This window comes from Vibrio hangzhouensis, from assembly GCF_900107935.1.
GTDB lineage: Bacteria > Pseudomonadota > Gammaproteobacteria > Enterobacterales > Vibrionaceae > Vibrio > Vibrio hangzhouensis.
On sequence record NZ_FNVG01000033.1, the window covers coordinates 1 to 42,950 of the forward strand.

At 45.2% G+C, this 42,950-nt stretch carries 34 protein-coding genes; 18 read left to right on the plus strand and 16 right to left on the minus strand.

Annotated elements, in window-relative coordinates; genetic code table 11:
• Nucleotides 1–430: 430 nt before the first annotated feature.
• Together serC and C4S60_RS21050 are read right to left on the minus strand one after the other, a co-directional pair.
• The gene (serC, locus tag C4S60_RS21045; RefSeq protein WP_167391010.1) at nucleotides 431–1,525 is read right to left on the minus strand and encodes a 3-phosphoserine/phosphohydroxythreonine transaminase; all 1,095 of its coding nucleotides are present in this window, start codon (nucleotides 1,523–1,525) and stop codon (nucleotides 431–433) included.
• Nucleotides 1,526–1,667: 142 nt separating this feature from the next.
• The gene (locus tag C4S60_RS21050; protein ID WP_103882268.1) at nucleotides 1,668–2,948 is read right to left on the minus strand and encodes a DUF945 family protein; all 1,281 of its coding nucleotides are present in this window, start codon (nucleotides 2,946–2,948) and stop codon (nucleotides 1,668–1,670) included.
• Nucleotides 2,949–3,094: 146 nt separating this feature from the next.
• On the opposite strand from C4S60_RS21050, the gene C4S60_RS21055 reads away from it, so the two are divergent.
• The 3 genes from C4S60_RS21055 to C4S60_RS21065 all read left to right on the plus strand — a co-directional run bounded on the left by C4S60_RS21055 (nucleotide 3,095) and on the right by C4S60_RS21065 (nucleotide 6,413).
• The gene (locus C4S60_RS21055) at nucleotides 3,095–5,047 is read left to right on the plus strand and encodes an ATP-binding protein (RefSeq protein WP_103882269.1); all 1,953 of its coding nucleotides are present in this window, start codon (nucleotides 3,095–3,097) and stop codon (nucleotides 5,045–5,047) included.
• An 11-nt stretch (nucleotides 5,048–5,058) separates the two neighbouring features.
• Nucleotides 5,059–5,556, plus strand: coding sequence for a response regulator (locus tag C4S60_RS21060; protein ID WP_103882270.1), 498 nt, complete (start codon nucleotides 5,059–5,061; stop codon nucleotides 5,554–5,556).
• A 311-nt stretch (nucleotides 5,557–5,867) separates the two neighbouring features.
• Nucleotides 5,868–6,413, plus strand: a complete 546-nt coding sequence (locus C4S60_RS21065; RefSeq protein WP_103882271.1) for a hypothetical protein — start codon at nucleotides 5,868–5,870, stop codon at nucleotides 6,411–6,413.
• A 50-nt stretch (nucleotides 6,414–6,463) separates the two neighbouring features.
• Here C4S60_RS21065 and C4S60_RS21070 read toward each other — a convergent pair whose 3' ends face one another.
• On the minus strand, nucleotides 6,464–7,054 hold the full coding sequence (locus tag C4S60_RS21070) for a TfoX/Sxy family DNA transformation protein (RefSeq protein ID WP_103882272.1): 591 nt from the start codon (nucleotides 7,052–7,054) through the stop codon (nucleotides 6,464–6,466).
• 371 nt (nucleotides 7,055–7,425) lie between these two features.
• Between C4S60_RS21070 and C4S60_RS21075 the strand changes: the two genes are divergently transcribed.
• The 5 genes from C4S60_RS21075 to C4S60_RS21095 all read left to right on the plus strand — a co-directional run bounded on the left by C4S60_RS21075 (nucleotide 7,426) and on the right by C4S60_RS21095 (nucleotide 13,093).
• Nucleotides 7,426–8,349: an HDOD domain-containing protein gene (locus C4S60_RS21075; RefSeq protein ID WP_103882273.1), complete on the plus strand. Its 924-nt coding sequence runs from the start codon at nucleotides 7,426–7,428 to the stop codon at nucleotides 8,347–8,349.
• 194 nt (nucleotides 8,350–8,543) lie between these two features.
• A complete protein-coding gene (locus tag C4S60_RS21080; protein ID WP_103882274.1) occupies nucleotides 8,544–9,449 on the plus strand; it encodes a LysO family transporter in 906 nt (301 codons plus the stop codon).
• Nucleotides 9,450–9,541: 92 nt separating this feature from the next.
• Nucleotides 9,542–10,054 carry a hypothetical protein gene (locus C4S60_RS21085; RefSeq protein WP_103882275.1) on the plus strand — a complete coding sequence of 171 codons (513 nt, stop codon included), beginning with the start codon at nucleotides 9,542–9,544 and terminating at the stop codon, nucleotides 10,052–10,054.
• A 186-nt stretch (nucleotides 10,055–10,240) separates the two neighbouring features.
• A complete protein-coding gene (gene panP, locus C4S60_RS21090) occupies nucleotides 10,241–11,887 on the plus strand; it encodes a pyridoxal-dependent aspartate 1-decarboxylase PanP (protein ID WP_103882276.1) in 1,647 nt (548 codons plus the stop codon).
• A gap of 351 nt (nucleotides 11,888–12,238) precedes the next feature.
• On the plus strand, nucleotides 12,239–13,093 hold the full coding sequence (locus tag C4S60_RS21095) for a MurR/RpiR family transcriptional regulator (protein WP_103882298.1): 855 nt from the start codon (nucleotides 12,239–12,241) through the stop codon (nucleotides 13,091–13,093).
• Between the two features lie 78 nt (nucleotides 13,094–13,171).
• On the opposite strand, the gene C4S60_RS21100 is transcribed toward C4S60_RS21095, so the two are convergent.
• A complete protein-coding gene (locus C4S60_RS21100) occupies nucleotides 13,172–14,398 on the minus strand; it encodes an iron-containing alcohol dehydrogenase (protein WP_103882277.1) in 1,227 nt (408 codons plus the stop codon).
• A gap of 406 nt (nucleotides 14,399–14,804) precedes the next feature.
• On the opposite strand from C4S60_RS21100, the gene C4S60_RS21105 reads away from it, so the two are divergent.
• Complete coding sequence (locus C4S60_RS21105) at nucleotides 14,805–15,071, plus strand: GrxA family glutaredoxin (RefSeq protein WP_103882278.1); 267 nt, start codon at nucleotides 14,805–14,807, stop codon at nucleotides 15,069–15,071.
• Between the two features lie 249 nt (nucleotides 15,072–15,320).
• Nucleotides 15,321–17,003 carry an aspartate:alanine antiporter gene (locus C4S60_RS21110; RefSeq protein WP_103882279.1) on the plus strand — a complete coding sequence of 561 codons (1,683 nt, stop codon included), beginning with the start codon at nucleotides 15,321–15,323 and terminating at the stop codon, nucleotides 17,001–17,003.
• 72 nt (nucleotides 17,004–17,075) lie between these two features.
• On the opposite strand, the gene fabV is transcribed toward C4S60_RS21110, so the two are convergent.
• From fabV to C4S60_RS21145, 7 genes are all read right to left on the minus strand, one after another.
• A complete protein-coding gene (fabV, locus tag C4S60_RS21115) occupies nucleotides 17,076–18,278 on the minus strand; it encodes an enoyl-ACP reductase FabV (protein ID WP_103882280.1) in 1,203 nt (400 codons plus the stop codon).
• A gap of 183 nt (nucleotides 18,279–18,461) precedes the next feature.
• The gene (locus tag C4S60_RS21120; RefSeq protein ID WP_103882281.1) at nucleotides 18,462–20,744 is read right to left on the minus strand and encodes an acyl-CoA dehydrogenase; all 2,283 of its coding nucleotides are present in this window, start codon (nucleotides 20,742–20,744) and stop codon (nucleotides 18,462–18,464) included.
• A gap of 76 nt (nucleotides 20,745–20,820) precedes the next feature.
• Nucleotides 20,821–21,447 carry a TetR family transcriptional repressor PsrA gene (gene psrA, locus C4S60_RS21125; protein WP_208623293.1) on the minus strand — a complete coding sequence of 209 codons (627 nt, stop codon included), beginning with the start codon at nucleotides 21,445–21,447 and terminating at the stop codon, nucleotides 20,821–20,823.
• 394 nt (nucleotides 21,448–21,841) lie between these two features.
• Nucleotides 21,842–23,011, minus strand: coding sequence for a Na+/H+ antiporter NhaA (gene nhaA, locus C4S60_RS21130; RefSeq protein ID WP_103882282.1), 1,170 nt, complete (start codon nucleotides 23,009–23,011; stop codon nucleotides 21,842–21,844).
• 308 nt (nucleotides 23,012–23,319) lie between these two features.
• Complete coding sequence (locus C4S60_RS21135; protein WP_103882283.1) at nucleotides 23,320–24,435, minus strand: lipocalin-like domain-containing protein; 1,116 nt, start codon at nucleotides 24,433–24,435, stop codon at nucleotides 23,320–23,322.
• A complete protein-coding gene (locus C4S60_RS21140) occupies nucleotides 24,436–26,889 on the minus strand; it encodes an ABC transporter permease (protein ID WP_103882284.1) in 2,454 nt (817 codons plus the stop codon).
• On the minus strand, nucleotides 26,870–27,541 hold the full coding sequence (locus C4S60_RS21145; protein ID WP_103882285.1) for an ABC transporter ATP-binding protein: 672 nt from the start codon (nucleotides 27,539–27,541) through the stop codon (nucleotides 26,870–26,872). The genes C4S60_RS21140 and C4S60_RS21145 overlap by 20 nt, the downstream gene beginning before the upstream one ends.
• Before the next feature lie 264 nt (nucleotides 27,542–27,805).
• On the opposite strand from C4S60_RS21145, the gene C4S60_RS21150 reads away from it, so the two are divergent.
• On the plus strand, nucleotides 27,806–29,227 hold the full coding sequence (locus C4S60_RS21150) for a DUF2867 domain-containing protein (RefSeq protein ID WP_103882286.1): 1,422 nt from the start codon (nucleotides 27,806–27,808) through the stop codon (nucleotides 29,225–29,227).
• Between the two features lie 8 nt (nucleotides 29,228–29,235).
• On the opposite strand, the gene C4S60_RS21155 is transcribed toward C4S60_RS21150, so the two are convergent.
• From C4S60_RS21155 to rsuA, 3 genes are all read right to left on the minus strand, one after another.
• Complete coding sequence (locus tag C4S60_RS21155) at nucleotides 29,236–29,889, minus strand: DUF2913 family protein (protein WP_103882287.1); 654 nt, start codon at nucleotides 29,887–29,889, stop codon at nucleotides 29,236–29,238.
• Nucleotides 29,889–31,094: a Bcr/CflA family multidrug efflux MFS transporter gene (locus C4S60_RS21160; protein WP_103882288.1), complete on the minus strand. Its 1,206-nt coding sequence runs from the start codon at nucleotides 31,092–31,094 to the stop codon at nucleotides 29,889–29,891. Before C4S60_RS21160 ends, C4S60_RS21155 begins: the two co-directional genes overlap by 1 nt.
• Before the next feature lie 207 nt (nucleotides 31,095–31,301).
• Complete coding sequence (gene rsuA, locus C4S60_RS21165) at nucleotides 31,302–32,000, minus strand: 16S rRNA pseudouridine(516) synthase RsuA (RefSeq protein WP_103882289.1); 699 nt, start codon at nucleotides 31,998–32,000, stop codon at nucleotides 31,302–31,304.
• A gap of 70 nt (nucleotides 32,001–32,070) precedes the next feature.
• Between rsuA and radD the strand changes: the two genes are divergently transcribed.
• From radD to C4S60_RS21200, 7 genes are all read left to right on the plus strand, one after another.
• Entirely contained in the window at nucleotides 32,071–33,807 is a 1,737-nt protein-coding gene (gene radD / locus C4S60_RS21170) for a DNA repair helicase RadD (protein ID WP_103882290.1), read from the plus strand.
• Nucleotides 33,808–33,877: 70 nt separating this feature from the next.
• Nucleotides 33,878–34,285 carry a PepSY domain-containing protein gene (locus C4S60_RS21175; RefSeq protein WP_103882291.1) on the plus strand — a complete coding sequence of 136 codons (408 nt, stop codon included), beginning with the start codon at nucleotides 33,878–33,880 and terminating at the stop codon, nucleotides 34,283–34,285.
• 9 nt (nucleotides 34,286–34,294) lie between these two features.
• On the plus strand, nucleotides 34,295–34,951 hold the full coding sequence (locus C4S60_RS21180) for a response regulator transcription factor (RefSeq protein ID WP_103882292.1): 657 nt from the start codon (nucleotides 34,295–34,297) through the stop codon (nucleotides 34,949–34,951).
• The gene (locus tag C4S60_RS21185; RefSeq protein ID WP_103882293.1) at nucleotides 34,944–36,314 is read left to right on the plus strand and encodes an ATP-binding protein; all 1,371 of its coding nucleotides are present in this window, start codon (nucleotides 34,944–34,946) and stop codon (nucleotides 36,312–36,314) included. Before C4S60_RS21180 ends, C4S60_RS21185 begins: the two co-directional genes overlap by 8 nt.
• A gap of 157 nt (nucleotides 36,315–36,471) precedes the next feature.
• Nucleotides 36,472–36,750, plus strand: coding sequence for a 50S ribosomal protein L25 (gene rplY / locus C4S60_RS21190; protein ID WP_103882294.1), 279 nt, complete (start codon nucleotides 36,472–36,474; stop codon nucleotides 36,748–36,750).
• Nucleotides 36,751–37,344: 594 nt separating this feature from the next.
• The gene (locus C4S60_RS23825) at nucleotides 37,345–39,279 is read left to right on the plus strand and encodes an acyltransferase family protein (protein ID WP_244183166.1); all 1,935 of its coding nucleotides are present in this window, start codon (nucleotides 37,345–37,347) and stop codon (nucleotides 39,277–39,279) included.
• Nucleotides 39,280–40,011: 732 nt separating this feature from the next.
• The gene (locus C4S60_RS21200) at nucleotides 40,012–40,782 is read left to right on the plus strand and encodes a hypothetical protein (protein ID WP_103882295.1); all 771 of its coding nucleotides are present in this window, start codon (nucleotides 40,012–40,014) and stop codon (nucleotides 40,780–40,782) included.
• Nucleotides 40,783–40,947: 165 nt separating this feature from the next.
• Here C4S60_RS21200 and C4S60_RS21205 read toward each other — a convergent pair whose 3' ends face one another.
• Nucleotides 40,948–41,517, minus strand: a complete 570-nt coding sequence (locus C4S60_RS21205; RefSeq protein ID WP_103882296.1) for an aldolase/citrate lyase/malate synthase family protein — start codon at nucleotides 41,515–41,517, stop codon at nucleotides 40,948–40,950.
• 293 nt (nucleotides 41,518–41,810) lie between these two features.
• Nucleotides 41,811–42,695, minus strand: coding sequence for a radical SAM protein (locus tag C4S60_RS21210; RefSeq protein ID WP_103882297.1), 885 nt, complete (start codon nucleotides 42,693–42,695; stop codon nucleotides 41,811–41,813).
• Nucleotides 42,696–42,950 lie beyond the last annotated feature (255 nt).

Genomic DNA, 42,950 nt, shown 5'->3' on the forward strand with positions numbered 1-42,950 from the left:
TATACTCAAGTGACCTCAAGATGCAGGACTCAGAGCTTCATCAAGGTGTTCAGTTCAAGGAAAATAGTTGAAGGAATGGCTATTCCCTTTCGAAGCTATTTGACGCAGAAATGGGCACCTTGATGAGCTCCCTAAGGGCGAGTTTACTTGGCTTATATGCTTTGTTAGCGATTTTCGATTTAGAGCCACTAGATCTTCAAATCACTGCCGCGCCTAAAAGCCAAGTAATTCTCGCTGAACAAGCATCTTGAGGTTACTTGAGTATAGAAAGCATAACCGAGAAAATGCGATGTAGAGTGTGACATTCAGCATGAATGAATAACTTTATGGGCTGCAAATTTTTATCACAACGACAATCCAGGCATATGATGTTTAGCGCCAAAGACAAAAAAAGCCGCACAAGGTGCGGCTTTTTAATAAGACATTGTACTTATGCGTACTGCTGCTCGAACTCTTTCATAAAGTCGACCAATGCCTGTACCCCTTCTTTGGGCATCGCATTGTAGATAGAAGCACGCATTCCACCGACTGCACGGTGTCCTTTCAGCGCACGCAAACCTCTTTCATCAGCGAGCTCCAGAAATTTACCGTCCAACTCAGGCTTGGCTAACTGGAACGGAACATTCATCAGAGAGCGGTTGTTCTCATGAACGTTATTACGATAAAAATCCGATGCATCAATGTAGTTGTATAGTATCGCCGCTTTTTCACGGTTAACTTTTTCTATTCCCTTAACTCCGCCCTGCTCTTTCAGCCATTTAAACACCAGACCCGACAGATACCAGGCAAATGTTGGGGGAGTGTTGTACATCGACTCTTTCTGTGCCAATACTTTATAGTTCAGAAAAGTGGGTAAAACGTCACTGGCAAAGTCCAGCAGATCATCACGAACGATGGCAATACAAATACCTGCCGGACCAATATTCTTTTGCGCACCAGCGTAAATCACACCATATTTTGAAACATCAATTTCACGTGACAGGATGGTCGACGACATATCGGCCACTATCGGAAGATCTGTCTGTGGTAATTCATTGATTTCAATACCATCAATGGTTTCATTGGGACAAAAATGAACATAGGCAGAATCCGCATCAATTCGCCACTCGGCCGCAGGCTGAACCGCTACCTTACCGTCTATTTCAGTTTTGGCGTTGTGAACAACCGGTTCGCAGTATTTCTTCGCTTCTGTGATGGCACTCTCGGCCCAATAACCCGCATCAATATACGTGGCTTTTGTTTTTGTTCCCAGGAGGTTCATTGGTACCGCAGCAAACTGAGCTCGAGCACCGCCCTGGCAGAACAGCACCTTATAATTTGACGGAATATTGAGTAGATCTCTTAAGTCTTGCTCAGCCTCTTCCGCTACCTTTATGAATGGCTTGCTTCGGTGACTGATTTCCATAACCGACGTGCCTAAGTCATTCCAGTCCAGCAACTCACTTTGTGCTTTTTGCAATACCGCTCTCGGCAACCCTGCCGGTCCTGCACTGAAATTGAATACGTTATGTGAAATCGGCTCCATGACCTCGATACTCCTGACTAAAACATAATGAGGGCATCAGTAATATCACGTTTTCAATAAGATAAAAAGAAAGAAAAAGGCGCAAGCTATTAGCCTTACGCCCTTTTTTATTTGACTATCGAGAATTTGCGCAATCTGTGGACTACTGCCCCATGGATTGTTGCATCAGAAGAGGCAACAACAGTGCAATAAGCGGGATTCTCTGACCATTTTCAAACACCAGTTGACCAGCCTCAATAGAGGCATCCAGCTCATAACCCTCACCCTTCTGCTTGATCATTTCCATGATTATTAGCTCATCAATACCCTCAGCAAGTACAGGGTAGGCATTAACCATACCTTCCGACATATAGGCGTTCATATTACCAGTCAGAGCTGGCATAACCACACTCGGATCGCGCGAGACATTGTTAGTGCCCTCCGGAACTTCCAACAACCATTTTGACTTAAACTCATCGTCCGCGATTTTGAACTGCATGCCATTCATGGACACCTGAAAACCGCGAGAAAACAACGTCTCAATTAGCGGCGCGAGAATGTTAATATCCGCTTGAGCCAGAGAGGGGTTCGACTGATAGATATCCACCAGACCTTCGAACGCACTACGGTCAAGAGAGGTCAAAGCAAAGTCAACATTCAGATCACGTACTCGCTCACCGTCTACATAGGTCATCTCCGCCATGTCAAAGACATGCTGAGTGTCTATTCGATCTGTCTCAGCATTAAAAGTAGACGTAAAGGTATATCCCGCTTTATCTATGTTGAACAGACTTGTATGCGCTGGATCCAGAATGGAGAAATTCTTAACTGATGTGCTCTGCTCGCCAAGCCAGAAGCCCTTCTCTTTCTTCCCGGTTCCAGAGGCATTTAAGTCGGTGACAATCAACTGTTCACCACTATCGAAATCCAACTGAATCGATGGAATATTGGCGCTAAAGGACAACTGCCCTAATACCGTGGCAGTCCCTGTCGCTACGGAAGGAGAAATCGACATACTGACCGTTTGCTCTGCATTGCCCTGATAGTTCCAGCTGTCCAGCGTTAACTCAAACTCGGTGTTGCCATTCAATTGCGTCACTGTTTTCAATTTAAGAGGAAATTCAGGGAAGTTTGCAATGTTCGAATCAGCTGTAAGACTCATCAGACCATGGTTAATGTGAGTCTTAACCAGCATCTCTGTCGGCAAGCCATCCACTTCGAGTTGTTCTTTTAAAATCGGATCCTGAACTTGGTAACGCGTTTCCACCGATGAAGACAAGTAGCTGCGGTTGTAAGAGATCACCTCAGCACTGACACCTTCATTGTTCAGCTGTTCCACCCCGTCTTCGACAATTTTTTGACCAATATGGCCAACAGCGAGAGGCCAACACAAAGCCAATGCGACCGCACCACCAATAGCACCGTATTTCTTTAACTGATTCATAGAATTTCTAAAACATTTTGTGAAGTGTATTTCATTCAGTCTAACTCAACTCACCGGGATCTCCAATCTCATACCTACTTCTCATAACCTCATGCTTTTTATTGATATATTGATTTCATGACAACACAGAGCGATAACTCAAATTCATGACTCAGCGAAACCAATACGCCGTATTATGCCTGGACAATGATCTGGTTGACCTGGATAAGCTCGACACAGAGCTGTCTCTGTATCAGTCACACTTTGACATTTATTTGGTGACCTCCATTCAGGAGGGACATGAGCTACTACAAGATATTGGTATGCAAGGCCAGCAACTGGCACTGGTTATTGCCAGACATAGCCGCCTGTTTGATGGCGGTGAGTTCTTGATTCAATTAGAGCAATCGCATCATGCCCAATCGGCACGAAAAGTACTGGTCAGTAAAACAGACGCTCATGATATTCAGGCGATTCTCAACGCGGTAAATGAAGGCCGTCTTGATCACTGTCTGACTCTACCCTTAGAGCAGGAAACCCTGCACAAAACAGTCGTCAAAGAACTTACGCAGTTTATTGTTGCTAACGAAAAAGACAACCTACTGCATTACGGTAAGGTTTTGGACCAGCAGAAAATTCTTCGGGCTCATATTGACCAAAAAATGCACTCTTACCGTGCTAGCTTTATTCATGATTTTCACGAGCTGTCCGATAAGGAATTGGCGGCTCAAGTTATTGAAGCTCTACTCAGTTTTTTTGCCGACAAAGACGAAACCCGTGCTGTAAGAGAGTATTCCCCAGAGCACATATTGACCGCTGAAGGTCAGCCAAATCAATTTTTATGGTTTATTGTTGAAGGCCAGGTAGCGCTGTACAAAAAAGATGACGTTGGCCAACAAAGAGAAGTGGTACGTCATAGCCGTGGCGGTATCGTTGGGGGTATGTCCTTTGTTACTGGTGAGTGTTCGTTCTCAACCGCAATGACCTTAACCAGAACTCAGGTTATCAAATTAGACAGAAGCCTATTTACACAAGTCATGCATACCAACACCGATTTGCTTCCGCTGTTCACTAACCTACTTCTTCGCCACTTCAACCGCCGATTACAACGCAGCATTAACACAAAATTAGAACTGCAAAAAACGTTAGAATCCCTAGAATCCGCGCACCAACAGCTGATTGAACAGGAAAAAATGGCTATGCTTGGACAATTAGTGGCCGGCGTAGCCCATGAGCTCAACAACCCCGTATCCGCTATCCTCAGAGGTGCAGAAACTGTCTCCGAGAAAATCGATACCATTCTTAATACTCGCTATGAGGGTTCCACCTTTGAGTTAGGACTAGAAGTTCTGGAGCAATCGAGGCGTGCTATGCCCTTATCTACTTCTGAGCTGCGAGCTAGGACGAAAGCACTACAATCCAAAATTGATGATCGAAGGCTGGCAAAACGGCTGGTACACCTCAACCTGGAACAACATGACCAACTGATAAACAAAGCCACAGCGGCTCCCGCGGAATTGGCACTTCAGCTCAGTCAGTTGGAAAAGTTTCAGGTAACCGGTACAACGCTGCGCTCGATTCAGGTATGCGCGCAACGTATCGCTGACATGGTTAAGAGCTTAAAGGGTTATGCGCGTCCCGATAATGAGTCTTACGAACGGGTGGATTTGCATGAAGGTATCGAAGATACTCTGGTCATCTTCGAAAACCGCCTTAAGCGGCACACCCTGATAAAAGAGTACGGAAATCTTCGCCCCGTACACTGCAAACCGATCGCACTTCAGCAAGTCTGGACCAACTTGATTTCTAATGCATTGGATGCACTACCAGAGCAAGGAACGCTCACTATTCGCACCCAATGTGTCAAACGTGACAATACGTTATACAACATGTATGAGTTTATTGATAACGGTTGTGGCATTCCCAAACAGCAACAGGCCTCGATTTTTGAGCTCAACTTTACCACTAAGAAAGAAGGTAATTTTGGCTTAGGAATTGGACTGTCGGTATGTCAACAAATCCTTGCTCAACACAACGGCTGGATCGAAGTAGATTCAGAGGTTGGCGCTTATACCAACATGTCGGTACTCATCCCTGTCGGTCAGGATGAAACAAACTAAGGAGCACAATTATGAATGAATACCTGATCTTATGTGTCGATGATGAAAGAGAAGTGCTAGACAGTGTGCTTCAGGATCTCGATGACTATGAAGAGCACTTTATACTGGAAGGGGCTGAGTCAGTAAACGAAGCTCGTGAGGTAATTCGTGAGCACGCCGCTAATGGTACTCAGTTAGCGCTTATTCTCTGTGACCATATCATGCCTGAACAAACCGGTGTCAGCTTCCTTATCGAACTCAGTGAAGATGAACAGTTTAAACACTGTCGTAAGGTTCTGTTGACCGGACAGGCTGGCCATGAGGATACCATCGAAGCGGTGAACCACGCCTGTCTGGACTTTTACATCAGCAAACCCTGGAAAGGTGATCATCTTCGTGAGGTTGTTAAACAACAACTCACGGACTTTGTTATTGAAAACGACAGCAATTTAGCCCCATGGGGGCGCATTTTGGATACTGAGCGCATTTTCAAAGCCCTCGCCGATAACCGCATGAGTTATGGGGAGTAGCCACTTAGATTGTCAGGTTTATATTTTTATCAATTTGGTGCATTTTGTGTCTTTAATTGAATAACTTGTTGACCTGACCCATCAAGTTTTCTGTTACCAACTTCTTACATTCTGTCGATGTTTTGCCAGAAAACTGTATAGCAATGTAAAAATTTGGGAAATTGCCCCCGTTAGAGACACTTTTTATTGGTGAACTCATAAGGATTTCGATTATGATAGCGGAAACATGATTGTCGCCATAAGCACAATGCGACGCGCACGACTCTTATGGGCAAGGAATTAAATTCAAAATAACAAGGTTTAGAGACACTATGCGCAAAACTCTTTTAGCGGCTCTGATGGTCATTACTTCGCAACAAGCATTCGCAAATCAAGAGCAACAACGAGCTACGATGAGTAACTTCAACTATGATTACGCAGAAGCTCGAATTGGTGCTAGCCCAATGACATTTGGTGCAGCCATCAGTAAATCTATTCACCCTAATGCTCACATCGTCGGTAGCATCGATTCTAAGTTCGAGGGTGACTACGACTTCTCTGGTGGTGTAGGTTTCCATGCACCGGTAAACAACTGGGCAGACTTCACTGGTGAAATGCTTGCTCACATCCACGACAGTGGCAATCACCACAAAACGGACACAGGCATGGAAGTTAACCTGGGTGTTCGTCAGTGGTTAGGTCCTCAACTTGAAATTGGCGGTAAAGCCGGTTATCTGAATGTTGGCGATAAAGATCGTTGGATGGGTTCTATTTACGGACGTTTCCACTCGACTGAACTTTTCTCTTTAGGTCTCGAAGGTCGCATCAACCATATGTATGGTGATCAATTGATGTTCACTGCTCGCTTTGCATTCTAAGCGCTAGTGAATCACGAAAAAGGTCGTGCTTTGCACGACCTTTTTTATTCCTACTCTATTTCGGAGCAATGCTCTAATAACTGCTGTTTTCTGGGGTCCTGTATCAGTTTCCAGTGAATTCCATCGACGGCTCCGGCAAACTTCCACAGTAATTTAACATCGACATCATTGCCGTAAGTTCTTTTGACACGATTAAAAACTCTTGGTGCGCCAAGCTCAAGAAAAGTCTTAACATCGTCGACCCCTGCCTTTTTAACCATGCGCTCTAGAGTAAGCTGCATATTGGGAAGATCCCTTAGTCTCTTATTTTCAAAAGCCTTTTTGCTACAGTGCTGATCAACAGAATTGGCGATTGAACGTTGTACCAACTGTTTCAATAAAGGAGAAGGCTCGAGAAAAAGATGTGTAACGTCATAGTAATTAACCGTAGCGGTTGATTGCTTTTTAACGTGTCTGAATTTCTCACATTTGAGTTCGTAGAGTTTCTCATCCAGGCCTTTGCCTCCACGGATGAATACTTTCTCGTTGCTGATCAACGCATACATGGCGCCATCTTTAAACAGGCCTGTACCACCAAACATAGAACGCTTTTGCGAATGGCCAAATTGAGTTGTGTAGTCGTAAAAAGATTGCTCTATCATTTCCTTTGATCCTTAATCTTTACCCCGATTAATTCGATCACCAGAAATAGCAGCAGTGTTTAAGCGAAAAAGAGTTTTTGGAGTCAGTAGTTATTGCTTTGAACTGCTCCATTTTTTTATATGGCTTTATAATAGTTCACATTGCAAATTAAGTCTGGCTCAACATCACAATTGTGCGAAACAGATCTAGAGCCTTTGCGAGTCACTTCACAACATTCGCAATACACAACAAGTTTCACATATACTTTTTAATTGAATGCTGTTTAAAACGTCAAACAATTGACTGAAGACTACATTTTGGCATTTAGGATATTGTCAATTACAAACCTTGAAAGGTAAACTGACCTTATCTGTCCCGCTGTCGAATACTTATGAACCACTTATCTTTTTATTGGCTGCCCGAAAACCAACAATTATTCATCCAAAGTCTGGAAACCGAATTTGCTGAGCTTGTAGAGCAATCTATTAACACCGGTAAAATTTCCTTACCTCCTATTTCTGAGGTCGTATTAAAAATACAGAAATTGTGTGCACTGGAATCGACTGGTATCGCAGATATCGCAGACTGTTTGCTCGAAGACCCTAGCCTGGCTGCTGTCGTACTTAAAGTCGCTAATTCCGTCATTTTCAACCGCCGCAATATTACCTGTAAAGACCTGAATACCGCTGTTTCTCGTTTAGGTATATTGCGAGTTCGAGATATCGTGACTGCCCAATCCATAGAACTACTCAAGCATTCTGTTAATCTTTCAGACGATTGCAAAAAAGTTCTGATTCAAAGTGCCACCATTTCAAGAGAACTGGCTGCCACTATGGTTCTCGTCACGCAGTCATTTCAAGACCATTCACCGACACAGTATCAACACCTTGAGCAGGAAAAAGCGCTTCTGGTTGGCTTCCTTGCCGATATTGGCCTGTTCTGTTTGGTCAATGAGTATCACATGTATCTGGAAAAAGGGAACTATCTTGATCCGAACATCGCGATGCAAATCTTCCGTTCGCGTTGTCCGATTACCAGTGAACAGGTTCTTAATACCTGGGGATTTGATAATGACTTTATTGAAGTGGCCTCGAATCAGCCAAAGAGTATTGAAAGGCCAGAAGTCTCTTATCTCGACATTGCTCGTATAGCCAATCATGTTTTGCTGTTCAGAAAGCAGGATCAGGATGCACTGGAAGAGCACGAAGTAGAAATCAACGTCGACGGCGCTGAAGTGCTCTACAAACTGACGACAATGAGCGAACAGGAATTCCGAAATAAGACGTCGGACATTATTCGCTCCGCTGGTATGTAGCTCATAAGCGTCGGTGTCCCTGCTTTTTGGGACTTCGATATCCGGACAAACGACAGTGCTCTTGTAAAGGTATTTGCCTAACTTGAGCACTGTGATAAATTCTCATTTTCATTTCTTAGGTTACCTCTTGTTTTTAAAGAGCAAACCTTTCACAATACTGCATACGCTAATAATAACGAAGGAACGTCGCGGCAATGTTTTCAGGGATGCTCTATATTTTTACGCCACTGGTTGTCGGTTATCTGTTCTCGATTTCCAATAAATCGCTACTCGAACAACTGAATAAAGCCACCTCGTGGTTAATCTATATCATCTTATTTCTGATGGGATTAAGCCTTGCTGCACTGGATAACTTTGGCACTAACCTAAAAACCATCGTTACAATGACTGCAACTTTTTTTGTCGCCATCGGCGGGTGTAACTTACTCTGTCTCCCACTTATTGACCGACTATTACCTTTGAAGACTGAAACCCTGAATAGTCACCTCCCTCTTTCCAGCATGGCACTTGAATCACTTAAACTCATTCTTGTTGTTGGTTCAGGCCTGATCGCAGGATTGCTGCTGCCTATTGGCTTGGGCTGGGTCGAGACTGCCAGTGAATGGATCTTATTGGTATTACTGTTTTTTATCGGCATCCAATTGCGCAACAGCGGATTAACGCTCAAGCAAATACTAGTGAACAAACAGGGCATGGCCATCGCCCTCATCATCGTTGTCAGCTCATTGGTCGGCGGAGCACTCGCAGCCCTCATTCTGAATATTTCTGTCTATCAAGGACTGGCTATGGCATCCGGATTTGGCTGGTACTCATTAGCAGGGATCTTAATGGGTGATGCTTTTGGCCCGGTCTTCGGCGGCGCTTCGTTTATGATAGAACTACTCAGAGAGCTTGTTGCTCTGGTATTTATACCGTTACTCATTGGCAAAAAGCCCTGCACGGCTATAGGTTATGCGGGAGCCACTGCCATGGACTTCACCCTGCCTGTTATTCAGAATACGGGAGGGGTTCGCTGCGTCCCAGTTGCGATCGTCAGTGGATTTATTCTAAGCTTGTTGGTGCCTGTATTGATGTTATTTTTTGTATCTCTTGCAGGTTAGATCGCAGGAAACTGGGTGTAAATCCGCTATCCTTCGCTCATAAAATAACAATATACCTAAGTGATTCTTTAGCCCATTCAAAGGACATAATAATGAAAAAATTGCTCATCACAGCAATGCTTGTCGGGACGTCTTTCTCTACCCTTGCCGCTGATAATCAATGCTTAGAGACGAAATATGATGCCTATGTCGACGCCTCTATTCATTGGTACGAAGATCTGGTTCAACTGACCACTGAGCAGTATCCAGATCTGGCCGAAGTCGGAAACTGGTTCCTTGAAGGCCGCAAAAACCATTTTGAATTGAATCGGGCGGCTGTGCACTACTATCTGCAAAATGAACCAACAAAAGTCGCCACTGAACGCTCAGTAGAAAGCTGGCTGCAACTGGAACAACACGATGTAAAAGTTTTGGCCCAACGAGACGATGAACTTGGAAGGGCTGCGGCAAAGAGTTTTTCCGACCGTCAGGCGAAGCCTCATGACAACAATTACGACTTACGTAGCGCGTTCGCAGATTTACTTAGTCATCCGAAAAAGATCGATGAAGCTCTAAACAAATACAACACTGCCATTAAAAAAGTAGAAGCAACAGATTGCCGCTAGTTGCCCTTCTCTAATTCTTAAAAGCTGACAGTCAGTCAGCTTTTTTGGTTTTGACTGTTCAAATGTGCTACATCATGTCGATGACATAGCGAAAATTAAGTTCTCATCCCATTTTTTGCAAGACATTCAGGCTCAATTGGTTTAGATTGTGCCGCTTGCAACAACGGAACAATAGTAGATAACGATATGGTATCTGAGCAAAAAATTGCAGATGTCAGCTTTGAGAGCCTTCTTCGCATCTTCACTATCCCTGAAGGACCAGACTCAACGCTAACGCAAATCGAAGACAGTTTGTCGAAAAACTTAAACCAGTTTTTACGCGAACACATTGTCGCCGAAGAGAAACCTTTACATGAAATTGAAAAGGATTTCTCAAATGCTGCTATTCCTGAGCAACCGGAGTTCGTTTCTGATCACACCGAACATCTATTAGAGAGTTTGGTGTCACATTCAGTGCACACGTCATCCCCTAGCTTTATTGGTCATATGACCTCTGCACTGCCCTACTTCCTGATGCCGCTTTCAAAGATCATGATTGCGCTCAACCAGAACCTGGTTAAGATTGAAACATCCAAAGCCTTTACACCGCTTGAGCGTCAAGTGCTGGGGATGCTGCACAAGCTGATCTACTCTCAGAATGACACTTTTTATTCTCAATGGATGCATAGCGCCAACCATTCTTTGGGGGCGTTTTGCTCTGGTGGTACCATTGCGAACATTACTGCGCTTTGGGTGGCCCGCAACAATGCATTAAGAGCAGAAGGTGAGTTCAAGGGGGTTGAAAAAGAGGGACTGTTCCGCGCAATGAAGCACTACGGCTATGAAGGACTTGCAGTGCTTGTTTCTGAACGTGGTCACTACTCCTTGAAAAAAGCCGCCGATGTACTTGGGATAGGACAGCAAGGGCTTGTAGCAGTTAAAACCGACCATAATAATCGTATTTGCCCGGCAGATCTTAAGCTGAAATTTGCAGAACTCAAACAGCGAAAAATCAAGCCATTCGCAGTAATCGGCGTTGCCGGAACTACCGAAACAGGTAATGTTGACCCGTTAAAAGAAATAGCAGCGATTTGTGCACAGCAATCCTGTCATTTTCACGTGGATGCGGCCTGGGGCGGTGCAACACTGATGTCTTCTAAATACCGACATCTTCTAGATGGCGTAGAACTCGCTGACTCAGTAACTATCGATGCACACAAACAACTCTACATCCCTATGGGAGCCGGAATGGTTCTCTTTAAAAACCCGGATGCGATGAAGAGTATCGAGCACCATGCACAATACATTCTGCGTAAAGGTTCTAAAGATCTAGGCAGTCATACGCTGGAAGGTTCCCGTTCTGGAATGGCTATGCTAGTCTACGCTGCGATGCATATTATCAGTCGTCCAGGCTATGAACTATTAATTAATCAAAGCATCGAAAAAGCACGCTATTTTGCCGATTTGATCAGTCAACAGGTAGATTTTGAGCTGGTAAGTCAACCAGAACTTTGTCTATTGACCTACCGGTATGTACCGGAAAATGTACAAGCTGCTTTGAAGCAAGCTTCAGCAACGCAACTCGATGAACTGCACGAACTGCTCAACGAACTGACAAAGATCATTCAGAAAAAGCAACGAGAAACGGGCTTGTCATTTGTATCTCGTACACAACTAAACCCTATCCGATGGGCTCAGCGCGATACCATCGTTTTCCGAGTCGTATTAGCAAATCCACTAACGACTAAAGAGGTGCTCAGTTCAGTGCTGGACGAGCAGCGTAACATCGCAAAATCGGTTCCCGATCTCATGACTCGCCTCGAAAAGGTAGCCAGTCAGGTGCTCAATCAATAATGACAACACGCCTCACGGAATGAAATTAATTGCAAAGGTGTGATTATGAAAATTTCTTTCTGTTTTGTGGGCGTGATACGGTAAAAACGAGCCAGAAGCGAGAGTTTTTTGGCTATTTTTTCTCCATCTGTTTTTTTCTTCCAGATTTTTGTTTGATGCCTGTCATATTCTAAAGATTTCATGTGAGCTTTTATTACAGCTCAGAGCTTGCTTCGTTTATACTGAAGTAATGGAGTTGGCGTATATCGAACTTACTATAAAAACTCGAAAATAGAGACATATAAGGTGGCCTGACTGCCCTATATCATGACTATAAATGCCAACAGGTTGTTCTCTTTACCCCGTGACACTATGAATACACTAGAGAAAGTCCAAAAAAACTTAGAGAACTTCAGCAAGTCCGAGCGTAAGGTGGCTGAAGTTATTATGGCGTCCCCCCAGACAGCCATTCACTCAAGCATTGCAACGTTAGCCAAAATGGCTGATGTTAGTGAGCCTACGGTAAACCGTTTTTGTCGTCGCCTGGATACAAAAGGGTTTCCCGACTTTAAATTGCACCTTGCACAAAGCCTTGCTAACGGGACACCCTATGTGAACCGCAATGTCGAAGAGGATGATGGTCCGGATGCTTATACCCATAAGATCTTCGAGTCGACCATGGCCTGCCTTGATGTTGCCAAAAACAGTCTAGACCCTATGCAGATCAACCGTGCTGTCGATTTGCTGACGCAGGCTAAGCGCATTTCATTTTTCGGCTTAGGCGCTTCATCATCAGTTGCCCGCGATGCACAAAACAAATTCATTCGCTTTAACATCCCAATTTCTTGTTATGAAGATGTGGTGATGCAGAGAATGAGTTGCATCAACTGTTCAGATAATGATGTTATCGTACTTATCTCTCATACAGGCCGTACAAAGAGTCAGGTTGAAATTGCTCACCTTGCCCGAGAAAACGGAGCAACTGTAATTGCTGTAACGGCCAAAGACTCGCCGCTCGACAAAGCAAGCTCATTGTCTATAACGGTTGACGTACCAGAAGACACTGACGTTTATATGCCAATGGCAAGTCGCGTCGTTCAAATGACTATCATCGACGTATTGGCGACAGGCTTTACATTGCGTCGCGGTTCTGGCTTCAGAGATAATCTCAAGCGCGTTAAAGAAGCATTAAAAGATTCTCGATACGACAAAATGCCAAACTACTAGACATTTTTCGGTAAGGATCACTAACAAAAAAGAGGCTCTGGCCTCTTTTTTGTTATCACCATTTTGCCAATCTCGACGTTAATCTGTTTCTACAGGGTTATTGAGGAATTCCACCTGAGTTGTGTCCACTGTGGTCTCTCCTTTTCCATCACTCTGACACTGACAAACCTGATTCAGAATAAAAATAAGTCTGTCCTCAGTCAAAGGTAACGGGTTCCCTTTGATAGCAACCGATTTCATCGCATCAGCAGCGACCTGCTCAAACGACGTATGACAAACACCAAACTCAGATAAGAGTGGTAACTCTAAACGCTCCAGGATCATGTTCACCCAAAGCACACCATCTTCTATATTGGCATTTGAACGACCGGTTAGAAGTTGTGCCATATTGCGATAACGATTCAGCACATCACTACGGCCGGCTCTTTTTGCTGCCTTAATATTTTCAGTCATAACATGAGGCGCCAAACGAGCAGTGATAACACTATGTGGAGCGGTAATTTTCCCTCCTAACGCTGATGCCAAACCATGGGCAGCACCTAACTTCGCATTGGTAATCGCCATGCCCCCAAGCATTGCAGCAAACGACAGATCAGCTCGCGCTTTAGGATTATCCTGCTTGCACCCAGAAATAATAGAGTAACTCAAACGCCTCAGGCCCTCTTCACACACCATATCGGAAAGTGGATTCGGCTCCCCACACACGTAAGCTTCCATCAGGTGAGTAAATGCATCCATAGCACCTCGCCCAGAAGTATAAGCGTCGGTTCCATAGGTCAGAACTGGATCAACAATCGCAACGTCCGGCAGCATGTCGGGACTACGCAAACTGACTTTGACTTTGTCTTGTCCGGACTTAAGCACTGCGTTTTTGGTCACTTCTGCACCAGTACTGGCTGTGGTCGGGATTGCTATCATTGGAATAGGTTTGGCTTTCAGAGGGACGTTCCGTCCCACAACCTCCACATAGTCATACACATCGCCCTGATTAGGAATGATCGCCGCCAATGCCTTACCCATATCGAGAACGGAGCCTCCCCCTATGGCAACAACCATATCCGGCTTAAAGCGCCGCCCCATAATGGCAGTCTCCTCCACCATAGTAATATTGGGTTCACCCCGTATCGCGACATGCTGATAACGCATATTGTGACTATGAAGATAATTGATTACGGGCTGCGCTCTTTGACGCTCCTGCCCTGTCACTAAAAGTACACTGTAGCCGAATTGGTTGATGATAGAGAGGGAAGATTGGAGCGCCCCCTCGCCAAAGATAATACGACTCGACGTCATGAACTGAAACATACCACTATCCTTTAGGTAGACCGTCCGACTCACCTGCCAAACCATTGCCTAAGTAGCCAGCAATACATGAAACCAACTCTTTGTGAGTCTTGTCGGTAGTGCAAACATTAAAACGCTGAATTCAGCATGCTATGAGCATCAACATCAAATCTTGACCTAAACCAAACAACCAACCGTTTCTTAAGACTTATGCTGCCAACTTTGCATCAAGTCACATAAGGGTAAGCCCGACAATAGCGCCATTTGTGCAACTTCTGCCCTGATAGGTTTTTCCTATCGCAGCAAGAGGAATTTCTCGCTTTATTTCCTTTTCATCTTAAGGCATAGTTGGTTGCAACAGAATGAAAGAGCCGAGGTACTTATCTCCATAGGCTCGACAAAAGTTTAACTCTTAAGGAGAAAGTCAATGTTCGTAGTGATTTTTGGTCGCCCAGGTTGTCCATTTTGTGTTCGTGCTAAAGAGCATGCTGAAACGCTAAAAGAAAATCGTGACGATTTTAATTTCCGTTACGTTGATATCCACGCAGAGGGTATCTCAAAAGCAGACCTAGAAAAAACTGTCGGTAAACCGGTTGAAACTGTGCCTCAAATCTTCATTGACCAGGAGCACATCGGCGGTTGTACAGAGTTTGAAGCTTATGCAAAAGAAAACCTAGGCCTTTACGCAGAATAAACCTCCGCACCTTCAACAGTATAGTTGAATCTAATACCAAAAACGCCAGCTTAACTAAGCTGGCGTTTTATTTGTTATCTGTATCATTTCTGAAGCAGTTTCTGCTCTAACTTCCCGTTTTGTAAGGGCTTTGCTTGAAATACGTAATCTAATGGTAAAATTGAAAAAATTTCACTTATCTTTTGGATTATTTCCGCTACAATCGCCAGACTTTATTAACCCTAACGACAGCTTCTTCGAGCCACTACAGTGAACATAGACGTAGTCAACCTGCTAGATCAAAACCCTATTCTTCTCATCTTTGTCGTGCTGGCTATCGGCCTGGCATTTGGCAAAATTCGCTTCGGTAATCTCCAACTTGGTAATTCGATAGGCGTGCTTATCACCTCGCTAATCATGGGGCATTTGGGATTCACCTTTAATGCAGAAGCACTTACAATCGGCTTTATGCTGTTTATCTACTGTGTTGGCATAGAAGCAGGCCCCAACTTCTTCGGCATATTCTTCAGAGACGGCAAACACTACCTTGTCCTTAGCTTGGTCGTGCTCGTGACCGCGTTGACTGTTACCTATTTTGCCAGTCACTATCTTGGACTTGAATATGGTCTGTCTGCAGGTGTTATGGCGGGAGCACTTACGGCTACTCCGGTACTTGTTGGCGCACAAGATGCACTAAATTCAGGCTTAGCGACGATTCCCCGAGGAATGGACTTTTCATTAGTCATTGAGAATCTCTCAGTAGGTTATGCTATGGCCTATCTGATTGGCTTGATAAGCATGATCATGCTAGCCAAACTGCTACCTAAACTACAAAAGCAGAACCTTCACGACTCAGCTCAGCAAATCGCACAAGAACGCGGACTGGGTGGCAGCGGGCAAAGAAAAGTGTATCTGCCCATCATTCGAGCTTATCGTGTTGGTCAGGAGCTTATTGACTGGACCGATGGTAAGAACCTGCGTGAATTGGGTATCTACCGCCAAACCGGTTGCTATATCGAGCGTATTCGACGTAATGGCATCTTAGCCCATCCTGATGGTGACGCGATTTTGCAGGAAGGTGATGAAATCGCGCTGGTTGGATTTCCAGACAGCCACGCACGGCTCGACCCGAGTTTCCGAAATGGTAAAGAAGTCTTCGACCGCAACTTACTCGATCTGCGAATTGTTGAAGAAGAGATCGTCGTAAAAAGCGATAATATCGCTGGAAAGAGCCTGTCTAGCCTGAACTTATCTGAGTACGGCTGTTTTCTTAACAGAGTAGTTCGAGCGCAAATCGAAATGCCAATGGATGCAAATATTGTATTGGCTAAGGGTGATATCCTGCAGGTCAGTGGCGAGAAAAGCCGCGTACACGGACTTGCTGAAAAAATCGGTTTTATCTCGATTCACAGTCAGATGGCCGATCTACTGGCTTTTTGCAGCTTCTTTATCCTGGGCATTATGTTTGGTCTGATTACCATGAGCTTTGGGCAGGTATCTTTCGGCTTGGGCAATGCTGTAGGCCTTCTACTATCTGGAATCACGTTGGGCTTTTTACGAGCAAACCACCCAACCTTTGGCTATGTGCCTCAGGGGGCTTTGAATATGGTGAAAGACTTGGGACTGATGTTCTTTATGGTCGGTATTGGTCTGAGCGCCGGTGGTAAAATGTTTGAACACCTTACTCAGGTTGGTCCTCAGGTTATTCTGATTGCCTTCCTGGTCAGCGTGTTACCCGTTATTCTGGCCTATCTGGTTGGAAACTATGTGCTTAAGATGAATCGAGCACTGCTCATTGGTGCTATCGTTGGTGCGAGAACCTGTGCTCCGGCAATGGACGTGATTAATGAACACGCCCGGTCGACCATTCCGGCATTAGGCTACGCAGGTACTTATGCCATTGCTAACATCTTGATGACACTAGCCGGTACTGTTCTTATCATTCTCTCGTGAGACTGAAACGACAGATAAAATAAAGGGGCGCAATTAATGCGCCCCTTTGCTATTTAATTAACTTAACCAGAATTACAGATCAACAACGTCAAATTCTACCAGTGTAGATACGTCCGCTTCGTAATCCACACCTTCTACACCAAAGCCGAACAGCTTCAAGAACTCTTCTTTATACTCAACGTAATCAGTGAGCTCTTTTAGGTTTTCAGTTGTGATTTGTGGCCACAGATCTGCACAGTGTTTTTGGATATCGTCACGCAGTTCCCAATCATCCAGACGAAGACGGTTCTTCTCGTCTACTTCTGGAGCACTACCGTCTTCTTTGTATAGACGTTGTGAGAACATACGGAAGATTTGCTCCATACAGCCCTCGTGAATGCCTTCTTCACGCATCTTCTTAAATACCATCGCGATATAAAGAGGCATGACCGGAATTGCAGAACTTGCCTGAGTCACAACAGATTTTAGTACCGCTACATTCGCACTACCACCAGTTTGATACAATTTCGCATTCAGCTCAGTGGCTGCACGGTCCAGGTCCATCTTAGCTTTACCTAGGGCACCTTCCCAGTAGATAGGCCAGGTTAGCTCAGTACCAATGTATGAGTAAGCGACCGTCTTACAACCGTCAGCCAGAACGCCAGCTTCTGACAGAGCATTGATCCAAAGCTCCCAGTCCTGACCACCCATTACAGTCACTGTATCTTCGATTTCTTGCTCAGTCGCAGGCTCGACACTTGCTTCAATGATCTTATCAGAGTTAGTGTCTACTGCCGTTGACGTGTATGTCTCGCCAATCGGCTTTAGCGATGAACGAATCAGTTCGCCAGTTTCAGGAAGCTTACGTACAGGTGATGCTAGTGAGTAAACCACCATATCCACTTGTCCAAGATCTTCCTTAATAAGGTCAATGACTTTATCTTTCGCTTCATGAGAGAATGCGTCGCCATTGATGCTCTTTGAGTACAGGCCTTCTTCTTTAGCCAACTTGTCAAATGCCGCTGAGTTATAGAAACCCGCTGTGCCCGGTTTTTTCTCCGTACCCGGCTTTTCGAAAAATACGCCGATAGTCGCCGCACCACCACCAAATGCCGCAGCAATACGAGAAGACAGGCCATAACCACTTGAAGAACCCACGACAAGTACGCGTTTTGGTGCGTTTGCGATTGGGCCCTGTGCTTTGGTGTAAGCGATTTGTTCTTTTACGTTAGCTTCACAACCTACTGGGTGAGTAGTAGTACAAATAAATCCACGAATTCTTGGTTTGATGATCATATTCAGTTCCTCAGAAAATCCATAGTAGGATAAGAGTTTCAACTGAAATTCGCATCCTATTTCTGTCAATTTAGCCTAATTTTCTAAGTGGTTGGAGCACTTTTCAGCGCGAACTCGCCTCAAATCAAAAAAAAGAGCGCCTTATTCAATAAGGCGCTCTGCATAAAGGATTAACAATGAGAACTATGCCACACTATTGAGCTGTGGCTTATTTTCAGAGTGCGTTCTTACTTCTGTGAAATCATGGCTGAAGTGGTCAACCTGAATCGCTTTGTATCGTAACGCATCGGCTTCAAGGATCTTGGTGACTTCATCCTGAGTCAAAACGTCGGCTTCAACTGCTTGCACTAGTCTGTCCTGCAACAAACCTTTCTTCGCAACTTTGCCCTCTTTCACTCCTTTGAAAAGCTTTTTCTCCAAATCTCTGATGTCATACATGGCAAGGAAAGCATTTTCCATAAGTCCAATCTTATCGTCAGCATCGGAGCCGATATAGCAAAGGTGTGTCAGACGATCGCGATGAGCACCCGGTACCATCATGCTTTTCGCCAGTTTCAGGCCAAGATCATCAGATGGTTTCTCAAAATGGTTACCAATCGGGAACAATAGACCTTTCAGCGTCACGCCCGCCCAACGAGCCGGGAAGTTACGATATGCTTCGTTTAGCGATTTTGCTGCATGATAGAAGCAATGTTGCACCGAATAATGGACATAATCCAAATCTGCCTGAAGTCGGCCATCATCTTCATACTTCTTCAGAGCAGCAGATGCCATAAACAGATATGCCAAGCCATCACCAAGTCGTGCAGAAATCATCTCTTTTCGTTTCAGATCACCGCCAAGAGTCAGCATTGCAAAATCTGCACTGACCGCCAACGCCTTGCTCAAGCGTGTCAAATCTTTGTAGTAACGTTTTGTCGGTCCGCTCATGTGTGCGCCAACAAATGCCGAGCCCGTTAACGCTGCAGTAAATGCGCCCAACGTATTTTTGGTTGCGTGTCCAATATGTTTAAACAGCAACTTATCAAAATCTGCCGCACCCTGCTTCTCATCAGGGTTGGCTGCGGTTTCCATCTCTTTTAATACATAAGGGTGGCAGCGAGTCGCACCTTGTCCAAATATCATCAGATTACGCGTTAAGATGTTGGCACCTTCCACCGTAATGGCGACCGGAATGCCAAGATAGCTGGAAGCAAGATAGTTCATTGGACCATCCTGAATCGCTCGACCTGCGTGAATATCCATAGAGTCATTCAGGATAGTACGCGCCATTTCAGTCATGTGATATTTAGCGATCGCCGTGACTATCCCCGGCTTTTCACCCATATCCAATGACGTTGTCGTCAGCGTTCTCGTGGCCTCTAATAAGTACGTAAGACCACCAATTCGGCCCATCGCCTCAGCCACGCCCTCAAATTTACCGATAGACATACCAAACTGCTTACGCACGTACGCATAAGCGCCAGTTGTTCTTGTCGTCAAGTGACCGATTGCCGTACCAAGTGCTGGCAGTGAAATACCGCGGCCAGCAGACAAGCATTCAACTAGCATACGCCAGCCTCGACCGGCGTACTCTTGTCCACCGATGAGCCACTCCATAGGAATGAAGACGTCATTCCCTCGGGTTGGACCATTCATAAATGCCAGATGTAGCGGGTCATGTCGCTCACCGATTTCTACACCCTTATGGTCTGCTGGAATCAACGCACAGGTGATACCAATGTCTTCTTTGTCACCCAACAATTTGTCTGGATCGTGCAGCTTAAACGCCAGTCCCAATACAGTAGCTACAGGTGCAAGCGTAATGTAGCGTTTGTTCCAGCTAAGACGGATACCAAGAACTTCCTTACCTTCATGCTCGCCATAGCAGACGACCCCTTTATCCGGGATACCACCTGCATCGGAACCCGCCTCTGGACCAGTCAATGCAAAACAAGGAATATCTGTACCATCAGCCAGTCTAGGCAACCAGTAATCTTTTTGTTCCTGTGTGCCGTAATGAGAAAGTAACTCACCTGGACCCAGCGAATTGGGTACCATAACCGACACAGCAGCACTAATACTACGAGTGGCAATTTTGGTTACTATGGTGGAGTTTGCCAAAGGTGAAAACTCACGACCGCCATATTCTTTTGAAATAATAAGCGAGAAAAAACGTTCTTTACGAAGGTAATCCCACACTTCTTTCGGCAGGTCACGATCCTCTTTGACTATTTTGTTATCATCAAGCATCGCCAATAGAGTTTCCAACTCGTTATCGATGAATGATTGCTCATCGGCAGAAAGCGTTGGCTTAGGATACTGGTGAAGTGTTTTGAAATTAGGAGTTCCGGAGAATAGCTCGCCATCCCACCAAACACTGCCCGCTTCCATCGCTTCGCGCTCAGTTGCAGAAAGAGGTGGTAGTACCTTTTTGAACATCTTAAACGCTGGATCACTAATCCATTTTCTTCTTAGAGAGCTCATGATACCTATCCTTTTGTTCAGGTTATTTGTTGTTATTATTGGGTTTATTTTGGTTTTAAATACTACTTGGTTGTCACTACTTTGCTGCGACGCCCGCTGCTAAATAAGGAATAATCTGATCGATAATAGCTTCTGCATCGACCTGTTTATCAAAAGAGCTAAGTGCGATTTCAGACAAAGCCTGACTTGACGCCATCGTAAATACACAAGTGCCCAGAGTGAGATGCAATCTCCAGAACAGAGTTTCCGCATCCAGGTCAGGGTTAGCCTTCATAACCGATTGAGTGAACATCGCCAGTGCTTCGGTATATCGAGTCGTAATAAACCAGCGCAAGTGCCCTTGTACGTCGGTGTACCCTCTTCCCACCAGAGACATAAATCGACTCGCGCCTCCTGGTTTGACTTGGTTCAAGCTCAGAAGTGGGGATTTCAAAGCACTAAATACATCATTCATGGAATAGCTGTCTCGTTCATTCAGCTCGTACAGCGCTTTTTCCACTGCGGGCATGAACGCTTCCAGATAACGATTGAGCACCGCCCTTACTAGTGTTTTTTTATCACCAAAGTGATAATTGACTGATGCCAGATTCACATTGGCCTTGCTGGTGATTGTCCTCAGCGAAGTATCATTAAAACCATGCTCAGCGAACAGCACTTCGGCTACATCGAGAATCTTATCTTTCGTGGTCAATCTATTGGTCATTTCAATCGCCCGTATCAAACATATGTTTGAATATACTCCCGCAACAGCAAGATAACAAGTGATTAACATCAAACTTTTTATCCGCCACGCAAAACTGGTCTAACCAGAAATTTATCTAATTGAAAAATATAGGAAAATTAAAAATGGTGAATTTTATTGAATTTATATTGAACTAAACACAATGGGGTGAGTCTATTTAAGGGTAGTGAGCAATAACTGTTTGAATTTTGAAGACGCTGAATTTCTTATTGTTGACTACAAATGCTGCTTTTTCATATTAACTCCTATTTTTTGTATCCGCCCAGACCCTATTGGTCTGGGCTTTTTTTATTCTGACCGCCGAGAAAGCAAAAACCCAGCCGAAGCTGGGTTTTAGTATTCACTCAAACAGCCTTTAGTAGCCGACTTTTGGCTCTGGTGCCGCTTCTCTAGGAAGGGCTAGGTTCAGTAATGCATATCCTAGCACCGCCGCTGTCGTCGAGCCCATTAGAATGCCCAATCGAGCGTAAGTATCAAACTCTGCACTCACGCCAACAAAGGCCAGGGAAGCGATAAAGATAGACATGGTAAAACCGATACCGCACAACACTGACACGGCAAATACCTGTTTAAAGTCGACCCCCTCAGGCAACTTAGCAACACCTGTCTTCACAGCAACCCAACTGAACGTAAAGATTCCAAGTGGTTTACCGACTAACAGACCCAGTGCAATACCCAGCGGAAGCATAGACGTGAGTCCTGACATCGAAACGCCTTCCAGTGAGATACCAGCATTAGCAAATGCAAAGATAGGCAGAATCAAGAACGCCACGTAAGGGTGTAACATATGCTCAAGATGTTTCAGAGGTGAAAGCTCGCCAGGCTTACCTTTAAGCGGTATTGAGAAACCCAGCACGACACCAGCCAACGTAGCATGCACACCCGAAGCAAGAACACTTACCCAAAGAACGGCACCCACGGCCAGATATACCGGTATGCTGGTGACTTTCTTGGCATTAAGTATGAACAGCACACCAGTCATTATAAAGCCTATCGTCAACGCCAGTGTTGACAGGTCGCTACTGTAGAACAGAGCGATAATGACAATAACACCAAGGTCATCAATGATAGCCAGTGCCAGCAAGAACACTTTTAAAGCAACTGGGACACGTCTGCCCAACAACGCCATAATACCAAGTGCAAACGCAATATCCGTCGCTGCAGGAATTGCCCAGCCGTTCATCGCTTGAGCATCACCCATATTAAACAGAACGTAGATGAGAGCTGGTGCTAACATCCCGCCTACCGCGGCTATCGCTGGGAAAATCGCAGTTTCTTTGGATTTCAGCGCACCTTCAAGAAGCTCACGCTTTACTTCTAAACCAATCAGGAAGAAAAACACCGCCATCAAACCATCGTTGATCCAGTGTGAAATAGACAAACCAAAAACGTATGTATGAAGTACGCCTTGATACAATTCATTGAGAGGAGAATTAGCAACAAGCATCGCTATTGCAGCAGCAATAACCAGGATGATTCCCCCTGCTGACTCCATCTTAAAAAAGTTACGAATGACTTCATTCATGTGTAAAGCCCTTAATAATTATTCACATTATTTGAATGTTACAAATTGTATAACTAGTTAAATTTCAGAAAAAATCGATTGTACAGATGTTAAAGTGCGGTTTTTCCGAATTATATTGATAAAAGATTCGAGATATCTATACCAATCTGGGCAACGATAAATAGAAGTATAGTGTATAAAAACTACCCCGGTCATTTCTGATTTCAATCACTTGTGGCTGTCAATATCATTTAAAACACGCAGAAATTCGCAGCTCACGCTTATTGGCGCAACTGAAAGTAGACAACAACAAAAAGAGTAACAGAGTGTTAGTAACCGCTTAACTGCATGAAGCCGTTCGCGTTGTGAGAACCAGTCGTCTGAATCGCGCCTAGCCATTGTGGAACAACAAAGTTGACCCAGTTATCCCTGTGTTTGGCGCGAATCACTACATCGATTTGCTGACTGGGTATTTGTAAACTCCAAACGAGCGGCACTCGATTGCCAGACTGAAATTCGCTATAACTCAGCGCTCGGAATTTAATGTCATCAGCCGCTATATTGGTAACCGTACCGTCGGAGTCGATCAGTGATGCAGAAGTGTAAGGTAAATTATCTTTATAGCGATACTGGCTGATCGCTAATGCCTGGGTTTGTGAGAGCCAAACAATGATGTTGTCTTCACCCACATAGTTAATGCCCACAAGCTCACTGCCCCACTCTTTGCTCAGCCATGCCTGACCTTTCACATAAAACTTTTTGCCGTTACGCAATTCTAATTCACCGTTGGCAAGAACGAACGGTGCTTCAACGGCATAGGAAGCTCTTGGGAGCAAATCATGTTTGAGGTGATACCCCTCTTCACCTATAGGCGCAAATGCACCAATAGCATTGAAGTTCAGGTTGATCTTGAACTCATCGGTAGCGAGGCGAAAGTTTCCGGGTAAGGGTTGTTGAGAAAGCGAACGCCATGACCAGTCGTCTATCCAGACTCGAAACGGGCGGTTTAGTCCACCAGCCTGACCAATACCGCCGCGAGCGATGCGCTGGTCAGTGAACAGACCTATATGGCTATTTAGCACCACATTAGAAATGTAGATCTGTGGGTCCTGCCATCCTGTTGCGATTCGATCGTCAGTGGCATAGCGGAAAAAGCGCCAGCGAAGCCAGTAAGCCTGACCAGAGTCATCTTTGAGCTTCACTACCATCTGCCACCACTCATGTTGAAATTCCGGGTGGAAACGAAAATCCTTGGGTAACTCGACTTTGCGATCTGGCAGCACAGGCTCAAACACCTTTCTGCCCGGCGATCCGAACACACTGTTGATATGAGTCGTTTTTGTAACCTTTGTCTCCTGGTCACCAACCTCGCTCAACCACAAAGCTATTCCAGTCACCACGATAATCAATGAGCAGGATAAAACCAGCTTTTGCATTCGATTCATTTACAATGCATCCCTCAACGAATGAATCGGTGTATTCCGTATCAGTTTTAATACGGGCAGAGCACCCGCAATCATTAGCGCTAACAACGACCACAGACAGGTGGATAAATATTGCCATGGTACAATTTGCAATTGCAATGACCAGCCAAACGACTGTTTAATCACAATATCGACGATCAGCTGCGCCAGCGCAAGCCCCAGTGGCATCGCGATCGCCGCAGATATCAAGCCAAACACCAGCAACTGCAGTCCACCCATAACCACCAGCTCTTTTCCTGAAATCCCCAAACAACGCAACAAAGAAGTGTGTCGTTGGCGTGTCACCTCGCCGGCGATGGTGGCGAAGAAAATGCCAAACACGGCAATCACCAGAGTAATATTGCCAAGAGTATCAGCAATAGCGAAGGTGCGATCAAATGTTGTCATCGCCTTAGTATGAATCGAAGTATTGTCGTAAATTCGCTCAGAGTTGAGCCTGAACGTCGACTGTAATCTGCGCTCAACAAACAGGGACTGCGACTTATCGTTCAGTACTGCGCCTAGTGCGACGTCGCCTGAACCGGCAAGATTGGCCAACCATCGATTTTGGGACAACAATACCTGATGGTGTGGATTGCCATAGTCATAATACACACCGACAACATGCCAGTTACCACCCAAAGGCGCACCCAGATCCACATAGTCTCCGGGGCGAAGCTCTTGTTTAAGCGCCATGGATTCGCTCACCATGATGCTTCTGGAGTGGTGAAGATGGTACCAGTAGTTAGGAATCGCGATCTTTACAGTCAACGCGTCCAGTTCTCCAACAGAGTCGCCAGTGCTGACCACCTGCATCATGCCATGGTCGGTGGGAATTTCTTCCTCCCAGCGCCACCAGACTCTATCGACTTCGGGTTGTGCTTCTAACCACTTACTCATGCGCACTGCAGTGTTATTGCTTGGATACACATAAATGTCAGCTGCAAGACGTTGTGTCAGCCATCGATCCGTTGTGTCTCGGAAGCTCCCTACCATAGTCTCCACACCCATGTTGGCGGCCATCGCTAACATGAACGCCATGTTGGCAACCCCGCGATAGCTCATACTTGCCGCAGCATCAGCAAAGAACCAGCGCAGTTTTACCCAGCGTAAGGAATATGAGAACAGAGTAAAAATCTTCCAGGTGATAAATGGCGTGATTAGAGCCACACTCAGCAGCATCAAAACAATGATGGCATAGCCGGAATTCTGAGACTTAGGAGCCTGATAAATCGCAATCGCTGCCACACAAAAACCGCAGGCAACAAAGGCCTGCCAAGTGAACTCAGCACCGGTAAATCGCATGAGCGACAAACGTGCTGACAAACGAACAGGCTGTGACTTCAATAGTCTCACCAATGGCCAGCCACATGAGATAAGTGCACCAGAGAACGCCAGTAAGAAGCTATAAAGGCTCCACTCCCAACTCCATTCGATACTCAAACCGATATTGGCATCGTAGAGATCATTAAGGCTTTGAGACACAGCAGGAATCATCTGGTTGGCGAGAAGCAGTCCAAACAGGTTGCCGCCTAGCCAGCTCAGAAACACCAATACAGCAAGCTCAAGACATAGCGCCTGAGCCAGTTGCCAACCGGAGACACCAACTTGGCGTAGACTTCCCACTAAAGGTTGACGTTGAGCCAGCGACAATGACATCGCCTGATAAAAAATAAACAGTCCTACCACGAAGGACAACATACTCATGGCTGAAAGGTTGGTATGAAATGCTTTGGTCAATGACTCAAGCTCAGACTGTGAGCTTCGAGATAGCGTCATGCCATTCGGGATCATTTTGCGCAGCTGCTCCAGCTTCGCGCCACTCATTTCCCCGCAGGCAATTACCGAAAGGCCCGATGATTTTTTCATCGCACGTACCAGCGACATATCCGCCAGTATCTGTGTTCCCTTTATCCCCTGCTTCGAATCAATTTTAATTGGGCCTAACTGAATACCGTTGTCCAGTTTGAGAAAGTCACCATTTTGCCAGCCCTTATGCTCTGCTAAGTCATGACTAACAACGATAGTGGTTGGCACCTTGATCATATCCTGAGAGGCAATATCTCCGATAGTCACCGTGTTGCGGAGCTGAAGCAAAGAAATGGGATCGACGCCAACAAGATTGATCTCAAATCCACTTTCGGTATGGATTTTTTGCAGATCAAACGGCACACACTGCTTGAACCCTTCTCTTCTGAGTTGGATATAAAAGCCTTGTGGAATTTTGGTTTCTGCGTGTTTGGGTCGAATACGGTAAGGAACGGGATTAGCAAACAGCTTTTCACCGCTGGCATAAGCTTGATTGGCGTGATGATTAATTGCTGTCACACCGACCAGTAATGACACCCCTAGGGTTAAGCCTAACCAAACCAGTAATATTTGTAGCGGATGGCGACGATAATGCCCGAGTAGCGCTTTAACTACGGGCCATAACATGCAACTGTCCCCCTTGAAGACGAATAGAGCCGTCTAAGTGTGAGGCTACTTTCTCACTGTGTGTAACAACCAAAAGCGTGCATTCAAGGTGTCTGGTAAGGGAGGTAAGAAGACGCATAACGGCTTCCGCATTACGTTCATCAAGACTTCCGGTCGGCTCATCGGCCAACAAAATCTTAGGCTCCATGTACAACGCTCTGGCAATTGCGGCACGCTGCTGCTGACCACCAGAGATTTCTTCAGGATAGCGCCCCAGAAGTGCCATAAGGTCCAGGGCAGACAGGATTTGACGCCAGAGTCCACGATCCTCTGGTAGTCCTTTAATTTGACGACAGAAGCGGATGTTGTCGGCCACATTGAGAGTCGGTAGTAGATTGAACTGCTGAAAGATATGACCAATATTGTTGCGACGATAAGCGGTACGCTGACTTTCTTTGGCATCATGCATGGCAAAATCCGGGTACCAGATTTCTCCCGAATCCGCCTTATCAATGCCAGCGATCAAGTTGAGAAGAGTACTCTTTCCGGAGCCACTTTCTCCCATCAGTGCCAGTTGTTCCCCTTGCGATAGTGTTAGCTCTGCACTCTGTAGTACAGGATGAAACTCACCACCATCAATGTAGCCTTTACAAAGGTCTGACAACTTAAGCATTCAATCTCTACAATCAACTATAAATTCGGAGTGTGAATCTACACTAAATTTGTGGTTGTAGGAAGCAAATTTGGCCAGTAAACGCCTATATCGAGCAGGTTTAACTCAATTTCAGAACAAGATGCCATTTTAATCAGTGGGACTGTGACTCTCGAGTTTCCCCATTATTTTATGTTTTGTGTAACAGCCGGGTTAATCTAACAGGCCGAATTTCCAGAATTGTGTTAAGTTTTAATGAGATAAGATCGCAAGGATGCAGGGTTTATGAAGCGTGTTTTAGTGCTGGGCGCATCGGGCTATGTTGGCTCGCAACTTATTCCAATCCTTCTGGAACAAGGCTATGAAGTCACCGCAGCCGCCCGGCAAATTGAGTACCTCAAGAGTCGGGTTATTCCCCATTCTTTACTTAAGTTTGAATATCTGGATCTCGCCGACCGTGACGCGACCCTCGCCCTCATTCCTCAATTCGATTTGGTGTACTTTTTGGTACACGGCATGGCACATGGTCATGACTTTATTGAATACGAGCTTGCCCTTGCTGAAAATTTCAGAGACGCGCTGGCTATCAGCCATGTCGAACATGTTATTTACCTTAGTGCCATCCAGCCACAAACTGGCAACTCAGAACATCTGGCAGCACGAAAACTGACCGGCAAAGTACTCAGAACAAGTGGTGTGCCGGTCACCGAATTGAGGGCGGGTGTCATCATAGGCCCGGGGTCTGCTGCCTACGAAATCATGCGTGATTTTGTCTACAATCTTCCACTGCTCATTGCGCCTAAATGGGTAGAATCCAAAGCCAATCCAATCGCTCTGGAGAACCTGAACCACTACCTTATAGAACTGTCCAAGGTTACTCACCCCACCACAGAAATATACGAAGTCGGTGGACCAGATATCCTGTCCTATCGACAGCAATTTCAGGTTATCTGTGACAAAGTGGGGAAACCGCTTCGACTTTGGGCCACCGGTTTATTAACCCCTAAAATCGCCTCTTACTGGCTTGGTGTCGTCACCTCCGTCCCTTCGAATATTGGTAGGGCCTTGCTGGCCGGACTAGAACATGACTTTGTAGCAGATTCCCAAGCCATCAATGCACGCTTTCCACAAACGCTCATCCCTTACGACCAGGCAATTTCAACCAGTATTGATGGCGAAGGCACGTTTGTCAGGAGCAATGTGTGGGGATACGATCCTGCAGCGCTTACCCGCTGGCAGGCAGGGTATGGCTACTACCCCAAAAAAGCTGGTGCCAGTTATTTTACCGATAAATCGACCCAGCAACTCTGGAACATCGCCAAGACCATTGGCAGCCCTGAGCAAGGTTACTTTTTTGCCAATGCACTATGGCGAACAAGGGAGTGGTTAGATATCTTCTTTGGGGGTGGAAAGCCGGTAAGGCGAGTGCCCCAGGGGCCGGAGCTGAAAGTTGGTGACCGTATTGATTCCTGGAAAGTTATACGGTGCGAATCTCCCGGTTTTCTATCTTTGCTATTTGGAATGAAAGGGCCTGGGCTGGGTCGACTGGAAGTTACCATCACCGACCATGGTGACCAACGGGAGTTGAATGTGACCGCATGGTGGCATCCACAGGGCTTTCTTGGCCTGCTCTACTGGTTTGCAATGATGCCCGCTCACCTGTTTATTTTTAGGGGCATGGTGCGGGCGATCTGCAAAAAAGCCTGAGCTAACGATCAGGCTTTAAAAGACAGTGGAATTTCTGCCAGTTGAGTCCCTTTATTCATCGGGTAGATCAAATATTCACCGTGGTATTTTACTTTAGACTTATAGTCTGTGCGTTTGTGAAGCATAAAACCAGCTTCATACGCCTTAGTAATGAACTCCGCGTGATTTCCTCGTACAAACCAACTCATCGGTTTCACCAGATTCTCGCCATCGAAGCAGTCATCACACTGATTCGCGCACAGGGCAAACGAGTTATGGCCATCGGTAAAGAATTGTACCTTGCTGCCATCCGTTAGTACTTCTGATGTGCAGACACCCCAACCGGCCTGTTCCACATCCTCGATGAACTGCTCGATCTTTGCGTCTGTCAGTGGCTGGATATCCCCGCCAAAAAACTCGTGATAGAAAGCAGAAATGCGTTTAAAAGCAGGCTCAAGCATAGAGTCATTACCCTTTGAACGTCCCGCTTTTTGCCACTGAACCAGATTCGCACTGGTCTCTTTACCAAAACGTTGAGTTTTGATCGCTTTGGTCACCCATCTCACCAAAAAATGGTTATTGGTAACCGGAGAGTTGATTAACTTACCAGAGGCGTGTTCACTTGCTAACTCTTCAAGAGCACTGTTTACCACATTCTGGATCTCTGAATAATAGTCAGACATTACGCTTTCTTTCCAAACGTCCAATACAAGGCGGCGGATAATACCGAACAAATAGCCATTAATGCAATCATTGGCCATACCGAATCACCGGGCAAAGCAGCGACAATCGCGCCAATAACTGACCCGGTACCAAATCGTAACGTCCCTGCCAACGAAGAAGCCGTACCCGCCATCGTTGGATAGCCACTCAACAACAGGCCCATTGAATTACTACCAATGGTTGATAACGTACCGATAAACATCATCACAAATGGCACGACACCCCAGATACCAAGCTCGAACACACCGCTCATTAGCAGACCTATCCCGGCAATTAACTGCACAGTCAAACCAAACCTCAGCATACCGTGCAGACCCACTTTCTTGACCAGGCGACCATTAATACTGGTCATAATAATCATGGTCACAATGTTGAGGCCGAACAAATAACCAAATTGGTCAGGTGTCACGCCATAAATATCAATATAGACAAAAGAGCCAGCGGTTAAAAAGGCGAACATGCCTGCAAACGAAAACGCGCCAGAAAACATCAGTCCCATCGCGACCGGGTTTTGACACAAACGAAGGTAATTTCTGATCGTAGTACGAAACCTCAGCGGCTGTCGATTCTCCGGCGCAAGGGTTTCTGGTATCTTCCACACTACCGCTGCAATCACCACACAAGAAAAGGCCGTGAGTACCCAGAATATAGAACGCCACCCAAACCAAACCGCTAAGTGACCGCCGATCATAGGAGCGACTAAAGGTGCCAGAGTCACAACCAGTGTGACGAAAGACATAGTACGGGCAAAGTCTTCCTTGTCGAACATATCGCGCACCACAGCCTGAATAATGACTGCGGCAGCAGCACCGGCAAACCCTTGTGCCGTGCGAATAGCAGTGAGCGACTCAATACTAGAAGTGGTCGCGCAAACCGCCGATGCGACTCCGAAGAAAAAGACACCAAAAAGCAAAATGGGTCTGCGACCAAAGCTATCAGCAAGCGGGCCATGCAAAAGTTGGCCTATCGCAAAACCGGCGGTATACACCGTCAATGTGATTTGTACAGCTCCGGCAGTCACCCCAAGATCTTGCGCGATAGTCGGCATCGCTGGCAAATACATGTCGATAGCCAGAGGCGTCAATGCACCAATCGCTCCGAGAACCAGGAAAAGGGCTAATCCTAGTTGAGGTAAGTCGGGCTGCGATGAGGATTTAGAACTCATATCGCTCCTAACGAAACGTTATTTGCCTTGCACTCCCTGGCAACAAATAACCAATCTTGACTCAATGATTCCTATTGAGTGATGTGAGATAACACAGCGATAGCTTTACTATCTGAGGTATGCCGCGATGAAAGAAAGAAGCCCTTGAACAGAGGCGAACAGCTCATCGCGGATGTCATAGTTACTGAATCTAACTCGTTATTAGTATTACTTTTTCCAGACAGAGTCAATTTCTTCCTGAGTAAGATATCGATACTCCCCCGGTTCCAGATCTTCATCCAGAATGATGTCTCCGACGCTTTCTCTGTGCAGAGCCTCGACTTTGTTGCCTAAAGCCGCGAACATCCTTTTTACTTGATGGTACTTACCTTCATGAATAGTAAGCAGGACTTCATGGTCATCGACCACTTCTAACTGTGCCGGTAATGTCGGTGCTTTTTCGTTGCGAAGATCAATGCCCTCTTCAAACGCTTGCTGATACGTCGCCTGAACCGGGTCGGCCAACCAAACACGGTAGGTCTTGGCACACTTGTGTTTTGGTGAAGTAATTCTGTGCGACCACTGACCGTCATCCGTAATAAGAACCAAGCCCGTTGTATCTACATCCAGACGACCCGCAAAGTGCAGGTTTTCCATTTTCACTTCATCTAACAACATAAATGCAGTGTGATTGAAACCATCTTCGTGAGAACACACAAAACCATCAGGTTTGAATAACATGATATAGCGGGGGCCTTGCATACGGACTTCCCGGTCCTGCCATTCAACAAGGTTGTCTTCGTTAACTTTAACCGCCCCACTCTTTTGAATCACACCATCGACTGTGACGTCACCTGATTTAATGATCTTTGTTGCTTCTTTACGTGTTGCGCCTAACGCGTCACACAAAAACTTATCTAAACGCATGAATACCTCGTTTTCATTTCGTGGGGTATTATAGAGAGGTTTTTCAAAATGTAGAGTAAAACTGAGCCGTATGTACACGCTTCGCCCTTATCAGGCCGACTCCGTTAAAGCCGTTGTCCACTATTTTCGTAAAAATGCCACTCCCGCCGTCATTGTTTTGCCAACCGGGGCAGGTAAAAGCCTGGTCATCGCGGAACTTGCCCGCTTGGCACGCGGGCGTGTACTGGTACTTGCCCACGTCAAAGAACTGGTGGAACAGAATCACGCCAAATACGAGGGATATGGTCTCAAAGGCTCTATTTTCTCAGCGGGTCTCGGCAGAAAGGAGACATCGGAGCAAGTGGTATTTGCCTCTGTTCAATCTGTGGTTCGAAATCTGGACGCGTTCGCGAATCAGTTTTCATTGCTGGTCATTGACGAATGCCACCGTGTTCCTGAAAACAAAAGTTCCAGTTACCAGAAGGTGATCAGCCACCTGTGTGATATTAATCCCGGCATCAAAATACTGGGACTCACCGCAACACCCTATCGACTCGGTGTCGGCTGGATATATCAGTACCATACAAAAGGACTGGTGCGCAGCGATGAAGCGCGTTTTTTTAAAGACTGTATCTTCGAATTGCCCATTCAGTATCTGCTTGATGAAGGGTTCTTAACCCCAGCCAAACTGATTGATGCGCCCGTTCTCAGTTATGACTTCTCTCAACTTAAGCCCACGAGTATGGGCAAGTACAAGGAGTCGGAGATGGATTTGGTCATTGAACAGTCTAAACGAGCCACACCGCAGATCGTAAAGCAGATCATTCGTTACAGTCAGGACAAACAAGGTGTGATGATCTTCGCTGCCACGGTTCGCCATGCTCAGGAGATACTGTCGCTGCTGCCTGACCATTCCAGTCAAATCGTGATCGGCGATACACCAACGCCCGAACGTGACGACATCATTCAGCGCTTCAAACAAAGGGAAATCAAATTCTTAGTTAACGTCTCAGTACTCACTACCGGCTTTGACGCCCCACATGTTGATCTCATCGCCATCCTGCGCCCGACGGAATCGGTCAGCTTGTATCAGCAAATCGTTGGTCGTGGTTTACGCCTTTCAGAAGGAAAGAGTGAATGCCTGGTTCTGGATTACGCAGGTAACACCTACGATCTTTATCAGCCTGAGGTGGGTAATCCAAAGCCCGACTCAGACTCAGAACTCATCACCATCCCCTGCCCCGCATGTGGTTTCAATAATGATTTCTGGGGCAAACTGGATGCCAACGGCTTTCTTATTGAACACTTTGGACGCAAATGTCAGGGCTACTTCACAGACGAAGACACTGGCGAGCGTGAACACTGCGACTATCGCTTTCGCGCTAAATACTGTTCGGAGTGCGGGGCAGACAACGATATCGCAGCACGCATCTGCCACGAGTGTGATGCTACTCTGGTTGACCCGGACAAGAAACTGAAAGAGGCGCTTAATCTAAAAGATGCACTCGTGTTTGAATGTAAGGATATGACGCTGTTGGTTCACAAAGATGACAAAGGCAAAAGCAGCCTTCGGGTCAACTATATAGGTGAGAATGATGCTCAGGTCAGTGAGTTCTGGTCGCTGACCACCAAAAAACAAAAAGAGACGTTTCTGGCTAAGTTTGTCCGACCTCATTTAGCCGACAAGCACCACGAATTTGAGGCAACATCGCCAACAAAAGTGGTGAATAATCAACACCGTTTCCGACTGCCCGCCTTTGTCATCGCCAGAAAAAGCGGTCGATTCTGGAAAATGCGCGATAAAGTGTTTGACGATGAGCTGAACTGATCATTGTTCAGCTTTCATTCATATTCATAACTGTATATTTTAGTCATGTTGATAATTCCGGGTTTGAGCCATGCTTACTGAAATCAAAAAGACCATCGCCGTCGTATCCTTGTCGACATTATTAGCAGTGCCGCTAACAGCCCGCGCAGATTTCTTCTCAGAATCGCCAAACGGGCATGAGCTCGTACAGGATGTCCCTGCAGAAGGGACCAGAGTCGAGTTTGACGAAGATCAGGATGAAGTCTACGAAGCTGTACAAAAAGGGCTGATTAAACCATTTTCAGAGCTGTTTGCCACCGTTGAGCGAGACCTCAATGGCCGGGTTATCAAGGTTGAGCTGGAAGAAGACGATGACGAATGGATCTACGAACTTAAACTGCTTCATGAACAAGACGTTATCAAAGTGGAATATAACGCGACTACGCTGGAGATGATGGAAATCAAAGGCCATAATCTTCAAAAAGTCATAAGAAAATAGAGAACAATAATGAAAATTCTTGTCGTGGAAGATGACCCTAGACTGGGTGAACAAATTTCAGCCACTCTTGAACATGCTGGATGGGTGCCGGAGCTGGCTCAGGATGGCATTGATGCGCTTTACCGAGCGACCTCTGAAGAATGGGACGCAATTGTACTCGATTTGGGGTTGCCCAAAATTGATGGCCTGACTGTACTCAATGGCATCCGAGACGAAAATATTAACACACCGGTGATCATCCTGAGTGCACGTGACACGTTAAGCCAACGAGTTGAAGGACTTAACGCTGGTGCTGATGACTATCTCACCAAACCGTTCGAGATGATTGAGCTTATTGCCCGAATCCGCGCCCAACTGCGCCGTGCTTCAGGTAACGCCTCTCCGTTAATGCAAGTGGGCGATCTTAGCCTGGATACCCGTACCTCAAAAGTGATGTGGCAAGGTAATGCTGTGAGTTTAACCGCGTTAGAGTACAAGGTCGTAGCGTACTTTATGCACAATGCCGACAAAGTCATCTCCCGAACAGAGTTGGTTGAACATATTTACAAACAGGATTTCGACAGAGACTCTAATACTATCGAAGTGTTTATTGGCCGAATCCGCAAGAAAATCGCACCGCAGATCATAAAAACGGTTCGCGGCTTGGGATACCAATTGAATGCCTGAACTTGACTCTAAGCGGCTAAAAAAAGACTTAAAACGTGTCAGCTTAAAAACCCGTTTGCTGCTTGCTGCAACCTTATGGTTGTCGGCCATGATGATTGCTGCCGGGATATCAATTCCGGGTCTCGTTCGCGATTACCTCACCCAGGATCTCGAGGCACAACTTGGGTTGGCGATGGATGAGATCGCCGCCAACCTTGAAGTCGACAAACAAGGCGGACTGGTTTTAGAAACGCGCCTGTCGGATCCTCGATTTAACCAACCATACAGTGGACTTTACTGGAGTATTGAGACCGGCTCTCAGAAACTTCGCTCGCGCTCATTGTGGGATCGTGCCATCAGCAGCGAAGAGAAGAAACATCATACTGACTACTTTGGTGCCAATAACGAGCGCTTGATCACCATTAAACGAACAGTATTTCTCCCCGACGTTAGTGACGGCGTAACAATAATCATCGGCCAGGACGAAGATCGTATCGATGAAACTCTGGATTCTTTGACCGGTCAACTGTGGGTTATCCTCGGGATCATGTCTCTCGGTATCCTGTCGTTAATTGTCGCTCAGGTCAGTTGGTCACTCAGACCCCTTGGAAAAATGCAACGCGAGCTCAAGCAACTGAAAACCGGCGAGCAACACACACTGGACGACCATTATCCAAAAGAGATTGAACCTCTGGTTGACGATCTCAACGCCCTGCTGTTTCATTATCAGGAACTGTTGTCCAGAGCACGCAACCACGCAGGCAACTTGTCACATGCTCTTAAAACGCCGTTATCAGTACTAAAAAACGAACTGGAACAGCTCTCAGAGCAAGACCGTAATCGCCTGAAGCCGGCAATTGCCCAGATACAAGCTCACATCGACTACCACCTGGGGCGTACCCGCATGGCCGGAGCCATGAATATTCTGTCTGTCAAATCGTCACCCAGCGAAAGGGTGGATGCGATTTCTCTGGCTTTTGACAAAGTCTATGCCGATCGCGGTATCGCTCTGGTGAGTGAGCTCGATACTGACCTCATCGTTGCGGTTGAAAAAGCGGACCTGGACGAAATGCTCGGTAATTTGCTGGAGAATGCCTACAAGTGGGGACACAGCTTCATCAGGGTCTACTCTGAGACCGATGACAGCCAGCAGGTCAACATCGTCATTGAAGATGACGGGCCAGGTATCCCATTAGAGAAATGCCAAGACGTTGTTAAGCGAGGTGTTCGTCTCGATGAAACAACACCGGGAACCGGATTAGGCTTAAACATTGTTAGTGAAATGGCGCACAGTTATCGAGGAGAACTACTTCTCGAACAGAGTAAACTGGGTGGTTTGCGAGCAGTTCTTACGCTACTGCGAGCAAAGGACCAAAAATTATAGAGTTATGGGTGATTTGCTATTGCTCATCACAGGTTTGAATGTTAGTATCCGCGCTCGTTTTGAGAGTATCTCTTCGATAACTCGAAACGGCTATAGTTTTGACTAGGTCGCTACGTCAAAACGTTAATGTTAATTTTACTATTTGAGAGTAAATACTATGAAATTCGAAGCAGTAGTACGTACTGAACTAGGTAAGGGTGCGAGCCGCCGCCTACGTCACGCTGGTCAATTCCCAGCAATCGTTTACGGTGGTGAAGCAGCACCTGTTTCTATCGCTCTAAACCACGACAACTTGATCAACCAAATGGACAAGCCAGAATTCTACGAAGGCATCACTCTAGTGATCGACGGCGCAGAAGTTAAGGTTAAGCCACAAGACGTTCAACGTCACGCGTTCAAGCCAAAAGTTGAGCACATGGACTTCATCCGCATCTAATTCCCTACCAAGGAATTAATCGGATTTAATCCAAACCTTTTGCATAAAAAAAGATTCTCGGTCTTACCAACCAAGAAACTTAAAAAATTCGAAACCCCGATGCTACCAACATCGGGGTTTCACCGTTTTTGAGCCCTCAAAAACGCGCTCAATTCTCTTCAACTTACTGAAACTTAACCTCTTCACGAACGACTTCATTAATCACAAACGTTCCGTGTGGATTGAAAGTTGGCGAATGGTGGGATTATACCGTCGTTTCTCTCAGCAATGTCTTAGTCCTGTTTTCACTACCACTCTAACCACTACTCCATTTCCCCTACTTTCTTCTTACTCTAAGTACATAGACACAACCCCCTCCCAAAAGACGTTTATGAAATTCCTAACACTCTTTTTATCGGTGTTATACTTCAAACAAAACCGATAACTTGAGAGGCTCTGAAAATAGATAAGAAGCTAATTACAGAACAAGTGCCTCTCGAAGGATTAGATGCTCATACTAGTCATGCTGATGAATAGTTAGAGCTAGAGGGTGACCTGGGGCTACAATTTCTTATCTATACAATAGCGCACATAATTTGCATTTGAGTGGTGTTGATGAACTATAGATACGACATAAATGGATTAAGAGCAATTGCGGTGATCGCTGTGGCTCTTTTCCATTTTAATCCTGCTTGGGTGCCCGGTGGTTTTGCTGGCGTAGATGTGTTTTTTGTTATCTCTGGGTTCCTGATGACAAGCATCATCTTCAGAGGTCTGGAAAACAATGATTTTAACTTGTTTAAATTTTATGTTGCCCGAGCCAACCGAATAATTCCAGCCCTTGCTGTCTTATGCTTGGTACTTCTGGTCTTAGGGTGGTTTTATCTCCCGCCATTAGACTACAAAGCTCTAGGTAGACACGTTGCTAGTAGTATGGTCTTCCTTTCTAATGTGATCTATTGGAAAGAAGCCGGTTACTTTGATGCGGCATCACATGAAAAATGGCTCTTACATACGTGGTCTCTATCTGTTGAGTGGCAGTTCTATATCATTTATCCGATTGTGCTTGTTGTATTAAAGCGATTTTTATCTTTTAAGAATCTAAAGCGATTGATAGTGATAGGAACAGTTCTCGGGTTTGTTTGTAGTGTAGTGGCAACCATTAAATGGCCAAACCCTGCCTACTATCTTCTACCAACAAGAGCTTGGGAAATGATGATGGGAGGCATCGCTTTTGTTTATCCTTGGAGCATGTCTGAAAGTAAAAAGAAACTTACAGAGCTTATAGGATTAACTCTAATTCTAGCTTCATATGCTTTTGTTTCTCGCGATGTAGCGTGGCCAGGTCATTTTGCTTTTCTACCTGTTCTTGGCACTTACCTAGTGATTGTTGCTAACCAGCAATCTAGCTTCATTACTAACAATGTTATTTTGCAATATTTAGGCAGGTGGTCATATTCTATCTACTTATGGCATTGGCCAGTTGTTGTTTTTGGCTATTATATTAACCCTCAAGGTTGGGTTTTATATGGATTGCTATTATCCACATTGCTAGGTTTTACTAGTTTCATAGTTGTTGAAAGTTTTAGTTTTAAATATTTTCCTAATTGGCTGGGGATGTTTAAGATTAAAAATTCATTCATGTGTTTACTGATTGCTTTAGCTGGACTTAAAGCAACAAATGGGGAGAATGCTTGGCTAGATAGACAAGACCAAATAACAAAGACGACATATAGTATATTGACAGATTCAGACCCCAAATTCGGTTCCTGGGGGGCTGATGTTGATGGCAATCAAGATTTTTCACTTTGTAGATTTAACGTGAGTTTTATTACAAAAGAGGTAGAGTCAAGACTAAATAATTGTCATCAAAGATTTGGTGATGGAGTGCTAATTTTAGGTGATAGTCATGCAAAAGACCTTTTTGGAATGGTAGCATCCAGATTTGATCATGAATTTTTAGTTGGAGTTACAAGCACCCATGGTTGCAGACCTCACACACCTAAAGATATATGTCCTTACGATGGCGTTGTTGATTTTGTATCTAAGGCTAATGTTTTTAATCACATAATTTATGAACAGGCTGGTTTTTATTTAATGCTAGATGGCGATAAAAAGGGGCATCGAACGATGTTGAGTAAATTCCCTTTAAACGGTGAGATTGTTGGAATAAGTTTGGATGTAGATCATATAAATGGTGTTATCAGCTTTTTATATGAACTGTCTGCATTTACAGATGTAACTTGGTTTGGCAGTAGATTAGAACCTCATATAAGCGACAATATTATTCTACAGAACAAGTGCGATTATCCATACTCCTTCAGACTTGGTCTGCAGGATTTATTCAACAGACTAGATGGATATATAGAGAACAAGGTTAGTAATACTGACATAAGGTTTTTGTCCCAGAATAGAATGTTAAACTATGATTTTCCCAGTGACTTTATGAACTGTGAAAATACACTCTGGGATGATGGTGACCATTTATCGGCCTATGGTGAAGAAATTCTAGGCAAAAGGTTGCCTGATGATTTTCTCATTTTTAACTGAGCATAAATCTCGTTATAAGCATTTAAACACTAAGCAATCAAGGGGCTGAAGCATCAGCCTATTTTCGTTGGGATAAGCATATAAAAGTATTTTCGCCTCCAAACTTAATGACCTCTCCTATTTATTTCATCTTCCCCCTTCATTAAGGGCATAAAAACCAGGCGTATTTGCATTACATAGTGACGACTCCGTTTGTAGTGGCCACTCACGTTTTATCTATAAATAATGAAAGGTAAAGCCTAGTTACCTAGCTAACTAGGTTTTTTAATGAGCACCACATTATCAAGCTCTCTCTATCAAATTCATCATTTACATTTTAATATGAATTCTTTCGCATAAACGCATGTTCATAACTCATACCATTTTAATCCCTCCCTACTCCCAGATAGTATGCAACCGCATTTATACATTAAGTAAAGGATAAAATAGTGGGGTTGATCGTTGGGTACGGACTTGCTTTGGCTTACCAAAGTACACAGTATGCGCTATGGCTTGTGCTAATAGCTTGGTGCACCCTGATGATGGTGAACAGCCGTTGTACCTCTCTATTTGGGCGTCTTACCCTGTGGTTTTGCGCGGGAGTTGGTTTTTACGCCACCTCCTTATGGTGGGTAGTTACTAGTTTGGGACGCGAAAAGTACGACCAATACTCAACAACCATAAGAAGTCATAGTTTTGGTGCAACGGAGCCAAGGCATCTACTTTGGCTCTATTTCAAGGAAATGAAACAATATGAAAAACATAATTGTTCTAACAATAAGTACATTAGTCTTGATAGGCTGTGGTGGTGGGGATAATGGCGGCAGTACATCGCCAACACAGCCTAATAATACTAGCGGTCAATATTCAATAGATGAGTTGGATATTGAATTTTCAATCACCAACACGTCATCTCGCGATACGGAAGTCATAGCCTATGCACGAGTGCAAGAGTCTCCTTATCCTATTGAGCTAGACGAAACTGACAAGTTATCTATTGTAGTGGATGGCTTGAGGTATCAGTTAGAGCCCGATTATTTCGAAGAAGGCACACTTAGGAGTTACTCCGTTAACATTCCATTGAATGGCAATGAATATATTGTTGAATGGCATCGAAATCAGGAATTGGTTTCAAGCCTAACAACGACAGAATTGTCTCTACCCTTCGAATTAACTCAGTCTTTTGATGGTGATTTAATTGATTTATCGTGGTCACCACAGCCTTATCACTCTTATTATCACGGTATTGAGTTTTTGGAATGTGAAAACTCATCGTTGCGCTCTACTATTGGGGGCTTTGTCCCAGACCTTTCAAAAGATGAACAATATATTACAACGGGACATTACCAAACAAGTTTAAGTGGTCAATGGAATGAGTCGTTAAGTAGCTTGATGAGCGACTACGACACGTGCAAGGTTGAAATTGTTATTGCTAGTAATTCAGATACCGCACCTTTTCAAACTAATATGTTTATGTCACTCCGTTTAGTGACAGAAAGAACCGCGATTATAGATCTGTGGTAGGTGCTGAGCACGTTACTATCCGGCCCTACTCATTGAGGCAGACAAAAAAGCCGCACAACAATGTGCGGCTTTCCATTCCCCTCAGAATTACTTGCACATACACATCAGAATACAGAAGCTTATTGCTTTCTTTTATTTATTCTGGATGCCTGTGCCCTGCTCGCTCTAAACGGCGAAGCAAAACCCTAGCGTATAATCATCGCCATTCTTGGCGGTAAATTCTTTATCTTCATTGGTTGCAGTCGGATGACACTTTTTGTCTCCCTTGAGCAAGCTTACCCAATGACGAAGTCCGGTTGTTTGCTGCCCTTCGCCCTGACCAAATATGGTACATGTCTCAAGTTGGATATCGGCGATGTCCACCAATTCAAGGTAACCCGTTCCTTTACGTCGACCCATCGTCACCTCTAAATGTGTACCACTTTCGTCACGGAACAAAATCGAGTCCGGTGCACACTTATCTCCGGTATAAGCGATAAATTGTTTAGCATGACGAAGACCACTATGTTGGCCATTCTTAAAGTAAGCCTGAACATGTCGGTAGTCAATTTCATAGCTCACCACGTCTTCATGAGAACCATTCTCTAGCGGGAACAACGTATCGAGCAGTTGCTTGGCCATTTTTTGTTTTTGCGTCAGCTCATCGGCGTTGACCATTTCTACGGCAAACACGGCTTCTGCGATAAAATTTTGTGGGTGGTGTTGTTCAGTTCTATCGAATGTCTGCATGTTCATAGTCTATTCCTTCAGAGGTCATTGATAACAGCTACAGCAAATCCCCTAAACGTTCTTGCTGGTTCGTCTTCGCGATTGCTTGATATGTAGAATAGCGCCTTTTTCACAACAATTTCACAACGAAATTTTCACACTGTGAATTTTACAAAACTGTTCTGTGTAAAAAATCTCACAAAACCTTATTCAGCCAATATTAAGCCCTTTAAATCAGTACGTTAGCAAGAGCCCTTGATTGCAAAAAACAAAACCCGCTCTCGGCGGGTTGTGTAAAATTGCACTTCGGTTAGTCCAATTTATAAGCCTCTTTGCCATTCCTGTCGCAATGGGATCCTGTCTGGATGATGGATAGCAAGCTCAATTTTCTGAAGTAATTTTGGCTTATCTCGCCCCAATACGCCCTTCAAAACCAGATAGTTCGATGCATGGTCTGAGCGAAATATGGTTTTCTCCAGTTCCAGATGCTCTATCAACAGTTTAATTTCTTCAAACAGTTCCAATTGTGTCAACGGGCGAAACGTACCATTAAAACCTGCCGCTACACGCTCTTCTCCAAACGGAAAGGAGACCACCAGCGTAGACAGATAATCAGGCTGAGCAGCATTCATTAGTTTCGCCGAGTTCAAAGCATGCTGCTTACTGTAATTTGGACCTCCTAGCCCGTTAAGTATCATTACCGAGCTCTTCATCCCTGCCGCTTTGATCTTGTTAAGCGCAGCAAGAGACGAATTAAACGTTTCTCCTTTGTCTACTTTTGCCAATACGTCATCGTCACCACTTTCACATCCCACATACATCAGACTAAGGCCAAGCTCTCGAAGTAGCGTCAGTTGTTCGGTCGTTTTGTTGGTTAGGTTGCGCGGCAGGCAGTAGCTTGAAATACGCTGGACCTGAGGGAAGTATTGGTTAATCAGTTCGCAGATCGCCTGAAGGCGGTGAAACGGTAATGTCATCGCATCACCATCGGCCAGAAACACCCGGTGAACCGGTGCTCCGGATTCGGCCACAATGCGCAACTCTTGCTCAATCTCGTCAATTTTCTTGGGACGGAATTTTTTCTGTGGCTGCGTATACATATCGCAGAATGTGCATCGATTGTGGCTGCAACCATTGGTTACCTGCAGGATCAGCGATTTCCACTCGGAAGGAGGACGAAAGACGGGGGCGATATAGTTGAGCATTGTGGTGATCTTCTAATTATTCACTTTAATAGCATCGTATAGCACTTTCTATTTTCGGAAAACACTGCCTCACTGTGATTACTCCTTTTCAATCCACGCGCCTGAGGGAGGCGCGACCACTGATCGCATTATGGAGATATGGCGAATTCGTGTTTCAATCCACGCGCCTGCGGGAGGCGCGACCTAATGGCTATGACTCGCTAACTGGCGAAACCTGGTTTCAATCCACGCGCCTGCGGGAGGCGCGACGCCGAC

Coding starts and splice junctions, on each gene's coding strand:
- C4S60_RS23825 (WP_244183166.1), top strand. CDS start 37,345: ATGAACTATAGATACGACATAAATGGATTAAGAGCAATTGCGGTGATC.
- C4S60_RS21150 (WP_103882286.1), top strand. CDS start 27,806: ATGAAGCGTGTTTTAGTGCTGGGCGCATCGGGCTATGTTGGCTCGCAA.
- C4S60_RS21145 (WP_103882285.1), bottom strand. CDS start 27,541: ATGCTTAAGTTGTCAGACCTTTGTAAAGGCTACATTGATGGTGGTGAG.
- C4S60_RS21160 (WP_103882288.1), bottom strand. CDS start 31,094: ATGAGTTCTAAATCCTCATCGCAGCCCGACTTACCTCAACTAGGATTA.
- rsuA (WP_103882289.1), bottom strand. CDS start 32,000: ATGCGTTTAGATAAGTTTTTGTGTGACGCGTTAGGCGCAACACGTAAA.
- radD (WP_103882290.1), top strand. CDS start 32,071: ATGTACACGCTTCGCCCTTATCAGGCCGACTCCGTTAAAGCCGTTGTC.
- panP (WP_103882276.1), top strand. CDS start 10,241: ATGGTATCTGAGCAAAAAATTGCAGATGTCAGCTTTGAGAGCCTTCTT.
- C4S60_RS21185 (WP_103882293.1), top strand. CDS start 34,944: ATGCCTGAACTTGACTCTAAGCGGCTAAAAAAAGACTTAAAACGTGTC.
- C4S60_RS21050 (WP_103882268.1), bottom strand. CDS start 2,948: ATGAATCAGTTAAAGAAATACGGTGCTATTGGTGGTGCGGTCGCATTG.
- rplY (WP_103882294.1), top strand. CDS start 36,472: ATGAAATTCGAAGCAGTAGTACGTACTGAACTAGGTAAGGGTGCGAGC.
- C4S60_RS21155 (WP_103882287.1), bottom strand. CDS start 29,889: ATGTCTGACTATTATTCAGAGATCCAGAATGTGGTAAACAGTGCTCTT.
- C4S60_RS21075 (WP_103882273.1), top strand. CDS start 7,426: ATGAACCACTTATCTTTTTATTGGCTGCCCGAAAACCAACAATTATTC.
- C4S60_RS21210 (WP_103882297.1), bottom strand. CDS start 42,695: ATGCTCAACTATATCGCCCCCGTCTTTCGTCCTCCTTCCGAGTGGAAA.
- C4S60_RS21205 (WP_103882296.1), bottom strand. CDS start 41,517: ATGAACATGCAGACATTCGATAGAACTGAACAACACCACCCACAAAAT.
- nhaA (WP_103882282.1), bottom strand. CDS start 23,011: ATGAATGAAGTCATTCGTAACTTTTTTAAGATGGAGTCAGCAGGGGGA.
- C4S60_RS21120 (WP_103882281.1), bottom strand. CDS start 20,744: ATGAGCTCTCTAAGAAGAAAATGGATTAGTGATCCAGCGTTTAAGATG.
- C4S60_RS21105 (WP_103882278.1), top strand. CDS start 14,805: ATGTTCGTAGTGATTTTTGGTCGCCCAGGTTGTCCATTTTGTGTTCGT.
- C4S60_RS21175 (WP_103882291.1), top strand. CDS start 33,878: ATGCTTACTGAAATCAAAAAGACCATCGCCGTCGTATCCTTGTCGACA.
- C4S60_RS21085 (WP_103882275.1), top strand. CDS start 9,542: ATGAAAAAATTGCTCATCACAGCAATGCTTGTCGGGACGTCTTTCTCT.
- C4S60_RS21100 (WP_103882277.1), bottom strand. CDS start 14,398: ATGTTTCAGTTCATGACGTCGAGTCGTATTATCTTTGGCGAGGGGGCG.
- C4S60_RS21055 (WP_103882269.1), top strand. CDS start 3,095: ATGACTCAGCGAAACCAATACGCCGTATTATGCCTGGACAATGATCTG.
- C4S60_RS21140 (WP_103882284.1), bottom strand. CDS start 26,889: ATGTTATGGCCCGTAGTTAAAGCGCTACTCGGGCATTATCGTCGCCAT.
- C4S60_RS21180 (WP_103882292.1), top strand. CDS start 34,295: ATGAAAATTCTTGTCGTGGAAGATGACCCTAGACTGGGTGAACAAATT.
- C4S60_RS21095 (WP_103882298.1), top strand. CDS start 12,239: ATGAATACACTAGAGAAAGTCCAAAAAAACTTAGAGAACTTCAGCAAG.
- C4S60_RS21060 (WP_103882270.1), top strand. CDS start 5,059: ATGAATGAATACCTGATCTTATGTGTCGATGATGAAAGAGAAGTGCTA.
- C4S60_RS21200 (WP_103882295.1), top strand. CDS start 40,012: ATGAAAAACATAATTGTTCTAACAATAAGTACATTAGTCTTGATAGGC.
- C4S60_RS21135 (WP_103882283.1), bottom strand. CDS start 24,435: ATGAATCGAATGCAAAAGCTGGTTTTATCCTGCTCATTGATTATCGTG.
- C4S60_RS21070 (WP_103882272.1), bottom strand. CDS start 7,054: ATGATAGAGCAATCTTTTTACGACTACACAACTCAATTTGGCCATTCG.
- psrA (WP_208623293.1), bottom strand. CDS start 21,447: ATGACCAATAGATTGACCACGAAAGATAAGATTCTCGATGTAGCCGAA.
- C4S60_RS21065 (WP_103882271.1), top strand. CDS start 5,868: ATGCGCAAAACTCTTTTAGCGGCTCTGATGGTCATTACTTCGCAACAA.
- serC (WP_167391010.1), bottom strand. CDS start 1,525: ATGGAGCCGATTTCACATAACGTATTCAATTTCAGTGCAGGACCGGCA.
- C4S60_RS21080 (WP_103882274.1), top strand. CDS start 8,544: ATGTTTTCAGGGATGCTCTATATTTTTACGCCACTGGTTGTCGGTTAT.
- fabV (WP_103882280.1), bottom strand. CDS start 18,278: ATGATCATCAAACCAAGAATTCGTGGATTTATTTGTACTACTACTCAC.